The following is a 57671-nucleotide window of genomic DNA, read 5'->3' on the forward strand; positions in this document are numbered from 1 at the left end:
GTTTCATGTCGCCAACCCAGTTCATGCAAGACTGGCTTGTGGCTCAGCGGACAAGGGATGCGGCTGCATAACCCGTGACCTCTGGAAGGCGAAAAACCGGGGGAACCTCACAATCATGCCGGATTCGCGCGGGATTTGCCCACCTGTTGCCCAAAGTCGGGAAAAGATGAGATTGCCCAAAACGTCTGGAATCGCAGAAAGCCTGACTGGGCTTTGGTTGCGGGGGTAGGATATTGGCAATAAGAGACATCTGGTGTTCCTGCATTCCATCGCGCCCCGGGGGCGGCGCCCACGGGGCGCGAGCCCTGGCGTGCCCCTGCTGGTGCGCTGACGCCTGACCTAGCCGCGCGGCCAGGCCCGTCGCGCTGCGCGGCTTTCCGGTGGTTCGTCTGTCCCTCAGCTTTCGGTATGTAGACGACCGCAGACACTGCGTTCTCGTCGTAGTCGGGTTTGCCCTTCGCGTCGGGCGGGCTGTTGTTGATCTTCATGTCGGCAAAGATCGAGACCCAGGTATCTTCCTTGACGACTACAACCTGCATGTCGTCCATTTCCGCCGCTGGTAGAAATTCGTAGTCGCCGTCGGCAAGCGCCAGAAGGTCGGAGCGCGCAATAAGGTCGCCTTCGTCCTCCTTGAATACCTTCCCCTCCGTCGCGTTCGGCGAGAGCCGCCGCACGCGCAGTTCGAACGAATCGTGATGGTCGCTCCGAAGTTCGAGCTTGTTTGGGCGTGGATTTTTCGATTCCACATGCACAACCAGCAGCCGCAGATTATCGTGATATGGCAGCACGTCGGTCTTGAGCGTGATGTTGTTTTGCCAGTCGGTCGCGCCGCTTTCCTTGTACTGATACTAGGCCCATGCGCCACCGCCCACGACGGTCACGAGCGTCAGCAGTCGGATGACGAAGTCGGCTATCTCGAGCTTTTTCGTACGTCCCCCGTTACTCGCGCCGCTTCATCATACTGAGGTCAATGCGCCTCGACCGTTGTTCTCTTCAGTTGGAGATTCCCCCGCTCGCGTGTACTGTGCAAAATCACAGTGTCCGTCAGAGCTATGTCCCTTCCCCCATTCGACCCGCCCACGCTCGCCGAACTGCGCGACTGGTACGCGCAGCATCGGCAAGACGAAAACATCAGGCGACTGATTCTTGAAGTCATCCGCGCGCGTCGGGAGACCGAGCGGCTAGACGGTCTGCTGACGCAGGCGCTACGCGCGGCGCGCCGCGGCCGGTTCGAACGGCTGTCGGCTGGTGCGGGTCCATTGAACGAGGCAGCGGAGCGCGTCGCGGCTGAAAGGCAAAGGGTTTCGCCGCGCGCTCCCATGCAGCGATCGGCCTTCGGCCTGTTTGACTATGACGAGGAAGACGCCGCGGCCGGCATCATCGCGCGCGCCACGCAGCGCAGGCGCCAGGGAAAGTCCCTATCTACTGCGGTATGACTTGTGGGCGATATCGACCCATATCCATTTCATCTGACCTGACATCGGCGAAAGCCCCGTCTGACAGGGCTTTCCGGGTATTTCAATATTTCTGCGAGAAAAGAGCGGCAAATCCCGGCAATTCAAAAGTCAATTTATGGACATAGACAATAGTTTATATACGTAACGGCCCACTAAAACTCGCTCTTGCGCGGCTTTCCTGAATCCTCTAATGTTGACTTCGCATTTGGAGGGGCAAAACAATAAACACCTGTCTACAGGGCTGAACGCTAATAGACGTGGGTATAACAGTTAATCGCCGTGTTAATCCGAGGGAGACGCATTCATGTCCTACGGTCTCGATTTTTCCGATTACCGTTTTCTAACAGACCACAAGGGGAACAAGCTTCGTGCGGACATCCCTTACGCCATGTTCTCGATGCTCATCGAATGCCGGCAGGCCGCGCTTGCCGCGCAGACACGACAGATTGAGGAGGCGGTCAACCGGGCAGCCCCGGTGAGCCGTCAGCAAACAATACACCCGACACCGCGATTGCGATTCAGCCGGTTCCCAATACGCGCGGCGGCAAGTCATTCCGAAGCCGGGAACAGCTCGAAGCCTTGTTTAGCGCACCGGCCGTACCTGTCGAGACACCGGCCGAAAGCGATGCTTCGCCACCCGGCGAGCCCGCCAATGACACCCCTTGGCGCCTGCATCTGACAGTCAAACCAGCCAGAACCGCTACATACGGCACACCTTTTCCCCGCGCGTGTGCCCAGATCCCCAACGAGGTTGCCGCCTCCATAGCGGGCGGAACCTACTTCCTGCGCGCATGGCGAGATTACCGTCGTTATGAAACACGTGATACAGCGGAATTAGTCAGCCTTTCCGAAAAGACGGTTATCTGGCATGAGCAGGGATATAACAAGCCGGGTAAAGAGACGCTAAGGCGTTTTGCGACCGTTTTCGATTGTTCAATCGAGCAATTGACAGCCATTTCTAACGCGAATGAACAGGAAATTAAAAAAGACTGCGAGAAAGAAGAATCTGTAAAGACGGCGCCGATTGACACGGATTACCCGGACACGGTTCTCGACCATATCCGGTCGGGTAAATCACCCGTCACGGCGTGGCGCATCTATCGGCGTTTGACTGACAAACAGCTTGCGGACTGCTTTGGGACATCCGTCGCGTTGTTGCACGAGATGGTCGAACGCGACCGCATGAGCGACAAAACGCTGAAGAAGTTTGGCGAGATTTTTCGTTGCACGCTTGACCAGCTTCGCAGACCTGAAGGACTCGTTGTCGAGCCCCACAAGGTCCGGCCGGTGGCAATGACTCACCTCGCAACGAACGGGGTGCAAGTAGCCAGTGCAGCGTAAGGCAGAAATCAGGGAGGCGCTTTACCGCCCGGAATGTTTTAGGAACACTCCAGGTGCTGCGCGAGCCGTCATGAGTCAGTCGCTACAAAAGAACAAGACGACTCGCTAACCAAAAGGAGTAAGTGATTCACCTGATATCTGAAGCTGTGCTCGCCGTCGACCAAATTTAACTCTAGCGCCCGCTCTTGCGGGCGTCTTCATTTCTGAGGGCTGCACTATGAGTTTCGGCGATAACGTTCGGCACGTCCGGCAACTGTTCGGATGGTCGCGCAGGGACATGTTGCATCGGCTGGCGCCGGAAGCGACTACCAAAGAGCGCGCTCGTATCGGGCAACAGATTTATCAGCTTGAACGCCGGTCTTCGCGCCATTCCGACCTGCTTCTGCCAATTGCAGAGGTGTTCGGCATTCCGCCGCAGGTTCTGCTGAAAAACGATCTGACGGACCTGGCGCTAAGTGAGGTGAACCGACTCGCGCTTGTTGAAGCGAGATCGGTCAACGGTGGCGTGAAGGTGTTCGCGGGATGGTACGAATCCGCAACGGACGAAGCGCGCGCCATTGTGGAGAGAGTGTTTGAAGTAGATCGTGATGCCCCGGACTTGCTCTCGGGTCTGTTGGCCATCGTCAATGCGTTTCTCGACAGTCATGCGGAGCGCAGATAACAGCGCCTTTTCGGACTAATCGGATAGAGAAGAACTAAAGCGGTCCCCTACACTCGACAACGTACCGTGTAGCCACAGTATGAAACAGGTCTTTTCTCGGGCCTGTGGACATTGCTACTTTCAAGCCCGCGCACTCGGGCTTTTTTTCTCCTGTGTTAGCTAGACACGACAGCATTATGCATTCCGAATGAATCCATTTAGGACAATTCTGAAAGTATCGACGCTTTGACAATGCTTAACGGATAAATCTCCAGCACTCCGCAAGAATCGAAGAATTATTTTTTGCGGGGTTGGATCGATGAATCGCTGTTACCGGCTCGTCTATAGTCGTTCGCGCAACATGCTCGTCGCCGTTGAGGAAACGGCCACCGCTTCCGGCAACGCGGGCGAGACACGCGCCGCCTCGCGCGCTTCGCGTTCGGTTTATCTGTCGCTGCGCCGCCTGCTGCCTGCCGCACTGCTCGCACTTGCGCCAATGCTTTCGTTCGCGCAAATCGTCGCGGGCGGCGCGCACGCGCCGAACGTCATCCAGACTCCGAACGGACTCGATCAGGTCAACATCAACCGGCCTTCCGGCGCGGGCGTGTCGGTCAATACCTACAACCGCTTCGACGTGCAGTCGAAAGGCGCGATTCTGAACAACTCGCCCACGATGGTTCAGACGCAGCAGGCCGGCATGATTAACGGCAACCCGAACTTCGCGGCGGGCCAGTCGGCGAAGGTCATCGTCAACCAGGTCAACAGCGCAAACCCGTCGCAGTTCAACGGGTTTCTCGAAACAGCGGGCAATCGCGCGGAAGTCATCATTGCGAACCCCTCGGGCATTTCGGTGAATGGCGGCGGCTTTATCAATACGAGCCGGGGCATTCTGACGACTGGCACGCCCAACTATGCAGCGGACGGCTCTATCTCAGGTTTCAACGTCACGGGCGGCAACATCACCGTCAACGGCGCGGGCCTGAACGCGTCCAACGTCGATCAGGTTGATCTGCTTGCACGCGCAGTACAGGCGAATGCGGCTATCTATGCCGGGAAGAACCTGAACGTCGTCACGGGCGCGAGCAGTATCGATCATGACACGCTGAACGCAACACCCATTGCTGGCGACGGCCCTGCGCCTGGCGTGTCAATTGACGTGAGCAATCTCGGCGGCATGTACGGGAATCGCATCGTACTCGTCGGTACCGAAGCAGGCGTAGGTGTTTCCCTGAAGGGTGTTGTGGCAGCGAATGCCGGTGACCTCGTACTTCAGTCCAACGGCCAACTTGTGCTTGCGGGCACGCAGAACGCAAGCGGCAATATCAGCGCGAGCGCGCGCGACGGCATCGAGAACAGCGGCACGACCTACGCGCAACAGAACGTCAACCTGAACACGTCCGGCGCGCTGTCCAACAGCGGCATGGTTGCCGCGCAGCAGAACACGACCGTCAGCGCGGGCGCGGTGAATTCGTCCGGTACGCTCGCGTCGGGCGTGAACGGCGACGGCTCACTGGCGCATTCCGGCGACCTGAACGTGAACGCTTCGGGCGCGGTCACGGCGACCGCCCGCAATGTGGCGGGTGGCAATGCGGCCATCGGCGGCGCGGCGGTCAACCTCGCGGGCAGCACCACGTCAGCAAACGGCGCTGTGGCGCTCGCGGCGAACGGCGGCGACCTGAACCTGACCGGCGCGACCACGACCGCAGGCAGCACCCTTGAAGCGCGAGCGAGCGGCACGCTCACGAACGACAACGGCGCGATGTCCTCGGGCGGCACGCAGACCGTCACAGCGGGCGCACTCTCGAATCGCAGCGGCCAGATGGTTTCGGGCGGCGCACTGACCGAGAACGTCACAGGCGCGACGAACAACCAGAACGGCACGATGCAGGCGAACGGTGCGCTCTCTGCTGCGTCTGGCTCGCTCGACAATACGGGCGGTCATGTCGTATCGCTGAACGCTGACGGCGTGACCCTATCGACGAGCGGTCTGCTCAACAACGGCGCGGGCGGCAGCATCGGCGGTAACGGCAACGTCACCTTGCAGGCCGGACAGATTGCGAACGCCGGCTCCATCACGGCAGTCCAGAGCCTGATTGCGACTGCGGTACAGACCCTGTTCAACAGCGGCACGTTCGCGGCCAACGCGAACATGACACTCGCAGCCGGTTCGACGTTCACGAACGCCAGCCAGGTCACAGCGGCCGGCGCGCTCGCACTCTCGGCAGCGACGTTCGACAACAGTCACGGCACAGCCACCGCCAACCAGTTCACGCTGCACGCGGCAAACCTCGTCAACCACGCCGGCAGCATTACGCAAACCGGAACCGGCTCGACGACGCTCGACGTGGCCGGCACGCTCGACAATTCCGCGGGCGGCACGCTGCAAACCAACAGCACGGACCTGACGATTGCGCCGGCCGCGCTGGACAACGACGGCGGCACGATTACGCACGCCGGTACAGGCACGCTCACGATCAACGCGGGTAACGGTGCGGGCGCTCTCTCGAACGTCGGCGGCACGATTGCCACCAATGGGAAGGCGGCGATCCAGGCCGGAACACTCAACAACTCGGCGGGCTCCGTCGTCGGCCAGACCGGCATCGCGGCGACAGTCGGCGGTGCGCTGAACAACACGAACGGCAAGCTTCTTTCAAATACCGACCTTGGTATCACGAGCGGCACGCTGGATAACAACGGCGGCCAGATCGGCGGAGGCGCCAGCGCGTCGATCCATACCGGCTCCATGACGAATAACGGCGGGTCAATTGTCGCGCCGAACCTCACATTGACCGGTACGACGCTGGACAACAGCGGCGGCGACATCGAAGCAAACCAGATTGCACTGGCTGCGCAAAACGTGCTGAACCACGGCGGCACGATTGCGCAGTACGGCACACCGACGATGGGCTTCAACGTCAGCGGCACATTCGACAATTCGGCGGGCGGCACGCTGCAAACGAACAGCACGGACCTGACGATTGCACCGGCCACGCTCGACACCGATGGCGGCACGATTACGCACGCCGGCAAAGGTACGCTCACGATCAACGCGGGTAACGGCACCGGAGTCGTGTCCAATGTCGGCGGCACGATTGCGACCAATGGCAACGCGGCGATCCAGGCCGGAACACTCAACAACACAGCGGGCTCGGTCATCGGCCAGACCGGCATCGCGGCAACGCTCGGCGGTGCGCTGAACAATACGAACGGCAAGCTGCTTTCGAATGCGAACCTTCACATCACGAGCGGCACGCTGAACAACAACAACGGCGGCCAGATCGGCGCGGCATCGAGCGCGACGGTGCAGGCGTCATCGCTGACGAACAACGGCGGTTCGATTGTCGCGCCTAACCTCTCTGTGACGACCGGCAGGACGTTCGACAACAGCGGCGGCGACATTGAGGCAAACCAGCTTGCTCTGAAAGCAACGGACCTGCTGAACCACGGCGGCACGATCACGCAGTACGGCACGCCAACGATGGGCCTCAACGTCAGCGGCACGTTCGACAATTCCGCGGGCGGCACGCTGCAAACAAACAGCGCGGATTTCACACTCGCGCCGGGAGCGCTCGACAACGACGGCGGCAAGATTCTCCACGCCGGGACAGGCACGCTGACCCTTGCACCGGGCAATGGCGCGGGTGCGATTTCGAACGCGGGCGGTCAGGTCATCACCGCGGGCAAGCTCGTCGCCCAGGCCGCGAGCCTCAACAATGCGAACGGGGTGCTCGCCGCACAGGGCGATATCACAGCAAACGTCGCGGGTGACACCAACAATACACAGGGCGCTATCCGCTCGCTTTCGTCGGAGTCTTTGACGACGGGCGGCACGCTGACGAACACGAACGGGCAGATACAGTCCGGCACGGGGGCCGCGGGCGATACGAGCACGCTCAACATTCAGGCCGGCGCAATCGACAACACGAACGGTCTCGTCGGCAACCTCGGCACAGGCGGCACGACCATCCACGGCGGCAGCCAGTCGACCAATAGCGGCGGCGTGATGACGGGCAACGGCAACGTCAACGTCGATACCTCGGCGCTCGTCAATACGCAGAACGGCCAGATAAGCGGCGCGAACGTCTCGGTGCAGGCGGATACCGTCGACAACAGCGGTGGCCAGATCGGCAGCCTGACCGGTTCGACCGGCGATGTCGCAATCACGACGACCGGCGCGCTCACGAACACGAACGGGCAAATCGGCGCGACACATAACCTGGCCGTCAACGCAGCGGCGCTCACGGGCGGCGGCGCGTTCAGCGCGGCAAATGATGTCGCAGTCAGCGTTCAGGGTGATTTCGCGCCAACGCCGGATTTGCAGTTCGCCGCGGGTCACGATCTCACCTTTACCCTGCCGGGTACATTCAGCAACGGCGCGACTCTGGAGGCAGTGAACAACCTCGGCATCAACGCGGGGGATATCGCCAACAGCGGTGTGATGATGGCAGGCGGCACACTCACGACGAACTCGAACACACTGGAGAATACCGGCGCGATTGTCGGCGGCAGCGTATCGCTTAACGCCACGCAATCCATTACGAATGTCGGGCCGACCGCGCTCATTGGCGCAACGGACAGCAACGGTTCGCTCGAACTGCTCGCGAACGATATCGAAAACCGCGACGATACCACTGCAACCGATACACAGGCGACGACAGCAATCTACGGACTTGGAAAAGCCGTCCTTGCGGGCGGCAAGGATGCGAGCGGTAACTACACCAACGCGAGCCTGATACGCAACCAGTCCGGGTTGATCGAATCGGCGGGAGACATGGAACTCCACGCCGGCCAGGTGACGAACACGCGGCGCGTCATGACGACTGACGGCGCCTACATGGAAGCGGTCGATCCGGCGCTGATCGACCAGCTTGGCATCAGCCTCTCGGGATGTACCGCAACCTACATGCAGGCGTGCGATCCAGGTCATCCGCAGGTCCTGGGTTCGAAGGGCGACCCATCGATGATCGGGGGCGTGCCGACCGATCCGCCGCATGGTGGACAGTGGAACAGCACATACCAGTACACGACCTATACGGGCGTGGCGCTTGCCAACCTCGTGACGGGCATCAGCCCGCAGTCGCAGATCATTGCGGGCGGCAACCTCGACGCGTCGAATGTCGGCCTGTTCCAGAACGACTGGAGCGCGGTCGCGGCCGTCGGCAACATTGCCGCACCCGTTACGCTCGACCAGAATAGCTGGCAGGGTCAACTTGCGCCTGGCGTGCAGGTCACGTACTCGGGCCAGTATCACTACGACAACTACGACAACTCCGAACACAACTGGCAGTTGCCTTTTGGCGATGCGGGATTCGTCACCAACCATCCGGGCGGCTATACGCAGGCCGCACCGGCTGACATCCGCACCTACGCGCTCCCAAGCTACGAATCGACTTTCGTCGCAGGCGGCACCCTTTCGGGTGCGGGCATCAACATCGACAACACGGCGGGTAACGCCGGCATTCCGTCGCTCAGTCTCGCGCCCGGTCAGGCGCTATCCGGCGTGACCATCGGCGGAATCAGTGGCAACGCGGGGGCGAATGCGGGAGCCGCCTCGTCGGTCAGCGGCAACGCAGCGGGTACCAAGGCCGGCGCGACTTCGGTCAGTGGCGGCGCGAGTATGGTCAATCCGGTCATCGCGAACGCAACCGCGCAGACCGTGCTGCAAAACCTGACAGTTCCTCAAGGTGGTCTGTTCAGTCCAGCGAGCGCACCAGGCGCTACGTACCTGATCGAAACGAACCCGGCTTTCACGAACCAGAAGACGTTCATTTCGAGTGACTACTACCTTCAGCAGCTTGGCCTGAATCCGCAGACCACGGAAAAGCGTCTCGGCGATGGCTTCTACGAGCAGCAGCTTGTACGCAACCAGATAACGTCGTTGACCGGCAAGGCGGTACTTGGCCCGTACACCGACACGCAATCGATGTACCAGTCCCTGCTTGCAGCAGGCGCTTCGCTCTCGCAGTCGCTGAACCTGCCGCTCGGCATGAGCCTGCCGCCTGAACAGGTGGCGCAACTGACGAGCAACGTCATCATCATGCAGACGGAAGTGGTGAATGGTCAGTCGGTGCTCGTGCCGGTCGTCTATCTCGCGAAGGCGAGCCAGCAGAACATGAACGGTCCGCTAATCGCCGCGACCGATATCGACATCCAGAATGCGCAGACCTTCACCAACAGCGGCACCGTGCAGGCAGGCAATACGATGTCGATCCAGGGGCAGCAGATCAACAACGCGTTCGGTGCGCTGCAAAGCGGCGGGCTGATGTCGCTGAACACCACCGGTAATATCGACCTGACTTCGGCGAAGGTGAACGCCGGCAGTCTCGCACTGAACGCGGGCGGCGACCTGCTTCTGAATACGGCAGTGAAGACCGTTGACCAGGTCAGCGCGACGGGCGCCACGCGCACCACGACCACGCTCGGCCCTGTCGCGAGCCTGAACGTTGCAGGCAATGCGGCCATTGTCACGGGCGGCAACTTCGAGCAGAACGCTGGCAACCTGAACGTGGGCGGCAATCTCGGTGTGGCAGTGGGCGGCAACTACGATATCGGCTCGGTGCAGACCGGCGAGCACAAGGTCGTCGAGCGCGCGAACGGCGTGTCGAATACGAACGTCAACAGTACGACGGGAAGCTCGATCAATGTCGGCGGTGTGTCGGCTATCGGCGTGGGCGGCGACCTGACTGCGACAGGCGCCAGCATCAATCTTGGCGGAGGCGGCGTGGTCGCAGCAAACGGCAACGTGACGCTTCAGGCCGCGAAGGCAACTTCTACTGTCGATAGCAACAGTTCGGGCAGCGACAGTCACGGCAGCTATTCGGAGTCGAAGCACACATCCGACGATACGCTGACCGCGACGACACTCAACGCCGGCAATTCCCTGACCGTTGCATCGGGCAAGGACATCAACGTCACGGGCAGCGCGATTTTGCTGGACAAGGGCACGGCCACGCTCGCGGCAACGGGCGACGTCAACATCGGCGCGGCGACGGAAACGCATGTCGACAACTCGCAGGAGCAGCACAGCCACAGCAATGTGGTGAGCGGCAAGGAAGTACAGAGTTCGCGCGATACCACGGCAACGTTCTCACAGGGCAGCGTGGTTTCGGCCGATTCCGTACAGATCGCAGGCGGCAAGGACATCAACGTTGCGGGCAGTACCATCGTCGGCACGAACGACGTCGCGCTCAGTGCCGCGCATGACGTGAACATCACGACGACCCAGAACGCCGTGCAATCGTCGGGCACGTACCAGGAGAAGAATACGGGCCTCGGGACGAGTGGCCTGAACGTGACGGTCGGTACGAACAAGCTCGCGACGACCGACCAGGAATCGAGTGTGACGAACAACGCGAGTACGGTCGGTTCGCTGAACGGAAACCTGTCGATCCAGGCAGGTAACACCCTGCACGTTACCGGCAGCGATCTTGTCGCCGGCCAGAACATAATGGGCGCGGCAGCGAATGTGATTGTCGACGCGGCAACCGATACATCGCATCAGGCACAGACGCAGAAAACGAGCAGCAGCGGTCTGGCGATTGGTCTAGCGGGATCGGTGGGCGACGCGATCAACAACGCGTATTCGGAGTCTCAGGCCGCAAAGAACTCGGCGGGCAATGGCGACAGCCGCGCGGCAGCACTGCATGGCATTGCGGCGGCGAGCGACGCCTTTACGGCTGCGGGTGGCGCGATGACCGCGGCCAGTGGTGGCAAGCCTGACATCGGCGTCAAGGTAAGCATCGGTTCGAGCAAGAGCGAAAGCCAGTCGTCGGAGGATCAGGCGACGCAGCGCGGTTCGAGTGTGTCGGCAGGCGGTACAGCGGCGTTTGTCGCGACGAATGGCGACCTGACTATTGCCGGCTCGAACGTGAACGCAAATGATGTCGTGCTCGCCGCCAAGGACAAGGTCAACGTCATCAATACAACGGACGCCGATTCGACGCGCAGTTCGAACAGTTCCAGCAGCGCGAGCATTGGCGTTCAATACACGCTTGGCGGCGGCTTTGGCGTCTCTGCGGCAATGGCGAATGCACATGGCGACGCGAACAGCGATGCGTCGATCCAGAACGCGTCACACGTCACGGGAGCGAACAGTGTTACGGTCATTTCGGGCGGCGATACGAACATCACAGGATCGCAGATCAGTGGCAAACAGATTGCGGCCGATGTGGGCGGCAACCTGAATATTGCGAGCGTGCAGGACGTGACGAACAGCGCCGCGCATCAAAGTAGCGCGGGCGGCGGCTTCACGATCAGCCAGGGCGGCGGCAGCGCAAGCTTCAGCGCGCAGAACGGCCATGCGGATTCGAACTATGCCGGCGTGAACGAACAGGCCGGAATCTACGCGGGCGACGGTGGATTCAACGTCAACGTCAAGGGCAATACGGGTCTGACCGGGGCGGTCATTGCGAGCACCGCGGACGCGTCGAAGAACAGCCTGACAACGGGCACGCTCACCTACAGCGATATCCAGAACCAGTCACACTACGACGCTAACAGCAACGGCATCAGCGCGGGCGTGGGTGTCGGGAATACGGGCAAATCAGTCGGCCCCGGTTCGGTCAGCAATGGCGGCGGCGTGTCGCCGATGCTTCCGCAGAACGACAGCGGCGACCAGAGCGGGACAACGCGCAGCGCGATCAGTGCTGGCACGATTGAGGTCACGGATACGGCGCACCAGACACAGGACATTGCAGGTCTGAGCCGCGATACGACGGACACGAACGGCAAGGTCGCGAACACGCCGGATGTGAATGCACTGCTTAACCAGCAGGCTGACCGGATGAACGCTGCACAGGCTGCCGGTCAAGCAGTTGCGCAGCGCATCGGCGACTACGCGAATGCACGGGAGAAGGCAACAGGCGATCCTGAGTGGGCCGAAGGCGGAAACAAGCGCGCGGCAATGCAGGCGGCCGGCGCGGCGGTGGTTACGGGCCTTGGCGGCGGCGTGGCGAGTGCTGTCGAAGGTGCAGCCGGCGGAGCTATCGGCTCGAAGATGGCGGGTTCGCTTAACGGACTGAGCAATTCGATTGCCGCATCGAACCCGACCGGCGACGCAGACATCAACCAGGCGCTCGGCAACATCGTCGCGAACGTCATCGCGACCGGCGCGGGTGCGGCTGCGGGCGGCGCGGGTGCGTTCTCCAGTTCGGACGTCGACCGCTACAACAGGCAACTCCACCCTGACGAGCGCCAATGGGCCAAGGACAACGCGAGCGAGTTTGCGCAGTTCTTCAAGGACCAGACCGGCCAGAGCATCACAGCCGACCAGGCGCAACAGATGCTTCTCGCCAATGGCTACCGCCTCGTCGACGCGGCGGCAAGCAAGGGACCCGGGGGTGACACGACGGCTGTCCAGTTCATCAGCCAGAACGCGGGCGGTATGTTCCGTGCGACGTCGGCCGAGTACAACAACCCGTTCCTTTACGGTAATGCCGATCATTCGTTGTCGCCTGAACAGAAGGCTCTACCGGGTTCAACAGCAAATCCGAAGGCAGGTCTTGCGATTGCGGCCGGTCTGGCGACCGCGGGGCTCGCGCCCGAAATCGCTGCTGGTCTTGCGTCGATATCCGGCACGCCGATCTTCAGTGCAGACGGCCTGCTTGGTTCGTCTTCTCTGGCATCGCGTGCGGGAATAGGCGCGATGACTGCCGGTGTGAACGCAACGTCGCAGTATATTCAGAACGGATCAATCAATCCCGTCGACGTCGGATTCGCGGCTGCCTCGGGGTGGGCTGGAACGTACTATCAGGCTTTTGGGAACGTCATGATTAATCTGGTGTCGGGCGCCGCGGACACATATACCAACAACAAGGTGTATGGGAAGCAGGACAGCGTAGTGACCGGTTCATTGGTCAATGGGATGGCGGCTGGAATCGGATATGGCGTAGGGCTCGCCGCACAGTCCGTTATCAGCAAAATCGGGCAGCAAGCCGCAACTGGCTATAACTGGGCCGGTACGGGCGTTTGGTCCGGACAGACCGGCACAAACCTATTCTCACCGAACAATTTGCCTGTTATCGGTTCTGGCTTTGGCGGTGCAATTGGATCGGAAACTGGCACTGCGGTAATAAATAACGTCAAGTCCAAACTCATCAAATGACCATGTTCAAGCTGCTTGCGACGTACCTAAAGTTGTTTTTGATAGCGATAGTTGGTGTCGCCTTGATACGGGTTGTAGTCATTCTCTTCGTGACGTTGCTCTATGGTGGACATTGGCCTTGGGGAATGGGCGATGTTTGGTTCGTACTGAAACAAGGAACTCTGTTAGCCGTTGTTTTCTGGGTGTTCGCAACGGTTTCCTTCTTTAAGAACAGGTGACAGGGGCTTTGTTTCATGGATCAGATTCAATTGTCCTGTGGAACCTGGCGTCACAGGCTGCGGGTCAGGCGGTTGCGCAGCGCATCGGCGATTACGCGAGCGCACAGGAAAAGGCAACAGGCGACCCCGAATGGGCGGAAGGCGGAAACAAACGCGCGGCAATGCAGGCGGCAGGCGCGGCGGTGGTCGCCGGTCTGGGTGGCGGCGTGGCAAGTGCCGTCGAAGGCGCGGCAGGTGCGGCCATCGGCTCCAAGATGGGCGGCAACCTGAACAAGCTCAGCGACTCAATCGCGGCGTCGAACCCGACCGGTGACGCGAACGTGAACCAGGCGCTCGGCAACATCGTGGCGAACGTCATCGCGACTGGCGCGGGTGCGGCCGCGGGTGGCGCGGGCGCATTTTCTAGTTCGGACGTGGACCGGTACAACCGCCAGTTGCACTCCGAAGAAAAGACGCTCGCGAAGCAACTCGCCGACAAGAGCGGCGGCAAGTATACGCAAGCGCAAATCGAGGACCAGATGCGTATCATGGGCGTCAGCGACAACGGCACGAACGAGTCCGGCGCACCGACGACGCTGATTGGTCAGGCGCCGACGGATGCCGGCGCGAAGTGGATATCGGGCGGCACAACGGCGAATGGTCAGCCGATCCTGACGCAAGTGACCGCGCAGGCCGATCCGGCGTTGCAGTCATACATACTCTCGAACTACAACAGCGCTTCGGCGAATCAGGTGCCGAGCCAGTTCACGTATCAACAGACGGGAAGCGGCTCGACGAACATCACCGGGCCGTTTACCAGGTTCGACCAATCGGATGCGAACTATGTCCGCAATACAACGTCAGACGCCACTTCGATGATATCGACTAACGCCGGACGGATATCGTCACTTGCGGCAGCGGGCGGGGCAATAACGCCTTGTTCTGTCGTTTGCGACGGCATTGCATATGCAGGAACGGTCATAGGGATAGCGGCAGATGCGGTCGGGCAATTGGCCAAACCGAATGCTGGACAGTATATTGTTAACGGAATTAACGGCGTTTTGGCAAACTTTTCTTCGTCTGCGGCGCCTGCGTTTTCTCCCTTTATTAATGAACTTACAAATCAAGTCAATGAGAGTGGGATTACAACTTCGAGTCAAGACGCTTTAAATGCAACAATTGACACAAAGAACACTAGCGGAAAGAAATGAAAATTAAATTCATTGAAGACGGAAATTTTACTGCGTGGTTTTGCTTGACACTAATCGTTGTCGGTATAGCGTTCGTGGTTTTTGCTGTCAAATGCAGGCCCCCGATCTTGTGGGCGAGAGTTTTGGTGCTTTCGGGATTCGCTATTGCCGTTGTAGGAGGCATGACAAGTCGAGCAAAATTGCTGCATATAAAACCCTTCGACAACAGCTACAAGAAAGCGCGCAAAAGCTACGAGACGAAGGACGACGAGGACAAGAGGTGAGCGGCGCGCTATTTGCAATAACTACGTGCATCGTACTTCTCTTAGTCATTGCATCTTTGCGACGCCTTTCCCTTTTCTCTGGAACGAAGCAGCAGAGGGTCAAGGCGTGCGTCACGCGGAAATGGATGATACCCGAACACCGTGAGTGGCAAGGAAAAGCATATGTCACGGTGCCGGCAAAGAACGCACTCGAAATAGTTGTCGAGAATCACTCTTTGCACTTCTCACCGGTTCCTTGGAAATATGACCGAGTTCGCGAAGGCGACGATGTCGACGTTGTAATCCAGAGGGCGTTTCGGCAACGAGATACGGATTCTCGATATTGGACCGTTCTGATATGACCCAGCTGGCTTGCGGCATCTGGCCGCTTATCGAGCACGGCATCAAGAAATACGAGCGCGAGCGTAAGCCCGTTGCGCTCATCCTGCATCCCGCGCACGTGGACGAATTCGCTCGCGGCTCCGAAAGCAGTCCGGCCGTGCTCTGCGGTGTCTCTGTGATCGTGAGCCCGCTATTTTCAATGGCCGCTCTCTCTGACAAAGACGGCAATACACACGAGCTGTAACCCTGGAACATCATGAAAATTCGAAAGAGGCTGGCGGCTCTGCCGCTGACAGCCCTGGTCACTCTCGCGCCCAATGTGCCGGCGCAAAGCCTCGGCGGCATAGAAACCGAGCAAAACCAGCAGCAACGGCGCGACGCTCAGCAGCGTGAGGCGGCGGTATCGGCGCCTGTCGTGCGCTCCGACCTGCCGAAGATCGAAGCGTATCCCGCACTACCGGATGAGTCGCCGTGCTTTCGCATCGACACGTTTTCGCTAAAGGTGCTTGAATCCCTGCAGGGCGCGACGCAGAAGAAAGGCGCGTCAGCGTTGCCGCAAGACCCGTTTGCATTCGCGCGCGAATGGCTCGACCACTATAAGGGGCAATGCGTCGGCAAGGAAGGTATCGACGTGCTCACGAAGGGTCTGCAACAGGCGATATTGAGCCGTGGCTATGTCACCACGCGCGTGCTCGTACAGCCGCAAGACCTGACGGGCGGAACGCTTACACTAGCACTCGTGCCTGGTATCGTGCGCAATATTGCCTTCGCGGACCCGTCAATGTGGGGCACATGGAAGACCGCCTACCCGACGAGTAGCGGCGACGTGCTGAACCTTCGAGACCTTGAGCAAGGGCTCGAGCAGATGAAGCGCGTCAGCAGTCAGGACGTGAATATGGAAATCCGGCCGACTGACGTACCGGGCGAAAGTGACGTTGTCCTCACGGTCAAGCGCTCGAAACCCTGGACCTTCGTCGCATCGGTCGATAACTCGGGTACGGAGTCGACGGGCAAGTGGCAAGGCAACGTCAGCCTTGGCCTGAACAATCCGCTCGGTCTGAACGACATCCTCTCGCTCGGCGCGAATCAAGACCTGTCATTCGGGAACAAGGCACTTGGTTCGCACGGCTTCAACGGCTCGTATTCCGTGCCGTGGGGGTACTGGACCGCTACGCTCTCCGGCAACACCAACACGTACTACCAGAACATCGCTGGCGTGAACCAGACCTTCGTCTCAAGCGGCAATTCGCAGACCGCGGCGCTGCGCATCGCGCGCGTTATCTCGCGTAGCCAGAACGACGTGCTCGGCGGCTATGTCCAGCTATCGAAGCGCTTTGGCGAGAGCTTCATCGACGACACGACCATTCCGACCCAGGCGCGCAACAACACGTTTCTGGAATTGGGCGCGACGGACCGCCAATACTTCGGCGCGGCGCAGTTCGACGGGACACTCGCCTACCGCCAGGGCATCGGTGGATTCGGCGCGACGGCGGACCCGTATCCTGACGGCCCGACGTACCGTTTCCATATGGCGATACTCGACGCGAACCTGTCGGTTCCGTTTGCGGTGGCAGGACAGCAGTTCGCCTATGTCGGAACCGTACACGGCCAGTTCACGAACGACACGCTGTTCTACATCGACGACTTGACCATCGGCAGCCGCTACACGGTGCGCGGCTTCGACGGCGAAACGATGCTCGCAGCAGAGAAAGGATTTTACTGGCGCAACGAACTGCAATGGCCGGTCTTCCAGACGGGACAGACGCTGTATGCAGGGATCGACTACGGGCGAGTGTTCGGACCGAACACTGTGGCACTGGTGGGTACGCAACTGGCGGGCGCGGTGATTGGCATTCGCGGCGGCTTGCCGGCGAAGTTTGTCGGCGTGTCCTACGACCTGTTCGCAGGGACGCCGATCTACAAACCGGAGGGATTCCCGACCGCGCGATGGACCGTCGGGTTCCAGTTGACGGCGGCGTTCTAGGCTGGCTGTCCTTGCGGAATGTAGGAGCGGCGCAGTGTGGTCGGGGCTTCGTCCATCAGCTTGAACGCCTCATCGGCGCTCAGGCTGACATCCGGCAGGCGTCGCGCGTCGCGCGCGACCGCTTCGACAAGCTCGCGCCATGCCTCGTTGTCGGCGGTGTAGTTCTCCGCTGTGTCCAGCAGGAGCAGCAGCGCAGTCCGCTCATTGGCGCGGTCTTCGACTGTGATAGCGGGATTGCGAAGAATGTTCGCGGCGAGAAGTGAGACCGCGCGAAACTGCGCGATGGAAACGTCGCAACGCTTGAGCGTGGACATTGCGAGTTCGGCGTAACGGTCGGCCCTGGCGTTCCGGTGTTTACTTCGTTGGGGTTTCACGGTGCTGCGTCCTCCACTGTCAAAGGGAGCCCGCAACAACCAGGGGGAGATGGTGAGCGGGCACATGACAGGGTTGGCGAACCGGTGTAGAACCAAACCGGCAGACCCGAAGGTCTCCCTGCCAAGGCCCGCCCATTGGCAAAAATCGCTGGACGAACAAAGGCAGCCGCCCACCCTTGCGGGTAGTGACAGGCCCCTTGCCGGCGTCTTCTCCGGCGTGAAGGCGACAACGTCCAATCTATGCCCGCGCGCCGCCGATGCGCGTCGGCCTGATCGGCGGCGCACAGACCCGGGATATGAGAGCGCGCTTGCATCGATCCATTGTTTCGAATATATTGGAAATATGGAAGAGAAAGACATTGGCCGCGCCCTTGGGGCGCTCGCCCACGAACTGCGCTTGCGCGTGTTCCGGATGCTGGTGGTGGCCGGCCCGGCCGGACTGACGCCGGGCGTCATCGCGACGCAGCTCGATATTCCCAACGCGACGCTCTCCTTTCACCTGAAGGAGTTGATGCACGCCGGGTTGGTCACGCAGGAGCGCGAAGGGCGCAGCCTGATCTATCGGGCAGCCTATGAACAAATGAACGCGGTCCTCGGCTTTCTGACCGAGAACTGCTGCCAGGGGCAGGCTTGTCTCGCGCCGGGCGCCGATTCGTGCCAATGCTGACGGAGAACCTTGATGAAGCGGTTTCACATCCACGTCCATGTTGACGACATAACAGCCAGTGTCGCCTTCTATTCGAAGTTGTTCGGTGCAGAGCCTACGCGCGTCGAGACCGATTACGCGAAATGGATGCTGGACGATCCCCGCGTGAACTTCGCGATCTCGACGCGCGGCACGAAAGCCGGCGTGGACCACTTGGGGTTTCAGGTCGACGACACGGCCGAACTCGCTGAACTCGCTCAGCGTGCGCAAGCCGCGGACATGGCCCTCGTTGACCAGGGGGAAACGACGTGCTGCTATGCGCGCAGCGACAAGCACTGGATCGTCGATCCGCAGGGGATCGCCTGGGAGCACTTCCATAGCCTCGGCAGCGCCGTGGTCTACGGCGAGAGTCGCCAAGGCGAGCCGCTGTCAAGCGCGCCGGCGTGCTGCGGCCCGCGTGGCACGCCTGTCGGTGTCCCCGTAAAACCGGCAGGTTCGGCCTGCTGCTGAAAGAGCATTGCAAGCAATCGGGCGATCACTGCCATGACCACGAATGTACTCATTCTCTGCACACACAATTCCGCGCGCAGCGTGCTCTCTGAGGGGATGCTGAACCACTGGGCGCGCAAACTCGGCAAGGACGTGCGTGCGTTCAGCGCAGGCAGCGCTCCGAGCGGCCGCATCAATCCGTTCGCGCTCGAAGCATTGACGAGTGCGGGTATCGATACACACGGCTATCGCAGCAAGAGCTGGGACGAGTTCGCGCAGGACGGCGCGCCGCAGATGCGTATCGTCATCACAGTGTGCGATAGCGCGGCCGCTGAAGCGTGCCCGTTCTGGCCGGGTAGCCCCGTCAAGGTCCACTGGGGCTATGCCGATCCGTCGAATGCACCGGGCGGCGATGAAGGCAGGCGCCAGGCGTTCGAGCTCACACGCCAGGCCATCGGCTATCGCATGTTGCAGTTGCTCGAACTTCCTCTGGACCGTCTGGGCAATGCCGCGCTTCAGCAGGCACTCAACGACATCCTGCAAAGCTGACCCCGCTCCATCGAGTTGTCCCATGAACACTGCCAACGTCGCCGCTTCGCGCAAGACCGCTTCGAAGCCGGCCATCAGTTTCTTCGAGCGTTATCTGACCGTCTGGGTCGCGCTGTGCATTGCCGCGGGCATCCTGCTCGGCCAGGTGCTGCCTGGCGTTTTCCAGACGATCGGCCGGATGGAATATGCGCACGTCAATCTGCCGGTCGGCCTGCTGATCTGGGTGATGATCATCCCGATGCTGGTCAAGGTCGATTTCGGCGCGCTGCATGAAGTACGTCAGCACGTCAGGGGCATTGGCGTCACGCTCATCGTGAACTGGCTGGTCAAGCCGTTCACCATGGCGCTTCTGGCATGGCTCTTCATCAAGCACCTGTTCGCGCCGATGCTGCCTGCCGGGCAACTCGACAGTTATGTCGCTGGTCTGATCCTGCTTGCCGCGGCCCCCTGCACGGCGATGGTCTTTGTCTGGAGCCGGCTCACCGGCGGCGATCCACTTTTCACGCTCTCGCAGGTGGCCCTGAACGACAGCATCATGATCGTCGCGTTTGCGCCGCTCGTCGGCCTGCTGCTCGGCATCTCGGCGATCACGGTGCCGTGGGCAACACTGTTCACCTCGGTCGTGCTTTACATCGTCATTCCGGTAATCCTCGCGCAGATCCTGCGCAAGGTGCTGCTCAGCAAAGGGCAGGCGGCCTTCGATGCCGTCATGGCGAAGATCGGTCCCTGGTCGATCACCGCGCTGCTCGCGACGCTGGTGCTGCTGTTCGCGTTTCAGGGCGAGGCCATCCTGAAGCAGCCGCTCGTCATCGTGCTGCTTGCTGTGCCGATCCTGATCCAGGTGTTCTTCAATTCGGCGCTGGCGTACGGGCTCAATCGCGCGGTCGGCGAAAAGCACAGCATTGCCTGCCCGTCCGCACTGATCGGCGCGTCGAACTTCTTCGAACTGGCCGTCGCCACGGCAATCGGCCTGTTCGGTTTCCACTCGGGCGCCGCGCTCGCGACCGTCGTGGGCGTGCTGATCGAGGTGCCGGTCATGCTGCTCGTCGTGCGCATCGTCAACCGATCGAAGAACTGGTACGAGTGCGCCTGAAGTATTGTCGATGCCATCGCGGCCCATGACGACGCCGCCGCCGAAGCGGCGTTACGCGCCCACCTCACGCGCGTCAACGAGCTTTACCGGACGCACGTCCGCAAGACGCCCTGACGAGCCTGGCGGGGAAGACAGTGGTGGGGTTGCACCACCGCTTCCCCGGTCATCAAGGCTTCAATCAATGAGGTCGGCGCCTGTCGTGAGGACGATCTTTCCAAAGTGCGTGCCGGAATCGATCAGCTCATGCGCGCCGCGAGCATCGGCGAGCGCGAAGGTCTTGTAGACGACCGGCTTGATTTTGCCGCTCTCGATGAGCGGCCAGACGTGCCGCTCCAGCTCGTCGATGATGGTGGCTTTGTCCGCAGCCGTGCGCGAGCGCAATGTCGAGCCCATATGCGTCAGACGTTTAGTCAACATCGGCACGAGGTTGAGATCTTTCGCCGGCCCCTTGATCACGCCCACCTGGACGATGCGGCCGTCCATGGCAGCCGCTTCATAGTTTCTGCCCACGTAGTCTCCGGCAATGATGTCGAGGATCACATCGACGCCTCGTTCATCCGTGGACCGCTTCGTTTCGGCGACGAAATCGTTTTCGCGGTAGTCAATCGCGACATCCGCGCCGAGCGCGAGGCTGGCCTCACCATGCGCTTGCGAGCCCACGGTCGTGATGATTTTCGTCGCGCCAAACGCCTTCGCCAACATGGTCGCCGTCGTACCGATACCTGACGCGCCGCCGTGGATCAACACCGATTCGCCGGCAGTCAGCTTGCCGCGCTGGAACAGGTTCAGCCATACCGTCATAAACGTCTCCGGCATGGCCCCCGCTTCCACCAGCGTCAGGCCCTTGGGGATACGCATGGTATTGCAGGCGTGCGCGACTGCGTACTCGGCATAGCCGCCGCCGGGAATCAGTGCACATACCAGTTCACCGAGGCGGAATTCAGTCACGTCTGGGCCAACGGCAACCACTTGACCCGACACTTCAAGCCCCGGAATGTCCGAGGCGCCGGGGGGCGGATCATACAACCCCTTGCGCTGGAACACGTCCGGACCATTGACGGCTGCTGCATGGATGCGAATCAGAACCTCGTCGCCGGCCGGCACCGGCACCGGGCGCGTAGTTGGCACAAGGACCTCAGGGCCGCCGGGCTGTTTGATCTCGATGGCCGTCATCGACGACGGTACGCGAAAAGTTGAAGCAGACATGGATACCACCCCTTCTATGGATGAGGCTCGTTTGATCCGGGCGGACCAGCGAACGAGCAACTTCTGAAATCAGTATAGGCCTCGACATTGATGAATTCGCGCAGCATTATTCGCATCGCGGGATGCAAATTTGCATCAGGAGGCTAGGGCGATGAACTGGGACGACGCGCGCGTGTTTCTTGCGGTGGAACGCGAAAAAACGCTCCGTGGGGCGGCGAGAACGCTCAATCTCGATCAGGCGACGGTCGGCAGACGAATCGCGGCACTCGAGCACGCGCTGCGCGCTACGCTCTTCCTGCGCACCTCGGAGGGATATGCGTTGACCACGGCCGGCGAGGCCGCGCTGAAATCGGCGGAAAAAATGGAACACGCCGCGCACGAACTCGTCAGACGAACTCAAGGCACCGATACGCGGCTTGCGGGAGACGTGAGAGTGACCAGCACTGACTCTATCGCGCTGGAATTCCTGCTTCCCGCTATCGAACGGTTGCACGCGGTGCACCCCGAAGTGCGCGTGCTGCTGGACACGTCGACGCGCATGCTCAATCTGGCAAAGCGTGAAGCTGATATCGCGGTGCGCTCGGTGCGGCCGGATAACCCCGATCTCGTCGCAAGGCGCCTCGCCCGATGGCCGATGGCGCTCTTTGCCTCGAATGCCTACATCGAGCAGCACGGCAAGCCCGCTACTGGCTCCGCATTCGCGGGTCACGATCTTGTCGTCTATCAGGGAAACTGGACGGGTAATCGATCACCGACACTGGCTGGCGAACCGATCCACGCGGGGCGCATCGTATCGACCTTCAATACCAGTCTCATGCTGCGCAGCGCGGTAAAGGCCGGCATCGGCATCGGCGAGCTTCCGATACATCTGGCCGAACATGACGGACTGGTGCAGATATGGCCGGAACCCGCACGTGGGGCTGTCTACGAAATCTGGCTCATCACGCATCAAGACCTTCGGCATACCGCGCGCATCACTGCGATGATTGAGCACATCGTCGCCGCGTTCGAGGAACACACGATCCACGCAAAATAGGCACGCACGGCGTAGCGACGACTGATGCGCCGCCCTCGCGGAAAAGCGCTTTCACGAGGGCGGCAGGCACGAGGTCCAGGGTCAGTGCAAGTCACCACGGACTGAGCTACGCTGATGTACGCGCCGCTCGTCGTTGCGACGAGAGCCACTTCAGAACGTTTGGATTCGTCATGTTCAGGAAGCGCAATCGACGAGAGATTGATTGTTCTCATCTCCACTTGCAATGTATGGAGTCCACACCATGCATAGTGAATCGAAGGATGGTGTTGCCCGGCGCGATTTCATCAAGACAGCCGTTGCGCTGGTTGGCGCAACGTCCGCACTGGTCGGGCAAAGCGGAGCCGCGAACGCCCAGGGCACGAACGCACCGGCCGCGACTTCGCCCACTGGCCGCACTGGAGGAACGCGCTACACCGGCGATGTGATTCAGGGAAAGAAGGTCATCAGTGCACTCGACGTCAATGACCTGGAACGCGGCAAGAAGCATATGTTTTATTTCCAGGGCGTGCAGATGCCGACGGGGCAGGACTGGTATGTGTCGGTCATCGTCGTTTGCGGCGCGAGGCCGGGCAAACGCGTGGCGCTGATCAGCGGTGTGCATGGCGACGAAATGAGTCCGGTGCATACGATACAAACCGTGATCGGCCAGCTCGATCCCGCGCAAATGTCGGGTACCGTACTGGCCGTGCTCGACGTATCGCGCCCCGCGCTCGAAGCGATGGAGCGCAGATGGCCAAATTCAGGAAGAGGCGTCGACCTCATCGACATCAACCGCGAATGGCCAGGCAATGAGAATGGCGCTAGCGCGCCGAGCCGTCACGCAGGACTGCTGTTCAACCGGCTCCTGCGGCCGAATGCCGACTACGCACTCGATTTTCATACTGGCACGACCGGAATGGACCTGACCTCATTCAATCTCGCCAGAATGGAGCTAGCCGAGCCGCGCGCGATGGCGGAGCTCTTTCCGATCGCCCAGATTTTCGACAACCCCGCGTATCCCACTTTGCTGGCGAACGCGCTAATCAATGTCGGGATCCCGGCGATTACACCCGAAATTGGCTCTGCGCGCGTGTTCGATTTCGACCTGATTCCATTGTTCGTCGAAGGCACGATGAATGTGCTCAAGCGCTATGGCGTCGTTCCAGGCCCAATGGGTCGCACCGGACGGGATGTCGGGATCTTTGTCGGCAATAGCGCGCACACAATCCTGACGACGCATGGCGGTTTCGTCGAATTGCTGGTCAAGCTGAACGACAAGGTCAAGCCGGGGCAAAAAGTGGCGATTCAGCGAAACACGTTTGGCGAAGTGGTTGCGGAGTATACGACCGAGGTTGCGGGCGAGGTGACAGGGCGCCGCACCGATGCCACGGCAGAGCCTCGCATTCCGATCGTGATGATTCTCTATCAGAGCCCGGCCAGAGAGAATCCTGAGGACTACTCTGAGTGATCACGGGCGCCCGCGCGCGAAGGGTCTTCCAATATGGCCGACTTTCTGAATCATCTTCGCATATTCGTTCGTGTCGTCAAGGCAGGCTCGTTTACCGCAGCTGTAAAGGAGAACGACTCAACCGCTGCCCAGATTTCTCGCGCCGTATCGTCGCTGGAAGAGGAGTTGCAGGCGGTCGTATTGCATCGCACTGACCCCTATCCGAAGCGCTAACCGAAGACGTCGACGGGTGGACACTGAAGCCATTGGGCAGGAAATGAACGCTCATCCATACCCATTGAGGGAATCTGCGACTAACGGTCTGCGGCTTCCGGCGCTGCGAAACGACGTTGGCGGCGGGAGATCACGTGCCGCCAGCAAGTCGTCATGCGGACAACGAAGGCCCCAAAGTTCGGGCACGAGGAATGCGGATTGGTTCGCGACGATCTACGGTATGGGGGAGAACCTTATGCGAATTCAATCGACTGGATGGTTTCCGCTGGATCGGTATGCGCCGGTTCGGGAGGGATGGTATGAGGTCCGCCTTGTGAGCGGGGATACGGCATTTGCGAATTTTGTCACTGGCGAGTGGACCGAAAAGCCGCTACTGGTCTTCACGCACTGGCGCGGCCTGAGTTCAGATCCGGCCAAGTCCGCCGAAGTCGAGACGATCGATGCGGCAGCGACGGCAGCCGTAGGCGTACGTGCAGTGTGGAACGCGTTCTTTCCTGGACTGGGCGACGAGCAGCATAAGCCGCTCGACGCGACTCACGACGCACCGGCGCACGACAAGTGACGCTGTGCGTTGCGGTGCGACATGTCCCACGTGCGATGCCGACGGACGGTCCAACGGCGTCGCATCGACGCGCCTCATCCCTTGCCAAGAGGCGGCCGGCTGGGGAATCCCGCCATATTGCTCAATTGGGCCAGTTCATTGGCCGCCTCGCGCAGGAGTACCGAGTATTCGTGAATCTTCTCGGCAGTCAGCCGTACCCGCGGACCGGCCAGGCTGATGACGCCGACGCAGCGCGAGCCGCTAACCACGGGTGCCGCCACCGCTGCCATGCGTGGAGCAAACACCTCGTCGATCATCGCGTAGCCGCGCACGCGCGCAGCGTGCAGGAATCCCAGCAGCGCTTTGAGCGTCGTCGGCGCATTGGGTCCGAACTCATTCGGCTGTCCGAAGCCCTGCTTTAAAACCAATGCGACCGCCTGTTCGTCGGTCATTGTCATGAGCCACGCGTGCCCGGTCGACGTGCATGAAAGTCGTGCTGCGTGGCCCATGTCGGGATCGTAGCGAAAGCCAACGCGCTGGCCGTCCGCCTTACCCACCCAGATAATCGCTTCGCCGTCGACCAGCGACAGCCGCGCCAGCTCACCGGTCTGCGCGGCGACGCGTTCGATGATCGGCTGGGCGATATCCGCGATGCCCGTCAGGCTCAGGAATTCGAGTCCGTTCGACGTCATGCGCATTGTCAGGATGTAGCGGCTGTGATCGACCAGTTGCCGGACATACCCGCTTTCGACGAGTTCGGCGAGCACGCGGTGACACGTACTGCGCGGCAGGGACAAAGCGTCGGCAATGGCCACAAGGCCTGTGCCTTCGCCTTGCGACGCCAGAAAATCAAGAATTCTCAGGCCATTTCTTAGCGACATCTTTCGCTTTATTTCACAATATAAAATGCAGTTCCGGTGCGGAACGCTCCGCCTTCGCAGCGCAAACAATAGCATCTGTTCGTCGCCAGAAACGAACGTTTCGACATATAGGGAATTGAGGAGACAACATGTCATTTTTCGCTCAATCTGACCTTGCCGCGGAAGAACGGTCCGCGCAAGCTCACTTGATGGCGCGTCGGGCGGTAGCGGGCGCAACCGTCGGTACGGCACTCGAATGGTTCGACTTCGCGTTGTATGGCGTGGTCGCGGCCACCATTTTTCCCAAGCTGTTTTTCCCGTCGCTCGACCCGACCGCCTCGCTGCTCGCGTCGCTGGCAAGTTTCTGGGCAGGGCTGGCAGCACGCCCGCTCGGCGCGGTGATTTGCGGGATTCTCGGTGACCGTTGGGGACGCCGCAAACTGATGCTGATCACCGTGTCGGTGATGGGCGCGTCGTCGTTCCTGATGGGGCTGCTGCCCACTTACCACCAGGTTGGCATCCTCGCACCAACGCTACTGGTGTCGCTGCGCATCATTCAGGGCTTCGCATTGGGCGGCGAATCGACGGGCGCGCAACTGATGGCGGTGGAGCATGCGTCTGCGAACCGACGTGGCTGGTATTCGGGCCTGCTTGGCATTTGCTCGCCGCTCAGCCAGATTCTTGCCAATTTCTCGCTCTTTACACTGGCCGCGTTGCTTTCGTCGGACGACTTCGATTCCTGGGGATGGCGAGTCCCGTTCCTGGCAAGCTTCGTCCTGGTGCTACTGGGCATCTACATCCGCAGAAAGGTTAGCGAGACCCCTGCCTTCGAGTCGCTCAAGAAGGGTGGCACTTCCGCACGCGCTGCCAATCCGCTTGGCGCCGTCTTCAAATATCACTGGCGTACCGCGCTTCGCCTCACGTTGTTCTTCTGTGGCCCGGCTGCACTGTTTTATTTGATCGTGGTTTTCTCACTCAGCTACCTGACGAAACACCTCGGTGTACCCAAGCAGACCGGTTTCATGCTGTTGATGGTCGCGAATGTCTGTGCCATCGTGGGCGCGCTGGCGGGCGGCTACCTGAGCGATCGGCTCGGACGCAAACGTGCGCTGATGATCGGCTCGTTGTGCACACTCATCTGCTGCCTGATCTATTTTCCGATTCTCAACCAGAACTCGATCGCCATGACAATGGCCGTGATGGGCGCGTTTCTCGGTTTCACTCAGTTCCAAAGTGGCATCCAGCCGGTCTGGTTCGCCGAGTCCTTTCCGACCGAGGCGCGCTACACAGGGTCGGCACTGGCGTACTCGGGAGCCAACCTGCTCACCGGCGGCCCGATGCCGATTGTCGCCGTGGCGCTGCTCAATGCCTTTCACGGTTCTCCGTGGGCCATCGTAGCCGTATGCGGCTCGCTGAACCTGCTCTCCTTCCTCATGATCGCGGTATCCCGGGAAACCAAAGGCACCGCCCTGGAACACTCCTCTACGCATTGAAACCATGACTCGCAAACTCTACATCCTCAATGGCTCCAATCTGAACATGCTGGGCGCAAGGGAGCCTCACATTTATGGCACGACCACTCTTAAGGATATCGAACAAAATTGCCTCGCGCTGGCCGAGGCGCTCAAATTCGATTGCGTATTTCGCCAGACCAACAGCGAAAGCCAACTAATCGACTGGATCCAGGAAGCGTTCCTGCAGGACGCCGCGCTGATCATCAATCCGGCCGGCTTTTCGTTCGGTCGGATTCCGGTGCTCGATGCGGTCAAGCTCATCCGCCGCCCGGTAGTGGAATTGCATATCACCAACATCCACCGGCGTACCGAAGAATATCGCCACTCGTCGATCTCCGTGGCCGCTACGGCGGTGATCTGTGGGGCAGGAGCGAACGGGTATTTGCTAGCGATGCGCGCAATGGACGATCTGTGGGGCAACCAGACTTAAGCCTGCCCCTCGCGTGGCCGCTGCGTGACCACGCGATACCGCAGAGGTCATGAGACGCAGATTCGCCGCGAAGCGGTTTTGTGCCGTGACGTTTTTTTCACTCCTCAAACTGACCGTATGGTTGCTGACGCTTTATGTAAGCGCGTCGATACAGAATCGACCAGGCCGTCAGTCCGGCATAAGTCCCATATCTGATCACCGTGGAGAGTCGATCGACGTCGTGACCGGCAACATACCCGACGATATAGACCCGGATAGCGTTTTCGCCGACCAGGCCGATTCCCCAGACAGCAGTCATTAGCCGGATCGATCTCGCGAGTGCCGGGCGCGACTGCCACATCTCGTCGAATTCCCGTTCGCGTCCTTGGCGCTCTCGCGCCAGCGTCGATCTCGCGAGATAGAACACGAGAGGGCGCTTGACCATCAAAGACAGGAGAAAAAGCACGCCGACGATGCCACCCACCAGGGGTTCACGTGCTTCGCGCAGCCATCGACCAGCCGGGGAAGTTAGCAAAACTAGCGACATGGCGAGGCTCGCAAGTACGATTGCGCTCAACGCATCGAAGTGGCGAAAACGCGCGAAATCGAAAGTGATCCAGGCCAGCAACGGTATGCTCGACGCCATCAGCGCGCCGGGTAGCCCCCAGTTGGGAAGTGCCATCCGGTAAGCCAAAGCAGGCAATGCCACGTTGACAACGAATGCCAGAACGTACCGGGCCGAGGGAATCATCTTGAACGCATGGAGTTTGGCGCGGGCCAATAGCGGCGCGACGTGGACGTCCGAATGTCCGAGGCACCATACCACCAACGGGTGGTTCCGGGCCGCACTGCGACCCACGATCGGGCGCGACGACCGCCTCGAGCCGGCGTTTCATGCAGGAGGCGTATACCGCCCCCAAGTGGTGTGGCGGCTATTCGCTTGCTGAAGCCGAGCGACGACTATCCAGATCCTTCAGTGACGGAAACGCGATCTGGTCCCATGAGCGTAAGCCGTTCGACTTGAAGACCATCTTTCGTCTAACGAAAATCTCGAATGTGGGCGTGATCAGCTTCAACTTGTCGGCGCGCTGCCGCCGCTCAAAAAGCCATTGGACATCCGGCGGATAGTTGTCGACCGTTTCGGGAAATGCAATGGCCTCGCGTTCCACAATAAAAAGGTGCACGTCTGGATGCGTCTTGGCCCACGATTCAAAATCGCCTTTGCCACCCAATGAACCTTCCCAGCGTCGGCAGAAAACGCAATCCTTTGCCGTATGCACGATCAGATTAATGGGTTCTCCCTTTTGGACTTTGGCCTCGCGAATTCGATCGGCCCAGTTGACTTTCGTTTGTGGTTCGGTAGTGCTCGTGTCTGGCTCGTCGTCTGCCACGCAGACGTTCGGCAAAACAAGGGTCAACGACAATAATGCCAAAGCAAAGCACGCGGAGAGGCGGACTGACCAGTGATGTGTCATTTTCGTGCTCCGGCTAGGGAAAACCTGTGTCGATTGACGAAGGGAGACGGGCCATCACAAGGTTAGTGCAGCGACCGCAAAGACTCTGTGGCGTTACGCGCACTTCAAGGCGACGTAAGAGCAACTTTGCGCCTTCGATCCACATAGCCCTCGCGCTTTGAATCCCACTCCGGCGACCTTCAGGTGCGTCGAATGTCTCAACGCAATCGGAGTGTCGACGCTGTTCGCGACACGTTCGTCTGATGGTTTCTGGCCGAGCCGAGACGAACCGCGCTGAAAGGTTTCGCCGTCGTCTCAGCCGGTACAATTCGGCAAAAATCCTGTCGATGCGTGATCCAATGACCGACCTCAACCGATTTCTGGCGGAAACGACGGCCAGCGGCAAGATTCCTGGCGTGTCGCTTGCCGCTCTTCGCGCGGGGACGAGAAGTGCCGAGTTTTACTTCGGCGTTCGCGGTGCGCATGACCGCGCCGGTGTCGATGCGGCGACCGTCTTTGAGGCAGCGTCACTCACCAAACCGCTGGTCGCCTACATCGCGCTCCAGCTTTCCGAAGAAGGGCTGCTGGATCTGCAAAAACCCCTGTTCGACATCTGTGGAGAGTACGTACCCGGCGACTCGAATTCTCAGCGGATAACGGCCTTTCATGTGCTGACACACACGAGCGGTCTGCCCAATATTGTCCGCGATAAAGCTCCGCTTCGCACCTATTTCATCCCCGGCGAGCGATTCAGCTACGGCAGCAGCGCGTTTGCCTGGCTTCAGCGCGCAATGGAGGCCGTAAGCGCACGCACACTGGAAATGTTGGCGCGAGAGCGCGTCTTCGAGCCGTTGGGCATGCACCATTCGAGCCTGGAGTGGCAGGAGCGCTTCGCGGTCAACCATGCACAGGGCCAAGAATGGGAAGGCCAACCGGTGCCCAAGCGTTACATGCGAACGGCGCAGGCCTCGTGGTCGCTTTTGACGACGGCATCCGACTACATCGGCTTCGTTCAGCATGTACTGGCTCGCCGAGGCTTGGCGGCCGAGAGCTACGATCAATGGTTCGTGCCGCGCATCAATACGCGCAAAGGCGACGACGCCGAGGACCTCATAGGTCAGAACCCGCCTGATCTGAACGTTGCCTGGGGATTGGGTTGGGGCCTCGAACCCTCCCAAGGTTGCTTCTTTCATTGGGGAAACAATCCGGGATTCAGGGCACTTGTTCTCGCCAATCGTGCGACGCAGGATGCGGTCGTCTGGTTCGCCAATTCGGCCCGAGGCATGAGACTGGTCCATACAGTCGTCCCAGAAGTTGTTCCCGGCGAGCATCCCGCCGTCGAATGGCTTCGGATCGGTCGCTTGTGATGCAGCGTCACGGGCGTTGAACGTTTAGCTTTCGGCCGCACGAATATGAATGCCTTCGCGCGAATTCGTCATGCCGTCATGCTATCGAGCGCCATATGAATATTCCAATATCTTGGTTGAATGCGCGGCGTCGAGGCAGAAGAATCGAAGTTCGAATCGTTCGAGCCACAGACGCATACGTATATGACCCATCCCTCGCGACAGCTGCGCCTCGGCGCATTCCTGATGCAGACCGGCCACCATATTGCCGGCTGGCGCCATCCCGGCGCACAGGAAAACGCCGGCAGCAACTTCCGCCATTATGTCGAGCTGGCACGTCTTGCCGAGGCCGCGAAATTCGATGCAATCTTCTTGGCGGATTCTTCGGGAGTGCGCAGCACTCACCTCGGCTCGCTCGCGCGCACGGCGCGCAGCGAGTTCTTCGAGCCGGTCACGCTCCTTTCGGCGCTCGCTGCCGTTACCGAGCGTATCGGCCTGATCGCCACCGTTTCCACTTCGTTTCACGAACCCTTTAACGTCGCGCGCAAATTCGCTTCGCTCGACCAGATTTCGGGCGGCCGTGCGGGCTGGAATCTCGTCACGTCGAGCAGCACCTCCGAAGCGCACAACTTCAATTTCGAGGCATTACCGGATCACGCCAGCCGCTATCAGCGCGCGGCGGAATTTCACGATGTCGTGCTCGGTCTCTGGGATTCGTGGGACGACGACGCGTTCCCGCGCGACAAGGCGAGCGGCATCTACCTCGATACCGAGAAGTTGCACGTGCTCAACCATCGCGGCGACTTCTTCAAGGTGCGTGGGCCGCTCAACGTTTCACGCTCGCCGCAGGGCCGACCCGTTGTCGTTCAGGCGGGCGCCTCGGAGGCCGGCCGGGAGCTCGCGGCGCGAACGGCGGAGGTGATCTTCGTCGCGCATCAGACGTTCGACGAAGCAAAGGCCTTCTACGCCGACATTAAAGGCCGCCTGCCGCGCTACGGGCGCGACCCCGACGACGTGAAAATCATGCCCGGCATATTTCCCGTGGTCGGGCGCACGCAGGCGCAAGCCGAAGAGAAGTTCGAACAACTTCAGTCGCTCGTCGACCCCGTGGTTGGCGTGGCGTTGCTCTCCAGCGTGATTGGCGGGGTGGACCTCTCCGGCTATGACGTCGACGGCCCGATCCCCGATCTTCCCGAAACCAATGGCCCGAAAAGCCGTCAGCATCTGCTCGTCGATCTCGCGCGCCGCGACAAGCTCACGATCCGCGAGTTGTATTTGCGCATAGCCGGTGCCCGGGGCCATCAACAGGTGATCGGCACGCCCCAAAGCATTGCCGATCAGCTGCAGCAATGGTTCGAGGAGGGCGGCGCCGATGGCTTCAACATCATGGCGCCTTACTTCCCGGGCGGCCTCGCGGATTTCACAGAACTCGTACTGCCCGAACTGCGGCGGCGCGGTCTTTTCCGCACCGAGTACGAAGGCCGCACGTTGCGCGATCACCTTGGGCTCAAGCGCCCCGCTCGCGGCAGCCATCCGGCCGCCTGACTTCGCCACATCGCCTGACTTAACCGGAACTCGTACTATGTCCCAATACACGTCTGACAATGCATCGAACGCCGATATCAGCGTCGAACCTCACGCTGCATGGGGCGCAGCCCCGAGCGAGCGCTACGAAACGCTCGCGCGCGACTGGCGTGGGCTCTTCGCGCGCATTCGCGCGAGCGCCGTCGAACGCGATCTCGCTCACCGTCTGCCCCACGACGAGATCAAGTGGCTGCGCGACGCAGGCTTCACGCGCCTGCGCCTGCCACGCGAGCAAGGCGGTGTGGGCGCGACGCTGCCCGAACTATTCGGATTGCTGATCGAGCTTGGCGCCGCCGATACGAATGTCGTCAACGCGGTTCGTGCGCATCTCGGTTTTGTCGAAGACGTGCTCACCGCGCACGAAGCGCAATGGCAAGCACATTGGCTGAGCAAGCTGGCTTCCGGCGACTTGATCGGCGCGGGTCTTTCCGAAGCGGGTAGCGCAAAGGTCGGCACGTTCGCCACGCATCTCACTCGCACGCCGCAAGGCATTCGCCTGAACGGCCGCAAGTTCTACACCACAGGTTCGCTGTTTGCGGACTGGGTAGCCGTTGCGGCACAAGACGGCGACGAGACCGTTTATCTTCAGGTGCCGCGCACGGCGCGAGGCGTCGAGGTGATCGACGATTGGGATGGCTTCGGCCAGGCACTCACGGCAAGCGGCACCGCGACCTTCGTGGATGTCGCGGTCGAATCCGAATGGATCCGCCCCTCTTCGACGCGTTTTCCCTACGCGGTGCCGTTCTATCAGCTCGTTCATCTGGCGTCGCTGGCCGGCATCGGCCGCGCGCTCGCCGACGATGTCGCGCGCCGCGTGCGCCAACGCGACCGTGTCTACAGCCACGGCAATGCAGACCGCGTCGCCGACGATCCGCAGATTCTCCAGGTTGTAGGCCGACTGCACAGCGCCGCCTATGCCGCGCGCGCCGTGACGTTGCAGGCCGCGAAGGCGATCCAGCGCAGCTATGAAGCGCATCAGGATGCGGCCACGAGCGAAGTGCCGCGTCTGGAGGCGCTCACTCAGGCGCACACCGACGCACACGTCGAAGTGGATCAGTCTGTCTCGGTGATCACGCGGCTTGTGCTCGACGCGAGTACGGATCTCTTCGACGCGCTCGGCGCATCGGCCACGCTTCGCACGGAAGGGCTCGATCGCTACTGGCGCAACGCGCGCACCATTTCGTCGCATAACCCACGCGTGTATCGCGAGCGGCAAGTCGGCGCGTTCGCCGTGAACGGGTCCGTGCCACCGAGTTTTTATCGCGTGGGCAAAGGTTGATTGCCGGGGCGAACGCACGCGCGAGGTCAGTTCGCGTGTGGCCGGAATCAGCACGTGGCCATAGTCGACGGCATCTTCGAGCGGATCGAAGCCGCGAATCAGGAACGTCGTGACGCCCGGCGCGTGATATTCAGCGAGCGTCACGCGATCCGAGGAGGCTAGCATCCAGGCATGCACGTTTTAAATATTGAATGCTGATAAACATTCCATTCGGACATGAAGTGATGCTGCCCGGCGAAAAAGGAAAGTCGGAATCATTCTTTGCCGGGATGCGTGAGCTGGCCAATACTCGAAGCTTCCGCGCCCCTTCTGTGCGCGCCTCTCGCAGGACGTCCTCATGAGTGAACTCACGCTGCCCGACCGCCACGCACACGAAGCGCTGCGTCTCATCGGCCCCGATCCGGACGACTGGGTCGTCAGTCGCGCCGGCATCGATCACAACGTCGTCGTCGTAGGCGGCGGCCAGAGCGGCACGGCGTTCGCGTTCGGCTTGCGGCGCGCGGGTATCGGCAAGGTCAGCGTGATCGACAGCGCCGCCGGCGCGCCGCTCGCCGGCGTCTGGACCACGCGCGCGCGTATGCAGCGGCTGCGCACGCCAAAAACGCTGCCGGGGCCGGAAGCAGGGGTCCCCGCGCTGGGCTTCCAGGCGTGGTACGAAGCGCGCCACGGCGAGGCTGCGTACGCGGCGTTCGACCGCATCGGCCGCGAGGAATGGGCGGACTATCTCGCGTGGTATCGGCAGTTCCTCGGCATCTCGGTTCGATACGGCACGACGCTCACGCGCATCGAGCCCATCGGCACGCACTTCAGGCTGCATTTGCTCGTTCGTGATGGCGAACGCGTCGAACAGCGCGTGGAAACAGCGCGCAAGGTCATTCTCGCGAACGGCGTGGCGGGCAACGGCAAGCCGAATCTCATTGCACCGCTAACCTCACTGCCGCGCACGCACTTCGCGCATACGTCCGACGCAATCGACTTCGCCGCGTTGCGCGGCCGCTCCGTCGCGATCGTGGGCGGCGCTGCCTCGGCTTTCGATGCGGCGGCGACGGCGCTCGAAGCGGGCGCCGCCGACGTGCATCTGTTCGTGCGGCGCGCGTTGCTGCCCAGCCTGCCGGTCACGCGCGCCCGTGCGTATCCGGGCGCGTACGACAACTATCCCGCGCTGCCTGATGTGCTGCGCTGGCGTCAGGCACTGCGCTTTCGCCGCGCGGGCTCGACGCCGCCTGCCGACGCGGTCTCGCGCGTGACGCGTTTCCCGAATTTTCATCTGCATCTGGACGCGGCATGGCAGGGCGTGAAGGTCGAAGGCGCCCGCGTTCAGGCGCATGTGAACGACACAACATTTGCATTCGATTTCGTGATCGCCGGGACGGGCTATGCCGTCGATCTGCACGCCCGGCCCGAGCTTGCCGATCTCGCCGCGCACGTGCGGCTATGGCGAGATCACTACACGCCCGCGGGGCATGAGCAAGACGATGCGCTGGGCGCGCATCCGTACCTTGGCGCTGCGCTCGAGTATCTGGAGAGGACGCCCGGCGCGGCGCCGTTTTTGCGCAACGTTCACGTCTTCAATCCGGCGGCGTTCGTCAGTCGCGGGCTGCCGGTCGGCGATGTGCCCAGCATGAAGCGCGACATCCCCGCCGTGATCCGGCGCATCAGCGAGGACCTGTTCATCGAGGATCTGGATGCGCACGAGGCGCGCATGAGTGGCCCGGTGCCCGCCGATTTCGAGCCGTCGTTCTATGCGGACAACGTGTACCGCGAGGCCCGCGCGGAGCTGGTGGACTCGCGCTAGGCGCCTTGGCGTGCCCGGCGTCAGCATCGGCGTCCCTTCTTTCCCGTCTTTTTACGTCTTCACCCAATGTCCCATTCTTTCCCACGCTTTGGCATCTGGGCGCTCGTGCATGGAAGCCGCGCGGCGCTGCAGGACCCCGCCGAACCCTACGACGCATCGTGGGCCCGCAACAAGGCGCTTGTGCTCGAAGCCGAACGCCTCGGTTTCGATTCCGTCCTCGTCGCGCAGCATACGGTCAATCCGCACGATCCCACGCTCGACCAGCTGGAGGCGTGGACGGCTTCGGCCGCTTTGGCGGCGCTCACGTCGCGCATCGAGATCATCGCCGCCATCAAGCCGTTTCTCTACCATCCAGTCGTGCTCGCGAAGATGGCGCAGCAGATCGAGCACATCAGCGGCGGGCGCTTCGCGATCAACCTCGTTAACGCATGGAACCGGCCGGAACTGGAACGCGCCGGCATTGCGTTTCCCGAGCACGACGATCGCTACGCCTATGGCCGCGAATGGATCACGGTGGTCGATGCCTTGCTGCGCGGTCAGAACGTGAGCCATCACGGCGAGCGCTTTCATATCGACGATTACCGGCTGCTGCCCGCCGATCCGTTCCGCGCGCGCCCGCGCATTTACGTGGGCGGCGAGTCGGAGCCGGCGCGCGAGCTGGTGGCCGCGCACGGCGACGTCTGGTTCATCAACGGCCAACCGCTCGACGACGTCGCGGGCCTGATCGGCGACGTGTCGGCACGTACGCGGCCCGACGGGCACGCTCCCTTGCGATTCGGTCTGTCCGCCTTCGTGATCGCGCGCGAGACCCACGCGCAGGCCGAGGCGCACCTCGATCGTCTGTTCACGCTGGCCGAGCGCGACAAGCCGCTGCGCGAGCGCCAGAAGGCCAACATCGACCCGAACGTCGAGATGTTCAAGACCTTCGCACGCTCGCCGCGCGTCGGCTCCAATGGGGGGACGGCGGCGGGGCTCGTGGGCGATTACGACACGGTTGCGCGACGTATCGCCGAATTCCACCGCGCCGGGATCGAACTCTTCATGCTGCAGTTCCAGCCCTTCGAGCACGACATGCGCCGGTTTGCGCAGGAGATCGTGCCGCGCGTGCGCCGCGAACTCGCGGCCTGAAGCAATGGGCGCGCGGCCCGGATCAGAAGAACGCGCCCGTTGGCGGGAGCTGCCCGGTCAGCAGGTTCTGACCGAGCAGACGCTCCTTGTAGAGACGCGGATTGTGCGAGGCGAGCACCTTGATATTGCGCCAATGCCGGTCCAGTGCGGCCGCGCTCGACACCACCGAGCCGGAGCCCAGGTCGATGAGCCAGCTGGCGACTTGCGGCGCGAGATCGTCGATCACGACCTTCGCTTCCGAGGCGGCGAGCGTCGCGGCGAGGGTGGCCGCATAGTCGTCGCGCGTGCCGCGGCTCTGCGCGGCGTGTTGCAGCGCCTGCACGGCGCGCTCGGCGCTCGCCTCGATGCTCGCGGCGTAGGCGCGAATGCGCCCCAACAACGCCTGTAGCGCGGGTTCGTCGGCGGGCTGTGCAGCTTCGCCATGGTAGAAGTTGCGCCGGCGCGCGCGCAGTACCTCCACCGCATCCAGAACCACGCGCCGCACGATGCCGGCGATGCAATTGGTGAGGTAGACCTGGTGGAACGTGAAGCCCCACGGCGCGGCCTCGGGCACTTTCGGCGGGTCGGGCGCGTAGACATGCCTCGGCTGCACCACGACGTCGCGGAATCGCGCGGTGCCTGAGCCGGTCAGGCGCTGGCCGAAACCCTGCCAGTCGTCTTCCGTGCCGACGCCTTCGCCTCGTTCGAGCACGTATTGCACGGTCCCGTTCGCGCGGCTTTCGACGGCGAGCCCGACGAATGCGTCGTTGTAGAGATTGCCTGTCGCATACACCTTGTCGCCCGAGCCCACGTAGACCTGCCTGCGCTCGTCCCATTCCAGCCGGCTCAGCACGCGGCTCGGCCGTGCGCCCGCTGCGGTCGCATCGCTTTCGACGAAGCTCAGGCCGATCGTCTTGCGTCGGCGTGCGAGGTCGAGCACGTGGGCGTGGAAAGGATGATCGCGGCGCTCGAGGGCCGCCTCCACTTGCCAGAAGTGATTGCGAAAGGCGTGGGCGATATTCGAATCGGCCGCGGCGACGTCGCGCGCCACGGCGAAAAGCCCGCTCAACGACACGCCGCGGCCGCCGTCATCGGCGCTCAGGCGCAATGCGCCGAAGCCAAGTGCCTTCAGTGCGGCGATCTCTTCGTGCGGCAGGCGCTGCTCGCGCTCGCGCTGTGCCGCCGTCGCGGCGATCCCGGCTATGGCTTCGGAGAACCCGAGCGACGCCGACAACGGCGAGACGAGCGACATTCCGCCAGGCGGTGCGGTGTGGGTTTCAGACATACGCTTTCCGGTTCATGCCGCCTTCGCATGCGTGGCGCGCGCGGCGTGTGTTTCGATGGAGCGTCAAACCTTGACGCTGTAATCGGCGACCTTGATGGGCGCATTGATGATCTTGCGTTGCGCGAGCCAGTCCGCCGCGCGTTGCAGTTGCGCCATGAAAGCCGCATCGTCCGGCTCGTAGAACCGGTTCACGCGCTTCAGGCTCGTCAGATAGTCGCGCACCGGATCCGGATATTTCGCCTCCTTTTGCACGAGCCCTTCCGACTCGGCCGGGTGCTGCGATTGCCAGGCGCCTTCCACGTAATACGCGTCGAGCACGGCGCGCACCAGCTCGGAGTTTTCCTCGGTGAACTTGCGGCGCGTCACGAGCGAGCTGTAGTCGATGAGGAAGTCGAGATCGCGTCCTTCGTTGAAAATGTCCTTTGCGTCGTTCGAATAGCGCGAGATATCGACGGCGGGTGACCACATCGACCACGCGTCGACCTTGCCTTGCGCAAACGCTGGCGCGGCATCGGGCGGATTCAGATAGACGAACTCGACCTTGTCACGGTCGACGTGGTGCTTTTCCAGCGCCGCGATGAGCAGAAACTCGCCCAGCCCCGAGCGGTTCACCGCGACCTTGCGGCCGGCGAGGTCGGCAACGGACTGAATGCCGCTCGTCTTCTTCACGATGATGGCGGTGGAGCGCGGCGAATACACGTCGAAGGCTGTGAAGACGAGGGGGGAGCCGGCCAGCATGGCGGCGAGCGCGGGTGTCGTCGATCCCCAGAAACCGAAATCCGCGCTGCCGCCAACCACGGCCTGGATCGACGGGGCATGGTTCGGAAACGGCCCGATCCATTCGACCTTGATGTTCTTCGCCGCGAGCGTTTTCTCGAACACGCCGCGTTGCCTCGCGATGTCGGGCAGGGCGCCATAGCCCCAGCCAATGCGAACCGTGTCGGTGTTGCGCGTGAGCCTGGCCGGCTGCGCTGCATGCGCGGGAAGCAGACGTGCCGCAGCGGCCCCGGCCAGCAGTCCGCCCGCCGCGCGCAGGAGCTGGCGGCGAGTCAGTGAAGCATCGTTCATTCGTTGTCCTTCCTTGTGTGTGGTGGAGGAGGCGATTCAGCTGGACTGAACGCCGAGTTCCTCGAGCAGCGCGCGCCGCAATGCCTGCGGCGTGTAATCTTTGGGGTGAAATGCAGCGGCGATGCGCCCCGCGCGCATGACGAGAATGCGGTCGGCGAGCGCGAGCGCTTCGTCGACGTCATGCGTCACGATGAGCACGCCCGGCGCATGGCGGGCGACCAGTTCCTTGACGAGCCCGTGCATCTTGATGCGCGTAAGCGCGTCGAGTGCCGCGAACGGTTCGTCGAGCAGCAGCAGCGCGGGATCGCGCACGAGCGCGCGCGCCAGTGCCACACGCTGCGCCTGGCCGCCGGAAAGATTGCGCGGCCAGTCCTGCTCGCGACCCGCCAGGCCGACTTCTGCCAGCGCCCGGGCCGCGCCGGCGCGGCCGACGCTCGACTCGTGCCCGAGCGCGACGTTCTCCCACAGCGTGGCCCAAGGCAGCAGACGATGCTCCTGAAACACCACGGACGGCCGCTCGGGTGCGCGAATCTGCCCGGCATCCGGCGTGTCGAGGCCGGCGAGCGCGCGCAGCAGCGTGGTCTTGCCGCAGCCGCTTTCGCCGAGCAGCGCGACGAATTCGCCTTTGCGGATATCGAGGTCGAGTGCGTCGATCACGACACGCGCGCCATAACGGCGCTGGAGTCCGCGCACCGATACGGCCAACGCCGATGCGGTGGTTTCGGTTTCGCGGCGCGTTACGGTGTTCGCGTGGCGGGGCAACGTGGCCGTGGCGCTCATTATTTCCCGCCCTTCGCGTAGTTCGCGTGCCACGACAGGAAGCGTGCTTCGAGCGAACGCACGAGGGCGTCAGCGGCGACGCCGATAATCGCGTAAATAATCATGGTCAGCAGGATGACGTTGGTCTGCAGGAATTCGCGGGCATCCATCGCGAGAAAGCCGATGCCTTTGGTCGTCGCGAGCGTTTCGGCGATCACGAGCGCGAGCCATGCGTGCGCAAGCGCGTAACGCACGCCTGTGAGGATCGCGGGCATCGCGCCGGGCAGAATGATCCGTCGCACGACTGCCGGCCATTTCATTCCGATCACGCGGGCGAGCTCCATCAGTTTGGGATCGATCTGACGAATGCCGAGCATCGTGTTGATGTAGATGGGAAAGAGGACCGCGAGCGCGACGAGAAAAATCTTCGCGACTTCACCCACGCCGAACCACACGATGACGAGCGGCAGCATCGCGAGAAAGGGTATCGCGCGCACCATCTGGATCGACCGGTCGATGAGCGCCTGGGCGAGCCGGGAAAAACCGACCAGTACGCCGAGAGCGAGCCCGATGGCGCCGCCGATCAGAAAGCCGGCCACGACACGCAGCAGCGAGACGCCAAGGTGAACGAACAGGTCACCGTTGCGGGCAAGATTCCACGCCGTTACGGCGACGCTGCTTGGCGCGGGGAGGACTTGTGCCGTGATCCATTGCGCGCGCGCCGCAATCTCCCAGAGAACGACGATGAGCACGGGGACCGCCCAGGAGAGCGAGTCGTAAAAGCGGTCCTTCGAGAGCCACGAACCTGCTCGCGACGACAGAACATGGCTGTTTGAAGAAGTGGCTACGTCAGCCATGTCGGTTCCTTGGTAAGTCGAGCCGAGGCCATTGGGAAATGCCCGCGTTGAACGCCCTCGCCCAGCGGCTGCGCGACGGGGAAATTGAACCATTCGATCGGGTAGGGCACGTCCTTCAACTGCCCCGACGCTTCGAGAATGCCGCACGTCTGGCGTTGCTGATCGCCGACCTTGAGCGTGGCGGAAAATGCCGCAACCGGCAGCATTGCAGCAATCGCGACGAGATAGCGGACATCAGCACGGCGAATGACATATTCCCCGGATAATGCGAATGACGAGCAGACACGATACGGAGCGCGTCCCTATAAGGCAAACGCATTGTTCTTCTATGGAAAGCTGGCGCAGAGCTTTGCGCGAAGTTTCAAGTCGGCGAAACTGACGCGCGCGGCCTTAAGGCGACGGCGGATCAGGATGTCGTCAGTGCTTGTGATCGAAGCGGCGAGTGAAAAATTCGCCGGCCAGCTGGATAACCGAGACGAGCGCGACCAGTATGAAGATCACGACGACCATCACCTGGGTTTCGTAGCGCTCGTAGCCGTAGCGAATCGCCATGTCGCCCAGGCCGCCGCCGCCAACGGCGCCAGCCATCGCCGACATGTCGATCATCGCGATTGCGGTTACCGTGACGCCGCCGAGAATGCCGGGCAGCGCTTCGGGCAACAGCACGTGGCGCACGATCTGCAGGCGTTTGCAGCCCATCGCGCGCGCGGCCTCGATCAGCCCCGGCTCTACACCGCCGAGATTGACCTGGACGATGCGCGCGAAGAACGGAATCAGGTTCGCGCTCAACGGTACGACGGCCGCCCACGCGCCCAGCGTCGTACCGACGATGAAACGCGTGACGGGCAGCAGCGCGACCAGCAGGATGATGAAGGGGATCGCGCGAAACATGTTGATCGCCGTCGAGAGCGTTTTGTGCAGTAAGGGCCGCGGATAGAGCCCGCCTGGCGCGCTCAGCGTGAGCACGATCGCGAGCAACATGCCAGCGACGATCGCGATCAGCATGGACGCGCCCACCATTAGCAGGGTCTGGAGCAGGGCCTGGACGTAGCGGTCAGCCAGGGTCGGCGACATAACCTTTCACCTCGCGGGTAATATGTGCAGGCATGCTAACGATCAGAATGCGGGAATCACAGAACCGTTGAAGTGCGTCTGGATATAGTGCCTGACCTCCTCGGACTGGTACGCTTTGACGAGCTTCGGCACCCACGGTGCGTTGCGGTCCTGCTCGCGCACCGCGATGATGTTCACGTAAGGGTTGTGCTCCTTGCGCTCGACAGCAATGCCGTCGCGCGTGGCGTAGAGTCCCGCCTCGGACGCCACGTTATTGACGATGGCCGCGGCGTCGACGTCGGGCAGTGAACGCGCCTGGACGAGCGGGTCGGCCTCGACGAAATTCAGCTTGCGTGGATTGGAGCGCACGTCCTGTAGCGAAACCGTGCCAGTGTAGGGATCGACGCCGTCGCGCAACGTAATCAGTTTGTGATCGCGCAGGATCACGAGTGCCCGGGTCTGATTGCTCGGGTCGGCAGGAATGCTGACCGTTGCACCGACAGGCAACGCTTCGAGCGACTTGTACTTTTTCGAGTAGAAGCCAATGGGCGAGATATACGTGTCGCCTACTGCCACGAGCTTATAGCCGCGCGATTTGACCTGATCGCGCAGATACGGAATGTGCTGGAAGGAATTGGCGTTCAGATCGCCATTGTTCAGCGCCTCATTCGGGCTCGCGGTGCCGCTGATCACGATTGCCTCAACGTCGAGTCCGTCCTTCTTCGCTACCTGCGTGACGACTTCCCAGATCTGCTCATCGACGCCGCCGGCCACGCCCACCTTGAGCGGCGTCGGCGCGCCGGCGGCGAACGCGGGGCCGCTGGCAAACGGCAGTACGAGCGCGAGGGCAGTGAAAATGCGCAGGGTTCGTCGAATCATGAAGATGGCTCCGGAATGAAAGGATGGGCTGACATGCCGGGCAATTATAGGAATGTAGATCAGCGTCGCACTACGAATGGATTGTCGAATGCTAATGACACGGGCCCATGCCGTGCGGCTCAGACGACGACCTGATCGCCACGAGCGGCGAGCGACGGTCGCGGCAGCGGGCCGCCTTCGGCGAGCACACGCGTGATGCTCCCGGCATCGAGCGGTTGACTGAAACGGAATCCTTGCGCTTCCACGCAACCGAGAGCGAGCAGGAACTCCTGCTGCGCGAGCGTCTCCACGCCTTCGGCGATGACGGACAAACCGAGCGCCTGCGCAAGCGTGACGATTGCCTTCACGATTGCACCGGTGTCCGTTTCCCCGACGCCTTGCACGAACATGCGGTCGATCTTGATTCGGTCAACCGGCAGCGTGCGTAACTGACTGAGGCTTGAATAGCCCATGCCGAAATCGTCGATCGCAACACCGATACCGGCGCAGCGAAATTCGTGAAGCCGGCGTACGGCGAGCTCCGGTTGCTTCATCAACGCAGTCTCGGTGACCTCGAGTTCGAGTTTCGTCGGGTCGACGCCCGTCTCCTGCAAAATGGTCTGAAACGTCTCGACAATATTCGCGCGTTGCAACTGAAGCGGCGACACATTGACCGATATGCGCACGGGCGCAATACCCATTTGCCTCCAAAGGGCCGATTGTCGGCAAGCCTCATGCAGCACCCACTCGCCGAGCATCGCGACAAATCCCGACGATTCCGCAATCGCGACGAACTCGGCCGGAGCGATCTCGCCGTATATCTCATCGTGCCAACGCACAAGTGCTTCGACGCCAAGCACCCGGCCGTTACGCATGTCGACCTGGGGCTGGTAGTGCACGCGCAGCGCGCCTGCTTCGATCGCCCTTCTGAGGCGGGCTGAAAGGACAAGCTTCGCGTCGGCATCCTCGCGCATTTCAGGCCGATAGCGTTCCCAGCAATTGCGGCCACGACTCTTGGCCGCGTACATCGCCATGTCCGCGCACGAGATCAGCGTTTCCACATTGCCTCCATCCGCTGGAGACACGCTGATTCCCGCGCTCGCGCTCACGACGATCTCATTGCCTCCGACGAGCGCTGGCTTCGCGATCGCCGCGAGCATGGCATCGGGAAGATCGAAGGGCGCTGCGTCGTCTCGCCCGCGCGGAGTCACGACGATGAACTCGTCGCCGCCATAGCGACCAAGAATATCGCCCGGACCGGTGCAGGCCCGCAGACGCGCGGCCACCTCGACGAGCAACAGGTCGCCGATGCTGTGCCCGAGCGCATCGTTGACAGTCTTGAACGTGTCCAGATCGAGGAAGACGACATAGACGGATCCACCATGCCGGTCTGAGTCACTGAGGAGTGCCTGTAATCGTGCGCTGACCGCCGTACGATTCGCGAGCCCGGTCAGGCTGTCGCACTCGCTGAGTTCGCGCAAACGGCGTGAGCGATCGAGAAGCCTCACTGATACGTCATGGGTCGTTTTCGCGAAAAGGAGTGGATAAATGAAAATGATGGGCAGCCACAACGGCGCGATCCGACTATCCAGTGAAGTTGTCGAGAATCCAAAGATTGCCGCCCCCGCAATAAGACCTGCCGCACTCACGCCCACCCCGGCGGCGAAGATCGGCCAACCACCCACCGCCATGTTATCGAGCGCGAACATCAACAGGATCACGACGGACGCGACGGGTTCGAAATGAACGGCGGCGGTCAGCCAGCCGCCGAACGCCGAATCGAAGAGCATGTTCCAGCGCTCTTTGCGGGGCGCATCGTCAATGGCATGGCGTACACGCCACCAGGCGACATGCGGCCAGGCGAGGCAGATGGCGAGAACGCCGACGAAGAGCAACGCCGACCCATGTCGCGCGTGCAGCAAGGACAGCACGGGTATGGAGCCGATCGCATAGCCGAGGACCCTGAGGACGTAAATGCGCCGCAAAAAACCGGCGGTCCAGAACTTGTCGCCCGTGGCGGACGTGAGCACGAGGTCTCCCCCGATCAAATCGTACGATTTAACGAGAGTAGACCAGATCGGCTAATCGCGCGAGCCCCTTCGAGCCTGTGGATAAGGGATCAGAGCCTGGCAGGTGCGATGGCAGCGAACGCGACTACGAAAGGGGCAGGTTGTGCCTCGGCTGCGTCAGCATCGTTGGCTTGAGTATGTCTTCGAGTTGGGTCCGGGTGAGCAGTCCTCTCTCGATGACGATCTCCGCGACGCTTCTTCCCGATACGAGCGCTTCCTGCGCCACCTGGGTTGCATTCGTATAGCCGATATACGGGTTCAGCGCAGTCACGATGCCGATTGAATTTTCAACGAGCGAGCGAAGCCGATCGCGATTGGCCGTGATCCCGTCGACACACTTCGACGCGAGCGTGAGGCATCCCGCACGCAGGTGCGCGACGCTCTTGAACAGGCTGTGCGCAATGATCGGCTCGAACGCGTTCAACTGCAATTGGCCGGCCTCCGCAGCGAAGCTTACCGTTACGTCATTGCCGATGACTTCGAAAGCGATCTGGTTCACGACCTCAGGAATGACCGGGTTGACCTTGCCTGGCATGATACTGGAGCCCGCCTGAACCGGCGGCAGATTGATTTCGCCAAGACCCGCGCGCGGGCCGCTCGAAAGCAGGCGAAGGTCGTTGCAAGTCTTCGAGAGCTTGACGGCCACGCGCTTGAGGACCCCCGACAGTTGCACGAACGAGCCGACGTCCTGCGTCGCTTCCACGAGATTGGGCGACGTCGTCACAGGGATGCCCGTGACGCTGGCCAAATGGCGGCAGACGAGCGGCGCGTAGTCGGGCGACGTGTTGATGCCGGTACCGATTGCTGTGGCGCCCAGGTTGATTTCGCAAATCAGTTTCGACGCTTCCCTGAGGCGTTCCTGATCCTCGTCGAGCATGACGGCGAAGGTGCTGAACTCCTGTCCTAAGGTCATGGGGACGGCGTCCTGCAGCTGTGTTCGTCCCATCTTCAGATCGTCGCGAAACTCCTGCGCCTTTCGCTCGAACGCTACGCGCAAGACACCCATCGCATCGACCAGTTGCGCGATGCCCATATAGGTGGCGATTTTCAACGCAGTCGGATAAACGTCATTGGTGCTTTGACCGAGATTCACATCTTCGTTCGGGTGCAGCACCGCATAGTCCCCGCGTTCGTGGCCAAGATGTTCGAGCGCGAGATTTGCGATCACTTCGTTCGCGTTCATATTGGTCGACGTGCCGGCGCCGCCTTGAATCACATCGACGACGAACTGGTCGTGGGCGATCCCATTGCGGATCTGCTGGCACGCGTGAACGATGGCCTTCATCTTGTGCTCGGGGAGCAGTCGCAACTCGTAGTTCGCCAGCGCCGCGGCCTCTTTCACATACGCCAGGGCGTTGATCAGGTTCGGATAGGTCGAAATCGGAATACCGGTAATCGGGAAATTGGCGAGCGCGCGAAGCGTATGGACTCCGTAATAAGCTTCGATGGGCACGGCGAGGTCGCCGAGAAGGTCGTGTTCGATACGTTCAGAACGGTTCGACATGTCTTTGCTCCGTGGGAGAGTGTGTGGATCAACCGATGGCTGCGTCGACCGATAATGCATACGTGACGCAGCGTCGAGCGAGGACGTCCGTGGGATCGACCAGCCTGACGCGAGCACCACCCTTGCCCACGAATTCAGTCCCGGTCAAAAGGAGCGGGAGCTCGGTGCACCCAAGGACGACGACTTCAACGCCATCGGCAATCAGTTCTTCCATGGCGGCCGCAATGTCTTCCTGACACTGCCCCGTCGTCAATCCCGCCTTGACGCCATGCTTTCCGTAGATGGCTTCCATCACGCGCGCCTGCAGCGCGGGGGAGGGGGCGACCTGACGAAGACCTTGCGATTCGAGCGCCTTTCGATAAACCCCGCTCGCAATCGTGCCCGATGTCGCCAGCACGCCAATATCACGAAGCGCCGGATAAGTATCGCGCAAATAGCCGACCGTGACGGTCAACATGTTCACAATCGGGATGTTGAGGTACGGCTGGATGCGCTCGACAAATGCATGAGCGGTGTTGCACGGAATCGCGATCATGTCCGCACCGCCGTCTTCGAGCCGCTTGCACGTCGCATACAGCGAGACCGTTGGGTCCGCGCCGTCGCCAATCAGGTTCTCGGTGCGGTCGGGAATCTGCGGGTTTTGTTCGACCAGCAGCTTGATGTGATCCTGGTCGCGTGTGGCTGGCGTATTTCGGACAATCTTCTGGAGAAAATCGACCGTTGCCGCGGGGCCGACCCCGCCCACGACGCCAACCTTGAAGGCGTGCGCCGGAGAACCATAACCGCCAGATACGACGTACTGCGCATACGCCTGGTTGGCATCGACGAGCGGTACGCCCAGCGGGCCGATTTCGTCCGCAACCAGAGCGATTTCGGTCATGCCGGGCACGATGACCTGTGCACCTTGCTCGATCAGATCCTGGCAAGCCTTGTGCAATAGCTCGACCGGACGGCCGCGCAGGTTCCCGCTCTTGATGCCATCCGATCCATATACGGCCTGCGTAACCGGATCGAAGCGCTCGTGGCATCGGGGATGGATGACTTCGAACTCTGGGGCCGCAAAGTACCGTTCGAACAAGCGTTTCTCCCGCGTGTAGTCGGAGGCGAGTACGCCGATGCGGCTCACGCCGGGGAACTTGCGCCGAACATGGCTGCGAACCGCCTCGATCATGTCCACGATCTGCAAGCTCGTGTTCGCGCGCAACTCGTCGATAAAGGTGTGACTGAGGAAGCACGGCAGCACGACCGTCGTCACGCCGCGCTTTTCGAAGTCCCGGATCATCTCGAAGATATACAGCTTGCGTTCCGTGGTAGCGGTGCTTCCGGAACCCGAGCTGGGAAATGGCGACTGCTGAAAGATGGCGTCGAAGTGCTCGGCATCGGTCGATGCGGGCGTCGCCTTCACCAGTTTGAAAAAAACGTCTGCGCTTGCGAGCGGTCCCAGGCCGCCGACAATGCCGAACTTGCGCTTGTGGCCGGCGACGTCGGAAGTCATTTTGCCCCACCTGGCGCCGGGCCGAAAACCTGCTCGTCGTCATCGACGAAGTCGGAGACGGTGCGCTGGCGCGCGCCTTCCCATTTCGCTATCACAGCGGTCGCCACGCTGTTGCCGATCACATTGGTCATCGTGCGGCCCATGTCGAGGATCTGGTCGATCGCGAGTACCATGGCCACGCCTTCGACCGGCAAGTGGAACATCGGCGCCACCGCCGCGACCACCACCACCGAACCGCGCGGCACGCCGGCCATCCCCTTGCTGCTGAGCATCAGGACGAGCAGCATGAAGAACTGCTGCGAGATCGGCATGTGGACCCCGAACGCCTGGGCGATGAAGATGGCCGCAAACGCCTGATACATCATCGAGCCGTCGAGATTGAACGCATAGCCCAACGGAAGGGTGAAGCCGACGACCTTCTTGTCGACGCCGAAGCGTTCCAACTGCTCGGTCAGCCGCGGATAGGCCGCCTCGCTGCTCGCCGTCGCAAACGCGATCATCGCCGGTTCGCGCACCGCCTTGAGCAAAGCGCCGACGCTACGGCCGAGGAACAGATAGCCGACGAAAACCAGGATCGCCCACAGCACGGCCAGCCCCACATAGAAGGAGCCAATCAACTTGCCATACGTGTAAATGACGTCGAGGCCGCGCAGCGTGACCGCCGAAGCGATCGCGCCGAAGACGCCGAAGGGCGCGGCACGCATGACATAGTTCGTCACGCGCAGCATGACGGGCACCATGCCGTCGATCATCTCGATCACGACCTTGACGCGCGCGTCCCGTTTCGTCGCGCTCAGCCCAAGGCCGAGAAAGACGGAGAAGACCAGGATCTGCAGGATATCGTTACGCGCCATGGCGTCCAGCAGGCTGGTCGGAAAGGCGTGGGTTAGCACGTCCTTGAAGTTCAAGGCCGAGGTATTCAGGCCAGTGTCGACCTCGCCGCTACCCGCGACCATGTGCAGGCCAGCCCCCGGCTGCAGGAGATTCGCGAAGACGAGGCCCACCGTGAGCGAAATCAGCGACGCGCAAACGAACCAGCCTACCGAGCGCAAACCGATGCGCCCGACATCCTGGCCGCTGTCCATGCCGGCCAGCCCCGACACCAGCGTGACAAACACCAGCGGCGCGATGATCATCTTGATGAGGCGCAGGAAGATGTCCGTGACGATCGAGAAGTAACCTGCGATGGCTTTGAGTGTAGCCGGATCGGATGTACTGGCGTGGCACGCGTAGCCCGCAACGACGCCCAGTATCATGCCAACGCCAATATAGAAGGTGAGGCGATTTTTCATTTCCGTCTGTCCTTGAGTGACGCAGGGCGGTCAAGACATGACCGGCGTACGTTGAGAGACGCCTTGGAGCGAGATCGACTGCGACTCGGTCAAGCGTTGACAGGCATATTAGGGACGCCAAAAGAAACGATGATGCCGTTGTGGCATGTGACTATGCGCAATTTGCATAAGGCGGGAAAACCCTAGACGCCGGACTGTAAAACCGCACGACAGTGCTGCCAGAGCGTATCGAGAAACTCGCTGCGGTTAGAGGCGTCGCGATAGACCCGAAGCTCGATATCCAGATTCCAGGAAGGCGGACCCGCGGGAACCAGTTCACCCGCGTCCAGCTCCGCGGCAATGGCGCTCTTTGGCAGCCAGGCCATCCCTTCGCCTTCCATGACCATTTTTTTGAGCACCTCGGCCATGTCCGATTCATAGTGAAGCAATAGCGCGGGTGCAGAGGAGGCGCGACCCAGCAGCAGCGCAAGGCAACGCCCGAAATAACTCGTCTCGGTGTACGAAATGTGAGGCAACGGCTGCTTTGCCGTTCCTGGCAGTCGATACATCGGTGCGGAACGCAGGTTTGGCCTGCTGGCCGGCATGAGTGTGTCGATACCCACGGTGAGATGCTCGTACTTCGCGGGATCGAGATGCAAAGGCAGTTCGGGATGGTGATAGGCGAACATCAATTCGCAGTTGCCATTCACGAGCATCAGGATCGAGTCGTGCACGTTGGTCGGCACCACGCGCGCGCGCACGTCGCCGAAGTGGGCGGAAAGCGCCTTGAGCCACGCAGGCAGGAAATTTAGCGCGATCGTGTGGCCAGCGGCAATCTGGAGGCTCTTGCCACCGATCCGTTTTTCAGTGCGGATGATGGCGCGTGTATCGAAGAGCCTGTTCAGGATATCTTCGGCGACCTCGCGGAATAATTGACCCGCGGGCGTCAACACCGGAGGGAAGCTGCTGCGATCGATCAATTCCGCCCCGACCCATTGCTCCAGCGATTGAATGCGCCGGCTGAACCCGGACTGGGTCACATTGCGGAACTCGGCTGCGCGCGAAAAGCTCTGGTATTGAGCAAGGGCGATGAAGTCCTCGACCCACTTGATTTCCATACGTCTGGCCCGCCTTGTGAGACGCGAAATACCGTTTTCAGGAAGCTCCGATCTTACGCCGGTGCCGTCGCATCAGGTCACGTCCCAGACCGCGCCTGACCGGGTGAAGGTCAGCGAGGGCATCCACGAGGATTGCGTCCGCACTAACTCAATGCGGACGCAATCCTCACCGGTTTCGGTCAGTAAGTAGCAGAGAAAGCTGCCTGCACCTGTGCGGGCGACGTGATCCCATTGGCGATCAACAGTTGGGTTAGCAAACGAGCCTTCTCAGGATTGAGATCGAGCGACGCGACAAATCCGCTTTTGTCATCGTCGACTTCGACGTTCCGGTTCACGAAGCCCGATCCAACCCGCGAAGACCGAACGACAACGACGCCCATTTTTGCGGCCCGCTGCATGGCAAGCATGGCGGCGTTGGACACGTCGCCATCGCCGACCCCGGCGATCACGATTCCCTTCGCCTTGTCCGCAATCGCGTGGTCGATCTGTGTCGCGTCCATGTTGCTGTGCGCGAAAACAATTTCGACCCGGGGCAATTGTCCGTCGACGGGCAGCGTGTACGGGGCCCGACGAGCCGAGAGAACAGGCGAAACGAAGCGGATCGATGCCGGATCCACATAGCCGATTGGCCCCGCGTTGGGAGACAGGAACGTCTGAACCGAAGTGGTGTTCGTTTTGGTTATCCAACGCGGATCATGAATCGTGTCGTTCATCACCACCATCACGCCACGCCCCTGCGACTGCGGGCTGGCGGCGACCTCGACGGCTTCGAGAAGGTTATTGGGACCATCAGCACTGGTGACGCCGCCCGGTCTCATCGATCCCACGAGGACGACCGGCTTGGTGGAATGGATAACGTTCTTCAGAAAGAATGCGGTTTCCTCCATGGTGTCCGTGCCGTGCGTAATCACGACACCGTCCGCCTCGCCGCGATCAAAAATCTCGTTGATGCGTTTGGCCAACTGGAACCAGACCTTGTCGTTCATGTCTTGCGAGCCGATATTCGAAATCTGCTCAGCCGAGATCGTGGCGAATTTCTCGATGCCGGGCACATCCTTGATCAACTGTTGTCCGGTTCGCTCACCCGAGTTGTATCCGATAGCCGAGCGGGCGTCTGCCGTTCCGGAGATCGTGCCTCCGGTTGCAAGTACGATGACGCGCGGCAGTTGTTTTGCCTGGCCGACGACGTTCGGTTGTTGATCTGCGCTGGCATCCGCGGCTGCCGCGGACGTGCAATAGAGGGGAAGGGCAATGAATACCGCCAGTGCAGCGGAAATGGTCGTATGAAATGGAACTGAAACGGGGCGCGCGAATTTTTTCATGATCGTGTACAAGTGGAAGAAACCTTTGACGGAAAGAACGGCGAAGTCACCGGCATATCGGCGAGCGAATGAGGGATCACAATCTCTGTTAAACGAACGCCGGGGCCGATTGAGTTTGCGCAGCGCACCCTGCGGACGACTCCGAATCTGGTTTGTAGCGGCTCTGATCACGCCGCGCGTTCGAGTCAGATCGGATGATAGAAGCAGCCAGGCAAAGGCCAATGCGGGGGTGGCATGTTCCCATGCGAATTCCGCATAACATGGGAAAACCCCAGGCGTCCAAGACTTCAAGCGGTCCGCTTGCGTCAGAAGTTGGAGCAACGTTTGATCGCTTTCTGGCGTTACTGCTCGGCCTTGGAAACCGACGGTCGGTGTTGGGTAATCAGCAACGATTGATCGTTCTGATCATCCGGCGCCTCGGGAGATATTTGCTATAACGAAAGACACCAACCAGGGTGGTAGTCCGTCTACCTACCAGTACTACGGAGGCTCCGATGAAATTCATCGTGCAGTGGCACAGGATTCCTGGCGTAACCCCGTTGCAGACGCGGCAAAAACGCCGGGAGGTGGAACCGCTACGACCCGCCGGACTTAAAGTGCTCGGCGAATGGTACGCCGTAGCCGAGCCAGAGGGAGTCGCAATAATAGAAGCCGATGATCCGCGTGATGTGGCGTTGCAGTTTCTTCGATATGCCAGTTATGTGAAATTCTCAGTCACTCCCGCCCTGTCTCGGGAGGAGTGGGAGGAAGTGCTCGCGAAACTTCCCGACAGTCAGACATGAATCCTGTCCGCGTCTGACCGGATGACTGGTGCCCTGGATAACGGAGCCCGGATCCATGCAGGAGGCGATCACGTCCGGCTTCTGCCGTTCACCCTTTAGCTGCGAGTGTCCGCTCTGAAGTCAGAGTGAGCCCCTCAGGGATAGACGTGTCTCTTGGCGAACTCGGCTGGCAGAAGCGTCTGCGGTAGTCGGATGGGGTTAGGCCCACGACTTTTCGGAACACGCGACGAAACCCTCCGACGTCAGCGTAGCCGAGACGCCACGAAATTTCCTCGATGCTCGCCTGCGAAAACTCCAGCATTTCGCGCGCCCTGGTAATTCGCAGCCTCTGCTGATATACGCTTGGCTTCATCCCTGTGGCCGCAACAAAACGACGCAAAAATGTGCGGGGTTCAAGCGCGGCATATCGTGCAATATCCGCAACGCTGACCGGACATTCGCGTTGAGTAAGAAGCCATTGCTGTGCTTTTAAAATGGTTCTATCGCCATGCTTCGTTCGCGGATCGAATTCGCTATAAAAGCGCTGCTCGCGTCCAGGCGGGTCGACGTTCATGAAACGTGCTGTTTCCAGCATGACTGAGGCGCCCAGAAACCTCTCGGTGAGCCGTAGCCCAAGGTCTGCCCACGCCAGTACGCCGCCAGCGGTGACAACGTCTCCATAGTCAATGATCATGTAGTCGGTTTCTGTAAGCACATCAGGAAATTGCAGGGCGAATCGATCGCTGAATGACCAATGTGTCGTGGCCTGCCGGCCGCGTAGAAGACCTGTTCTCGCCAGGATAAAGACACCACCGCATACCGCGGCGAGGACTACGCCTTCGGCATGGTTATCTCGAAGCCAGCGCAGTAGCGGACTATCCGTTTCGATCTTCTCGGGGGCTTGCACATTCCCGGGGATCACTACCAGCGACAATGCGTGCGGTGAACCCGGACAACTGTCATACGCACAACGGACCTCGGCTGTGCAATCGTCCACTCGCCAGTGCGTAATTCGCACAGGTGGCCGCGCGTCGCCGTTTTGTCGTTTCGCCGCGAACTCACCTGCGTATGTGAACAAATCAGTCAGGCCGTAGATACCTGCGTTCGAAGAACCCGCGTCGCAAGCGAGTCCAATCTCGATCCGTGGCGACGAAGCTAGTGCCGTTTTTGCCATGTTTTTTGTCACATTCGGCCGTTGTGGTGTTCGGGCGCACTGAATACTCTGACACTAGCAGACTCATTTCGACTGAAACCGGGGCAAGCACGGCCAGGGAGCCGGTATGCCCAGGTTCTAAACGTCAGTTCGTTGAGCCCCCAACTGTCGGGTCAATGCGGAGTACCGGTTTCCGAAAGTCACGTCTGCGCTCGTGGAACATTCATCCCTTGTTAGAACCGCCAAAAAAAGGATACGAGATGAAAGCGAACCCTGGAAGTGGATACATCACCACCGCAGACGGAACCCAGATTTTTTACAAGGACTGGGGCACCGGTGAACCATTGGTCTTTCATCATGGCTGGCCCCTTTCGGCTGACGATTGGGATGCCCAATTAATGTTTTTCCTCGATCAAGGATATCGGGTCATTGCTCATGACCGCCGCGGCCACGGGCGCTCTACCCAAACTGTGAGCGGTCATGACATGGACACCTACGCCGCCGACGTCGCCGAACTCGTTAAGATACTTGATCTGAAGAATGCGGTACACATCGGTCACTCCACGGGTGGTGGGGAAGTGGCGCGTTATGTCGCCCGGCACGGCACGGGCAACGAACGCGTAGCGAAAGCGGTACTCATTAGCGCAATTCCGCCTCTCTTCATGAAGTCAGAGAAAAACCCCGAAGGCGTTCCCAGGGAAGTAGTCGACGAGATCCGCAACGGCACGGCGAATCACCGCGCCCAGTTTTACAAGGACATCACCGTTCCGTTTTACGGCTTCAACCGCCCAGGCGCGACGGTCTCCGAAGGCATCCGGGAGAACTGGTGGCGGCAGGGCATGATGGGCGGCATCAAGGCCCAATACGATTGCATCAAGGTGCTTTCGGAAACGGAGTTCTACGACGATCTGGCGATGATAGACGTGCCAGTGCTGGTGATGCACGGCGAGGACGACCAGATCTGCCCCTTCGCGACGACGGGAGCGAAATCCGTCAAGCTTCTCAAGCACGGGACGCTCAAGTCATATCCAGGATTGCCGCATGGCATGCCCACCACGCATGCGGAGCAGATCAACGCCGACCTGCTGGCGTTCATCAAGGCTTGAGCGGTCTGATACGCCGGGCAACGCCGGGGCGCTCGCTCAGGCGTTATCGCCTCACTTGCCTCAGCCGGCCATGGCGCTGCAAGCCAGTCGGCGGACGAGCACAGGGCTGACGCATGGTTGACTGAAGGGAACAATTGAATTGCCATAGGCGATGATGTTTTCCCGTCGAAACTCGCCCAGAATCAGATCTATCCCCGAAGGCCGCGAACAACCCTTGACGGACGAACTTCGCCTTGTCCATAGGGCGGCTGCTTCCGAGGTTCAATGGCTATTTAACCCGCCAGTTCGGAGCGTGCTCGGGCTGGTCGGCGGTTCGAACGGTTCGAGCGGCTCGAAAGAGGTCGCTTCGAACGGATGCTTTCGACAAGCCATCGATTCGAAAGTCACTTCGAGGGGCCATGTTCCATACCCTGGTTAAACGCCAACGGAGCAAGAAAATGGGCAAGTTCAGCAATTACGAGTACAGGAATCTTCCCGGGTTCGACATGAAGACCTTCGCGGGCGCGAACCAGGCTATCCCGATGAAGACACTCGTGATCCACTGCCTTGACCCTCGGGCGGTTGAAATCCCGCAGGCCGTCGCTGACTATTTTGGGGACGAGGTCTACCCGGGAGAAATCATCACCGACGAGAATGGCACCCGAGTTGGATCCACGCGGACACTATTTGCCGCGACGAATGCGGGCGGACGCGCCGCCTTCGCTCTAGCGTCCGTGGCGGCGATGGATTATTTATTCGATGTTCAAAAGGTCGTTGTCGTTCACCACTCGTTCTGCGGTACGACGACCCTGACGCCGGAACTGATGGTCGAGGAGTTTCATGATCATCATCACGCTGATATCTCGACGCTGTTCGATCACGATAGCCTCGCCATCATGGATTTCGAGGAGTCGCTCAACTATGACATCAAGTTGCTTCGTTCGAGCCCGGCAGTGCCGAAGCACGTCAAGCTCTACGGCTTCTTCTATGAGATCAGTTCCGGCAAGTTGACGGAAGTGGTGCGGGACATTCCTGCATAGGCCGCGGTGTGAGCGAATTACCGGACACGCGAACGACGATGACCTCGGGTACGCATTTCATGCAACGGGCATGAGTCGACCCACACGGGACGATCGACTTTCCACCAGGCAGACGTCCAGGCCGGACTGGAACGCTTTGCCGAACGGCGCGGGTCGAAGTCGATGAATATAAGCGAATCGATTATCGACTTCTACCCAAAGGCATTTGATCGATAGGAGTCCAGCCATTTCAGTGAGCCATTTTTATTGGTGTGGGTAGAATCGCCAATTGGCTTCGAGCAGGCAATCGTCTAAATAAGAGGCCGAACCGTTCCCGCGTGAACAAGGCCGTCATGAAGCTCTATTTCAGCCGCAACCTGGCATGCGCGGCTCATGGAGATACTCGCCTGACGGGATCCATTCGTGGGGCTCGACGCGCCTGAACTGCCCCCGGTCATGGCGGAAACGAGATGATCAAGGCAAGAGCCGATTGGAGTCCGAAGCCTCGCGACTGATTGGGTCGTGGGCTTTGCAGTAATTTCGAAAAAATTACTGCAATTGATGCCGGCGGTGTTTTGCAGTAAAATTTGAAAAATTACTGCAATATCTTCGAGCCATGGACGGTCTACCCCTCTATCAGCGTCATGATCAGGCGTTTAGCTCCCAGTACGCGAACATCGAGCAGGCCAGCGCCGCGCAGGAACGGGTGCTCGTGGGAGCGCCGGGCACGATCATCGAGCACAAGCGCGGCGACGCCGTCTACTATGCCCGCCAGTTCATGAATGCGGAGGGCAAGCGGCAGCAGGAGAGCCTGGGCGGCCCCAAGGGCGACCCGGTGGCCGATGAACTCGTCACGACGGTGCAGGGGCAGATAGAAGAGACCAAGGATCTCATTGGCCGCATCCGCGAGCTTGCAAAGCTCGGCTTCCAGATCGCGGATAACAAGACCTATGCGACCATGGCCGTGCTCTATAACCACGGGCTCTTTCAGGCCGACGGCGTGCTCGTCGGCTCGCACGCATACGCCGTGCTGCTCAACAGCCTGGGCATCATGGCGCTCGCCTATGAGACCGAGGACATCGACATCGCTCGCGCCCGCCAGCTCGCACTGCGGGGCGTACCCTCCGGGGGCCTGCTCGAGATCCTGAAAGAGACGGGCATCGACTTCGTTCCGGTGCCGGGGTTCAACAGAGGTGACCCGTCCACATCGTTCAAGCAGGCCGGACGGACACGTTTTCACGTCGATCTGCTGGTGCCGTCGAAGGACAGCACCTTTCCGACCGTCGCCGTGCCCGAACTCGGCGCGCACGCGAGCGGCATGCCGTATCTCGCCTATCTGCTTGGGCAGTCACATATGGGCACGCTACTCTCACGGCACGGCGCCGTGCCGGTGCGCGTGCCGGACCCCGCGCGCTTCGCGATACACAAGATCCTTGTCTCACGTCTGCGTACCAACATGCTGGTCAAGTCGCAGAAGGATATTCAGCAGGCTTGCGTACTGCTCGCGATGCTAGGCGAGCATAGAAGCGGCGATATCGAACTCGCGTGCGCGGATTTTCCGCGTTCCGCGCGCACGTTGATCCGCCGCGCGCTGCCCGACGTGCGCCGCTCGCTTGACGCCCATGACGGCGCGTTAGCGGAACTGGAGGAGGGTCTCGGCGCATGAGCGCGCCGCTCGGCCAGTTGCCGATTCCTTCAAGGGACCAGATAGGATAACTAATCATGATCCGTTGCCAAATAGCTACGGCGCCGCCATCGCTTCGGTCGTCGGACGCGCCGCATAGGCACCGGCCATTGTTTCACGGTTCGTGACATCCCATCCCAGCCGGCCAATGTTTGCGTATTAGCCGGCAAAACGCGCTGCGTTCCTTGCCCGCGAGCCGCGCTGCCGCGCTCACGTTGCCCCCCGCGCGCGTGAGGATTTCGAGCAGATAGGTACGCTCGAACTGCATCACAGCGGTGGCTTTCGCGCTTTTGAAATCCTGCGCGGCGTGCGTTGCCGCGGCCGCTGCGCACGCATGGCCATGCGCGCGATGCCGGTCCGGTTGCGTGATGTGAATCGCGGGCCCGTCGCCAAACAGATACTCGCGATGGATCATGTTTTCGAGCTCGCGCACATTGCCGGGCCACGCATAGCTTTCGAGGAACGCGATAGTCTCGGGATGCAGCGCCTTGAACGGCTTGCCATAGCGCTCACTCAAGCGGTGGCTGAATGCCTGCGCGAGCAGCACGGCGTCGCCTGTGCGCTCGCGCAGGCTTGGTAGCCGTACCGCGAGCACGTTGAGGCGAAAATACAGATCGCTGCGAAAGCGTCCTTCGTTCGTGAGCGCTTCGAGGTCGGCGTTGCTCGAAGCGATTACGCGCACGTCGGCGCGGCGGCTCGTCTTGCCGCCCACCATGCGGTATTGATGGTCTTGCAGAAATCGCAGCATAACGATCTGCGTGCGCTGCGTCATCGCCTCGATTTCATCGAGAAGCAGGGTGCCGCCGTCGGCCTGGCCGACTAGTCCGATCGATGCCTCGCGCGCATCGGTAT

The 57671-nt window shown here is 61.1% G+C and carries 45 protein-coding genes and 3 pseudogenes (1 of these 48 running past the window's edge); 26 read left to right on the forward strand and 22 right to left on the reverse strand.

Annotated elements, in window-relative coordinates; all coding sequences use genetic code 11:
• Positions 1-113 precede the first annotated feature (113 nt).
• Positions 114-788, reverse strand: coding sequence for a hypothetical protein (locus JMY28_RS19510; protein WP_201697554.1), 675 nt, complete (start codon positions 786-788; stop codon positions 114-116).
• 264 nt (positions 789-1052) lie between these two features.
• Between JMY28_RS19510 and JMY28_RS19515 the strand changes: the two genes are divergently transcribed.
• From JMY28_RS19515 to JMY28_RS19545, 7 genes are all read left to right on the forward strand, one after another.
• A complete protein-coding gene (locus JMY28_RS19515; RefSeq protein ID WP_201697555.1) occupies positions 1053-1436 on the forward strand; it encodes a hypothetical protein in 384 nt (127 codons plus the stop codon).
• Between the two features lie 600 nt (positions 1437-2036).
• Positions 2037-2798 (forward strand): helix-turn-helix domain-containing protein, encoded by a 762-nt coding sequence (locus JMY28_RS19520; protein ID WP_201697556.1) that lies wholly within the window; start codon positions 2037-2039, stop codon positions 2796-2798.
• Between the two features lie 217 nt (positions 2799-3015).
• On the forward strand, positions 3016-3459 hold the full coding sequence (locus JMY28_RS19525; protein WP_201697557.1) for a hypothetical protein: 444 nt from the start codon (positions 3016-3018) through the stop codon (positions 3457-3459).
• Positions 3460-3757: 298 nt separating this feature from the next.
• Complete coding sequence (locus tag JMY28_RS19530) at positions 3758-13540, forward strand: two-partner secretion domain-containing protein (protein WP_201697558.1); 9783 nt, start codon at positions 3758-3760, stop codon at positions 13538-13540.
• A gap of 226 nt (positions 13541-13766) precedes the next feature.
• On the forward strand, positions 13767-14948 hold the full coding sequence (locus JMY28_RS19535; protein ID WP_201697559.1) for a hemolysin: 1182 nt from the start codon (positions 13767-13769) through the stop codon (positions 14946-14948).
• Positions 14949-15548: 600 nt separating this feature from the next.
• Positions 15549-15776, forward strand: coding sequence for a hypothetical protein (locus tag JMY28_RS19540; protein WP_201697560.1), 228 nt, complete (start codon positions 15549-15551; stop codon positions 15774-15776).
• Between the two features lie 12 nt (positions 15777-15788).
• Positions 15789-17516 carry a ShlB/FhaC/HecB family hemolysin secretion/activation protein gene (locus JMY28_RS19545; protein ID WP_201697561.1) on the forward strand — a complete coding sequence of 576 codons (1728 nt, stop codon included), beginning with the start codon at positions 15789-15791 and terminating at the stop codon, positions 17514-17516.
• Here the strand turns inward: JMY28_RS19545 and JMY28_RS19550 are convergent.
• Positions 17513-17830 carry a hypothetical protein gene (locus tag JMY28_RS19550; protein ID WP_201697562.1) on the reverse strand — a complete coding sequence of 106 codons (318 nt, stop codon included), beginning with the start codon at positions 17828-17830 and terminating at the stop codon, positions 17513-17515. The genes JMY28_RS19545 and JMY28_RS19550 overlap by 4 nt on opposite strands.
• Before the next feature lie 403 nt (positions 17831-18233).
• On the opposite strand from JMY28_RS19550, the gene JMY28_RS19555 reads away from it, so the two are divergent.
• The 4 genes from JMY28_RS19555 to arsB are packed head-to-tail and all read left to right on the forward strand — an operon-like array spanning position 18234 to position 20667.
• On the forward strand, positions 18234-18557 hold the full coding sequence (locus JMY28_RS19555; protein WP_201697563.1) for an ArsR/SmtB family transcription factor: 324 nt from the start codon (positions 18234-18236) through the stop codon (positions 18555-18557).
• A gap of 12 nt (positions 18558-18569) precedes the next feature.
• Entirely contained in the window at positions 18570-19046 is a 477-nt protein-coding gene (locus JMY28_RS19560; protein ID WP_201697564.1) for an ArsI/CadI family heavy metal resistance metalloenzyme, read from the forward strand.
• 33 nt (positions 19047-19079) lie between these two features.
• Positions 19080-19574: an arsenate reductase ArsC gene (locus JMY28_RS19565; RefSeq protein ID WP_201697565.1), complete on the forward strand. Its 495-nt coding sequence runs from the start codon at positions 19080-19082 to the stop codon at positions 19572-19574.
• A 22-nt stretch (positions 19575-19596) separates the two neighbouring features.
• Positions 19597-20667 (forward strand): ACR3 family arsenite efflux transporter, encoded by a 1071-nt coding sequence (arsB, locus tag JMY28_RS19570; RefSeq protein WP_201697566.1) that lies wholly within the window; start codon positions 19597-19599, stop codon positions 20665-20667.
• 174 nt (positions 20668-20841) lie between these two features.
• On the opposite strand, the gene JMY28_RS19575 is transcribed toward arsB, so the two are convergent.
• On the reverse strand, positions 20842-21873 hold the full coding sequence (locus JMY28_RS19575; protein WP_201697567.1) for an NAD(P)H-quinone oxidoreductase: 1032 nt from the start codon (positions 21871-21873) through the stop codon (positions 20842-20844).
• A 151-nt stretch (positions 21874-22024) separates the two neighbouring features.
• On the opposite strand from JMY28_RS19575, the gene JMY28_RS19580 reads away from it, so the two are divergent.
• The 4 genes and pseudogenes from JMY28_RS19580 (at position 22025) to JMY28_RS19595 (ending at position 25131) form a co-directional block, all read left to right on the forward strand.
• On the forward strand, positions 22025-22909 hold the full coding sequence (locus tag JMY28_RS19580) for a LysR family transcriptional regulator (protein WP_201697568.1): 885 nt from the start codon (positions 22025-22027) through the stop codon (positions 22907-22909).
• Positions 22910-23150: 241 nt separating this feature from the next.
• Complete coding sequence (locus tag JMY28_RS19585) at positions 23151-24356, forward strand: succinylglutamate desuccinylase/aspartoacylase family protein (RefSeq protein ID WP_201697569.1); 1206 nt, start codon at positions 23151-23153, stop codon at positions 24354-24356.
• A gap of 33 nt (positions 24357-24389) precedes the next feature.
• Positions 24390-24548: pseudogene (locus JMY28_RS19590) on the forward strand (helix-turn-helix domain-containing protein); the annotation flags it as partial.
• A 256-nt stretch (positions 24549-24804) separates the two neighbouring features.
• Entirely contained in the window at positions 24805-25131 is a 327-nt protein-coding gene (locus JMY28_RS19595; protein ID WP_201697571.1) for a hypothetical protein, read from the forward strand.
• A gap of 74 nt (positions 25132-25205) precedes the next feature.
• Here JMY28_RS19595 and JMY28_RS19600 read toward each other — a convergent pair whose 3' ends face one another.
• Complete coding sequence (locus JMY28_RS19600; RefSeq protein ID WP_201697572.1) at positions 25206-25991, reverse strand: IclR family transcriptional regulator; 786 nt, start codon at positions 25989-25991, stop codon at positions 25206-25208.
• A 128-nt stretch (positions 25992-26119) separates the two neighbouring features.
• On the opposite strand from JMY28_RS19600, the gene JMY28_RS19605 reads away from it, so the two are divergent.
• Together JMY28_RS19605 and JMY28_RS19610 are read left to right on the forward strand one after the other, a co-directional pair.
• Positions 26120-27463, forward strand: coding sequence for an MFS transporter (locus JMY28_RS19605; RefSeq protein ID WP_407945519.1), 1344 nt, complete (start codon positions 26120-26122; stop codon positions 27461-27463).
• A 4-nt stretch (positions 27464-27467) separates the two neighbouring features.
• The gene (locus JMY28_RS19610; protein WP_201697573.1) at positions 27468-27914 is read left to right on the forward strand and encodes a type II 3-dehydroquinate dehydratase; all 447 of its coding nucleotides are present in this window, start codon (positions 27468-27470) and stop codon (positions 27912-27914) included.
• A 97-nt stretch (positions 27915-28011) separates the two neighbouring features.
• Here the strand turns inward: JMY28_RS19610 and JMY28_RS19615 are convergent, their stop codons facing one another.
• Together JMY28_RS19615 and JMY28_RS19620 are read right to left on the reverse strand one after the other, a co-directional pair.
• Positions 28012-28674 carry a VC0807 family protein gene (locus JMY28_RS19615; RefSeq protein ID WP_236596940.1) on the reverse strand — a complete coding sequence of 221 codons (663 nt, stop codon included), beginning with the start codon at positions 28672-28674 and terminating at the stop codon, positions 28012-28014.
• 151 nt (positions 28675-28825) lie between these two features.
• Entirely contained in the window at positions 28826-29368 is a 543-nt protein-coding gene (locus JMY28_RS19620) for a hypothetical protein (RefSeq protein ID WP_201697574.1), read from the reverse strand.
• A gap of 338 nt (positions 29369-29706) precedes the next feature.
• Here JMY28_RS19620 and JMY28_RS19625 point away from each other — a divergent pair, with 338 nt between their 5' ends.
• The 3 genes from JMY28_RS19625 to JMY28_RS19635 all read left to right on the forward strand — a co-directional run bounded on the left by JMY28_RS19625 (position 29707) and on the right by JMY28_RS19635 (position 33556).
• Positions 29707-30714: a serine hydrolase domain-containing protein gene (locus JMY28_RS19625; protein WP_201697575.1), complete on the forward strand. Its 1008-nt coding sequence runs from the start codon at positions 29707-29709 to the stop codon at positions 30712-30714.
• Positions 30715-30897: 183 nt separating this feature from the next.
• On the forward strand, positions 30898-32238 hold the full coding sequence (locus tag JMY28_RS19630; protein WP_201697576.1) for an LLM class flavin-dependent oxidoreductase: 1341 nt from the start codon (positions 30898-30900) through the stop codon (positions 32236-32238).
• A gap of 37 nt (positions 32239-32275) precedes the next feature.
• Positions 32276-33556 carry an acyl-CoA dehydrogenase family protein gene (locus tag JMY28_RS19635; protein WP_201697577.1) on the forward strand — a complete coding sequence of 427 codons (1281 nt, stop codon included), beginning with the start codon at positions 32276-32278 and terminating at the stop codon, positions 33554-33556.
• A gap of 12 nt (positions 33557-33568) precedes the next feature.
• On the opposite strand, the pseudogene JMY28_RS38965 reads toward JMY28_RS19635, so the two are convergent.
• Positions 33569-33700: pseudogene (locus tag JMY28_RS38965) on the reverse strand (LLM class flavin-dependent oxidoreductase); the annotation flags it as partial.
• 193 nt (positions 33701-33893) lie between these two features.
• Here JMY28_RS38965 and JMY28_RS19640 point away from each other — a divergent pair.
• Positions 33894-35351, forward strand: coding sequence for an NAD(P)-binding domain-containing protein (locus JMY28_RS19640; protein WP_201697578.1), 1458 nt, complete (start codon positions 33894-33896; stop codon positions 35349-35351).
• Positions 35352-35417: 66 nt separating this feature from the next.
• Complete coding sequence (locus JMY28_RS19645) at positions 35418-36479, forward strand: LLM class flavin-dependent oxidoreductase (RefSeq protein WP_201697579.1); 1062 nt, start codon at positions 35418-35420, stop codon at positions 36477-36479.
• A gap of 22 nt (positions 36480-36501) precedes the next feature.
• Here JMY28_RS19645 and JMY28_RS19650 read toward each other — a convergent pair whose 3' ends face one another.
• The 13 genes and pseudogenes from JMY28_RS19650 to JMY28_RS19710 all read right to left on the reverse strand — a co-directional run bounded on the left by JMY28_RS19650 (position 36502) and on the right by JMY28_RS19710 (position 51072).
• Positions 36502-37743, reverse strand: a complete 1242-nt coding sequence (locus JMY28_RS19650) for an acyl-CoA dehydrogenase family protein (protein WP_201697580.1) — start codon at positions 37741-37743, stop codon at positions 36502-36504.
• 63 nt (positions 37744-37806) lie between these two features.
• Positions 37807-38811 carry an NrtA/SsuA/CpmA family ABC transporter substrate-binding protein gene (locus JMY28_RS19655; protein ID WP_201697581.1) on the reverse strand — a complete coding sequence of 335 codons (1005 nt, stop codon included), beginning with the start codon at positions 38809-38811 and terminating at the stop codon, positions 37807-37809.
• Positions 38812-38847: 36 nt separating this feature from the next.
• Positions 38848-39591, reverse strand: coding sequence for an ABC transporter ATP-binding protein (locus JMY28_RS19660; protein ID WP_201697582.1), 744 nt, complete (start codon positions 39589-39591; stop codon positions 38848-38850).
• Positions 39591-40427, reverse strand: a complete 837-nt coding sequence (locus tag JMY28_RS19665; RefSeq protein ID WP_201697583.1) for an ABC transporter permease subunit — start codon at positions 40425-40427, stop codon at positions 39591-39593. The genes JMY28_RS19660 and JMY28_RS19665 overlap by 1 nt, the downstream gene beginning before the upstream one ends.
• A 41-nt stretch (positions 40428-40468) precedes the next feature.
• Positions 40469-40633 (reverse strand): annotated as a pseudogene (locus tag JMY28_RS19670) (aliphatic sulfonates ABC transporter substrate-binding protein); the annotation flags it as partial.
• 211 nt (positions 40634-40844) lie between these two features.
• Complete coding sequence (locus JMY28_RS19675; protein WP_201697584.1) at positions 40845-41501, reverse strand: methionine ABC transporter permease; 657 nt, start codon at positions 41499-41501, stop codon at positions 40845-40847.
• 42 nt (positions 41502-41543) lie between these two features.
• Positions 41544-42359, reverse strand: coding sequence for a MetQ/NlpA family ABC transporter substrate-binding protein (locus JMY28_RS19680; protein ID WP_201697585.1), 816 nt, complete (start codon positions 42357-42359; stop codon positions 41544-41546).
• A 119-nt stretch (positions 42360-42478) separates the two neighbouring features.
• Positions 42479-44368, reverse strand: a complete 1890-nt coding sequence (locus JMY28_RS19685) for an EAL domain-containing protein (protein WP_201697586.1) — start codon at positions 44366-44368, stop codon at positions 42479-42481.
• A gap of 124 nt (positions 44369-44492) precedes the next feature.
• Entirely contained in the window at positions 44493-45911 is a 1419-nt protein-coding gene (gene aspA / locus JMY28_RS19690; protein WP_201697587.1) for an aspartate ammonia-lyase, read from the reverse strand.
• A gap of 28 nt (positions 45912-45939) precedes the next feature.
• Complete coding sequence (gene cuyB, locus JMY28_RS19695; protein WP_201697588.1) at positions 45940-47406, reverse strand: cysteate racemase; 1467 nt, start codon at positions 47404-47406, stop codon at positions 45940-45942.
• A complete protein-coding gene (locus JMY28_RS19700; RefSeq protein ID WP_201697589.1) occupies positions 47403-48698 on the reverse strand; it encodes a dicarboxylate/amino acid:cation symporter in 1296 nt (431 codons plus the stop codon). The genes cuyB and JMY28_RS19700 overlap by 4 nt, the downstream gene beginning before the upstream one ends.
• 182 nt (positions 48699-48880) lie before the next feature.
• A complete protein-coding gene (locus tag JMY28_RS19705; RefSeq protein ID WP_201697590.1) occupies positions 48881-49795 on the reverse strand; it encodes a LysR substrate-binding domain-containing protein in 915 nt (304 codons plus the stop codon).
• A gap of 179 nt (positions 49796-49974) precedes the next feature.
• Positions 49975-51072: an asparaginase gene (locus JMY28_RS19710; protein WP_407945522.1), complete on the reverse strand. Its 1098-nt coding sequence runs from the start codon at positions 51070-51072 to the stop codon at positions 49975-49977.
• Between the two features lie 539 nt (positions 51073-51611).
• On the opposite strand from JMY28_RS19710, the gene JMY28_RS19715 reads away from it, so the two are divergent.
• The gene (locus JMY28_RS19715) at positions 51612-51899 is read left to right on the forward strand and encodes a DUF3303 domain-containing protein (protein ID WP_201697591.1); all 288 of its coding nucleotides are present in this window, start codon (positions 51612-51614) and stop codon (positions 51897-51899) included.
• An 88-nt stretch (positions 51900-51987) separates the two neighbouring features.
• Here the strand turns inward: JMY28_RS19715 and JMY28_RS19720 are convergent, their stop codons facing one another.
• Complete coding sequence (locus JMY28_RS19720) at positions 51988-53052, reverse strand: GlxA family transcriptional regulator (RefSeq protein WP_201697592.1); 1065 nt, start codon at positions 53050-53052, stop codon at positions 51988-51990.
• A 239-nt stretch (positions 53053-53291) separates the two neighbouring features.
• Between JMY28_RS19720 and JMY28_RS19725 the strand changes: the two genes are divergently transcribed.
• The 3 genes from JMY28_RS19725 (at position 53292) to JMY28_RS19735 (ending at position 56801) form a co-directional block, all read left to right on the forward strand.
• Positions 53292-54137, forward strand: coding sequence for an alpha/beta fold hydrolase (locus JMY28_RS19725; protein ID WP_201697593.1), 846 nt, complete (start codon positions 53292-53294; stop codon positions 54135-54137).
• Positions 54138-54574: 437 nt separating this feature from the next.
• The gene (locus JMY28_RS19730; protein WP_201697594.1) at positions 54575-55156 is read left to right on the forward strand and encodes a carbonic anhydrase; all 582 of its coding nucleotides are present in this window, start codon (positions 54575-54577) and stop codon (positions 55154-55156) included.
• A 595-nt stretch (positions 55157-55751) separates the two neighbouring features.
• The gene (locus tag JMY28_RS19735; RefSeq protein ID WP_201697595.1) at positions 55752-56801 is read left to right on the forward strand and encodes a GSU2403 family nucleotidyltransferase fold protein; all 1050 of its coding nucleotides are present in this window, start codon (positions 55752-55754) and stop codon (positions 56799-56801) included.
• Between the two features lie 133 nt (positions 56802-56934).
• Here JMY28_RS19735 and JMY28_RS19740 read toward each other — a convergent pair whose 3' ends face one another.
• Positions 56935-57671 carry the 3' portion of a sigma-54 interaction domain-containing protein gene (locus JMY28_RS19740; protein WP_201697596.1) on the reverse strand. The gene runs 304 nt beyond the window's last position, so the window shows 737 of its 1041 coding nt (coding positions 305-1041); the start codon falls outside the window, past its right edge — the gene reads right to left on this strand; it ends in the stop codon at positions 56935-56937.

It is taken from the genome of Paraburkholderia hiiakae (genome assembly GCF_904848665.1).
GTDB classification, from domain to species: domain Bacteria; phylum Pseudomonadota; class Gammaproteobacteria; order Burkholderiales; family Burkholderiaceae; genus Paraburkholderia; species Paraburkholderia hiiakae.

Bases quoted from the DNA above. Each gene is read 5' to 3' on its own strand.
- JMY28_RS19515 (WP_201697555.1), top strand. From the start codon at position 1,053: ATGTCCCTTCCCCCATTCGACCCGCCCACGCTCGCCGAACTGCGCGAC.
- JMY28_RS19525 (WP_201697557.1), top strand. From the start codon at position 3,016: ATGAGTTTCGGCGATAACGTTCGGCACGTCCGGCAACTGTTCGGATGG.
- JMY28_RS19530 (WP_201697558.1), top strand. From the start codon at position 3,758: ATGAATCGCTGTTACCGGCTCGTCTATAGTCGTTCGCGCAACATGCTC.
- JMY28_RS19540 (WP_201697560.1), top strand. From the start codon at position 15,549: ATGACCCAGCTGGCTTGCGGCATCTGGCCGCTTATCGAGCACGGCATC.
- JMY28_RS19545 (WP_201697561.1), top strand. From the start codon at position 15,789: ATGAAAATTCGAAAGAGGCTGGCGGCTCTGCCGCTGACAGCCCTGGTC.
- JMY28_RS19550 (WP_201697562.1), bottom strand. From the start codon at position 17,830: ATGTCCACGCTCAAGCGTTGCGACGTTTCCATCGCGCAGTTTCGCGCG.
- JMY28_RS19555 (WP_201697563.1), top strand. From the start codon at position 18,234: ATGGAAGAGAAAGACATTGGCCGCGCCCTTGGGGCGCTCGCCCACGAA.
- JMY28_RS19560 (WP_201697564.1), top strand. From the start codon at position 18,570: ATGAAGCGGTTTCACATCCACGTCCATGTTGACGACATAACAGCCAGT.
- JMY28_RS19565 (WP_201697565.1), top strand. From the start codon at position 19,080: ATGACCACGAATGTACTCATTCTCTGCACACACAATTCCGCGCGCAGC.
- arsB (WP_201697566.1), top strand. From the start codon at position 19,597: ATGAACACTGCCAACGTCGCCGCTTCGCGCAAGACCGCTTCGAAGCCG.
- JMY28_RS19575 (WP_201697567.1), bottom strand. From the start codon at position 21,873: ATGTCTGCTTCAACTTTTCGCGTACCGTCGTCGATGACGGCCATCGAG.
- JMY28_RS19580 (WP_201697568.1), top strand. From the start codon at position 22,025: ATGAACTGGGACGACGCGCGCGTGTTTCTTGCGGTGGAACGCGAAAAA.
- JMY28_RS19585 (WP_201697569.1), top strand. From the start codon at position 23,151: ATGCATAGTGAATCGAAGGATGGTGTTGCCCGGCGCGATTTCATCAAG.
- JMY28_RS19595 (WP_201697571.1), top strand. From the start codon at position 24,805: ATGCGAATTCAATCGACTGGATGGTTTCCGCTGGATCGGTATGCGCCG.
- JMY28_RS19600 (WP_201697572.1), bottom strand. From the start codon at position 25,991: ATGTCGCTAAGAAATGGCCTGAGAATTCTTGATTTTCTGGCGTCGCAA.
- JMY28_RS19605 (WP_407945519.1), top strand. From the start codon at position 26,120: ATGTCATTTTTCGCTCAATCTGACCTTGCCGCGGAAGAACGGTCCGCG.
- JMY28_RS19610 (WP_201697573.1), top strand. From the start codon at position 27,468: ATGACTCGCAAACTCTACATCCTCAATGGCTCCAATCTGAACATGCTG.
- JMY28_RS19620 (WP_201697574.1), bottom strand. From the start codon at position 29,368: ATGACACATCACTGGTCAGTCCGCCTCTCCGCGTGCTTTGCTTTGGCA.
- JMY28_RS19625 (WP_201697575.1), top strand. From the start codon at position 29,707: ATGACCGACCTCAACCGATTTCTGGCGGAAACGACGGCCAGCGGCAAG.
- JMY28_RS19630 (WP_201697576.1), top strand. From the start codon at position 30,898: ATGACCCATCCCTCGCGACAGCTGCGCCTCGGCGCATTCCTGATGCAG.
- JMY28_RS19635 (WP_201697577.1), top strand. From the start codon at position 32,276: ATGTCCCAATACACGTCTGACAATGCATCGAACGCCGATATCAGCGTC.
- JMY28_RS19640 (WP_201697578.1), top strand. From the start codon at position 33,894: ATGAGTGAACTCACGCTGCCCGACCGCCACGCACACGAAGCGCTGCGT.
- JMY28_RS19645 (WP_201697579.1), top strand. From the start codon at position 35,418: ATGTCCCATTCTTTCCCACGCTTTGGCATCTGGGCGCTCGTGCATGGA.
- JMY28_RS19650 (WP_201697580.1), bottom strand. From the start codon at position 37,743: ATGTCTGAAACCCACACCGCACCGCCTGGCGGAATGTCGCTCGTCTCG.
- JMY28_RS19655 (WP_201697581.1), bottom strand. From the start codon at position 38,811: ATGAACGATGCTTCACTGACTCGCCGCCAGCTCCTGCGCGCGGCGGGC.
- JMY28_RS19660 (WP_201697582.1), bottom strand. From the start codon at position 39,591: ATGAGCGCCACGGCCACGTTGCCCCGCCACGCGAACACCGTAACGCGC.
- JMY28_RS19665 (WP_201697583.1), bottom strand. From the start codon at position 40,427: ATGGCTGACGTAGCCACTTCTTCAAACAGCCATGTTCTGTCGTCGCGA.
- JMY28_RS19675 (WP_201697584.1), bottom strand. From the start codon at position 41,501: ATGTCGCCGACCCTGGCTGACCGCTACGTCCAGGCCCTGCTCCAGACC.
- JMY28_RS19680 (WP_201697585.1), bottom strand. From the start codon at position 42,359: ATGATTCGACGAACCCTGCGCATTTTCACTGCCCTCGCGCTCGTACTG.
- aspA (WP_201697587.1), bottom strand. From the start codon at position 45,911: ATGTCGAACCGTTCTGAACGTATCGAACACGACCTTCTCGGCGACCTC.
- cuyB (WP_201697588.1), bottom strand. From the start codon at position 47,406: ATGACTTCCGACGTCGCCGGCCACAAGCGCAAGTTCGGCATTGTCGGC.
- JMY28_RS19700 (WP_201697589.1), bottom strand. From the start codon at position 48,698: ATGAAAAATCGCCTCACCTTCTATATTGGCGTTGGCATGATACTGGGC.
- JMY28_RS19705 (WP_201697590.1), bottom strand. From the start codon at position 49,795: ATGGAAATCAAGTGGGTCGAGGACTTCATCGCCCTTGCTCAATACCAG.
- JMY28_RS19715 (WP_201697591.1), top strand. From the start codon at position 51,612: ATGAAATTCATCGTGCAGTGGCACAGGATTCCTGGCGTAACCCCGTTG.
- JMY28_RS19720 (WP_201697592.1), bottom strand. From the start codon at position 53,052: ATGGCAAAAACGGCACTAGCTTCGTCGCCACGGATCGAGATTGGACTC.
- JMY28_RS19725 (WP_201697593.1), top strand. From the start codon at position 53,292: ATGAAAGCGAACCCTGGAAGTGGATACATCACCACCGCAGACGGAACC.
- JMY28_RS19730 (WP_201697594.1), top strand. From the start codon at position 54,575: ATGGGCAAGTTCAGCAATTACGAGTACAGGAATCTTCCCGGGTTCGAC.
- JMY28_RS19735 (WP_201697595.1), top strand. From the start codon at position 55,752: ATGGACGGTCTACCCCTCTATCAGCGTCATGATCAGGCGTTTAGCTCC.